Origin of the sequence: Pontibacter chitinilyticus (assembly GCF_039748935.1) — a bacterium.
GTDB lineage: Bacteria > Bacteroidota > Bacteroidia > Cytophagales > Hymenobacteraceae > Pontibacter > Pontibacter chitinilyticus.
Window position 1 is genome coordinate 115,344 of the sequence record NZ_JBDIZJ010000011.1, and the last position, 51,467, is coordinate 166,810.

42 protein-coding genes (1 of these 42 only partly in view) are annotated in these 51,467 nt (G+C 51.4%); 26 read left to right on the forward strand and 16 right to left on the reverse strand.

What is annotated here, in order from left to right; all coding sequences use genetic code 11:
- The 7 genes from ABDW72_RS15955 to ABDW72_RS15985 form a co-directional block, all read left to right on the forward strand.
- Positions 1–729, forward strand: the 3' portion of a protein-coding gene (locus tag ABDW72_RS15955; protein ID WP_347159592.1) for an AMP-dependent synthetase/ligase. The gene continues 1,038 nt to the left of window position 1, outside the view; the window shows 729 of its 1,767 coding nt (coding positions 1,039–1,767); its start codon lies beyond the left edge, outside the window; it ends in the stop codon at positions 727–729.
- Position 730: 1 nt separating this feature from the next.
- Positions 731–1,282, forward strand: coding sequence for a YcxB family protein (locus ABDW72_RS15960; RefSeq protein ID WP_347159593.1), 552 nt, complete (start codon positions 731–733; stop codon positions 1,280–1,282).
- A gap of 333 nt (positions 1,283–1,615) precedes the next feature.
- On the forward strand, positions 1,616–2,059 hold the full coding sequence (locus ABDW72_RS15965) for a MarR family winged helix-turn-helix transcriptional regulator (protein ID WP_347159594.1): 444 nt from the start codon (positions 1,616–1,618) through the stop codon (positions 2,057–2,059).
- A 17-nt stretch (positions 2,060–2,076) separates the two neighbouring features.
- Positions 2,077–4,479: a 3-hydroxyacyl-CoA dehydrogenase/enoyl-CoA hydratase family protein gene (locus ABDW72_RS15970; protein ID WP_347159595.1), complete on the forward strand. Its 2,403-nt coding sequence runs from the start codon at positions 2,077–2,079 to the stop codon at positions 4,477–4,479.
- 84 nt (positions 4,480–4,563) lie between these two features.
- A complete protein-coding gene (locus ABDW72_RS15975; RefSeq protein WP_430438161.1) occupies positions 4,564–4,761 on the forward strand; it encodes a GIY-YIG nuclease family protein in 198 nt (65 codons plus the stop codon).
- A 321-nt stretch (positions 4,762–5,082) separates the two neighbouring features.
- Positions 5,083–6,261: a thiolase family protein gene (locus tag ABDW72_RS15980; protein ID WP_347159596.1), complete on the forward strand. Its 1,179-nt coding sequence runs from the start codon at positions 5,083–5,085 to the stop codon at positions 6,259–6,261.
- A gap of 29 nt (positions 6,262–6,290) precedes the next feature.
- The gene (locus tag ABDW72_RS15985) at positions 6,291–8,087 is read left to right on the forward strand and encodes an acyl-CoA dehydrogenase family protein (RefSeq protein ID WP_347159597.1); all 1,797 of its coding nucleotides are present in this window, start codon (positions 6,291–6,293) and stop codon (positions 8,085–8,087) included.
- A gap of 115 nt (positions 8,088–8,202) precedes the next feature.
- Here the strand turns inward: ABDW72_RS15985 and ABDW72_RS15990 are convergent, their stop codons facing one another.
- The 8 genes from ABDW72_RS15990 to ABDW72_RS16025 form a co-directional block, all read right to left on the reverse strand.
- Positions 8,203–9,666, reverse strand: a complete 1,464-nt coding sequence (locus ABDW72_RS15990; protein WP_347159598.1) for a hypothetical protein — start codon at positions 9,664–9,666, stop codon at positions 8,203–8,205.
- Positions 9,667–9,948: 282 nt separating this feature from the next.
- A complete protein-coding gene (gene recG, locus ABDW72_RS15995) occupies positions 9,949–12,048 on the reverse strand; it encodes an ATP-dependent DNA helicase RecG (protein WP_347159599.1) in 2,100 nt (699 codons plus the stop codon).
- A 308-nt stretch (positions 12,049–12,356) separates the two neighbouring features.
- Positions 12,357–12,644, reverse strand: coding sequence for a hypothetical protein (locus ABDW72_RS16000; protein ID WP_347159600.1), 288 nt, complete (start codon positions 12,642–12,644; stop codon positions 12,357–12,359).
- An 83-nt stretch (positions 12,645–12,727) separates the two neighbouring features.
- A complete protein-coding gene (gldD, locus tag ABDW72_RS16005) occupies positions 12,728–13,348 on the reverse strand; it encodes a gliding motility lipoprotein GldD (RefSeq protein ID WP_347159601.1) in 621 nt (206 codons plus the stop codon).
- Positions 13,308–14,678 carry a gliding motility-associated protein GldE gene (gene gldE, locus ABDW72_RS16010; protein ID WP_347159602.1) on the reverse strand — a complete coding sequence of 457 codons (1,371 nt, stop codon included), beginning with the start codon at positions 14,676–14,678 and terminating at the stop codon, positions 13,308–13,310. The genes gldD and gldE overlap by 41 nt, the downstream gene beginning before the upstream one ends.
- 26 nt (positions 14,679–14,704) lie before the next feature.
- Positions 14,705–15,181 (reverse strand): single-stranded DNA-binding protein, encoded by a 477-nt coding sequence (locus tag ABDW72_RS16015; RefSeq protein WP_347159603.1) that lies wholly within the window; start codon positions 15,179–15,181, stop codon positions 14,705–14,707.
- 107 nt (positions 15,182–15,288) lie between these two features.
- Entirely contained in the window at positions 15,289–16,389 is a 1,101-nt protein-coding gene (gene mutY, locus ABDW72_RS16020) for an A/G-specific adenine glycosylase (RefSeq protein ID WP_347159604.1), read from the reverse strand.
- A 144-nt stretch (positions 16,390–16,533) separates the two neighbouring features.
- Entirely contained in the window at positions 16,534–17,601 is a 1,068-nt protein-coding gene (locus ABDW72_RS16025) for an Ldh family oxidoreductase (RefSeq protein WP_347159605.1), read from the reverse strand.
- A gap of 429 nt (positions 17,602–18,030) precedes the next feature.
- Here ABDW72_RS16025 and ABDW72_RS16030 point away from each other — a divergent pair, with 429 nt between their 5' ends.
- Positions 18,031–20,409: a hypothetical protein gene (locus ABDW72_RS16030; protein WP_347159606.1), complete on the forward strand. Its 2,379-nt coding sequence runs from the start codon at positions 18,031–18,033 to the stop codon at positions 20,407–20,409.
- An 89-nt stretch (positions 20,410–20,498) separates the two neighbouring features.
- On the opposite strand, the gene ABDW72_RS16035 is transcribed toward ABDW72_RS16030, so the two are convergent.
- From ABDW72_RS16035 to ABDW72_RS16055, 5 genes are all read right to left on the reverse strand, one after another.
- Entirely contained in the window at positions 20,499–21,191 is a 693-nt protein-coding gene (locus ABDW72_RS16035; RefSeq protein WP_347159607.1) for a hypothetical protein, read from the reverse strand.
- A 317-nt stretch (positions 21,192–21,508) separates the two neighbouring features.
- The gene (locus ABDW72_RS16040; protein ID WP_347159608.1) at positions 21,509–22,450 is read right to left on the reverse strand and encodes a Ppx/GppA phosphatase family protein; all 942 of its coding nucleotides are present in this window, start codon (positions 22,448–22,450) and stop codon (positions 21,509–21,511) included.
- 119 nt (positions 22,451–22,569) lie between these two features.
- Positions 22,570–23,022 (reverse strand): SRPBCC domain-containing protein, encoded by a 453-nt coding sequence (locus tag ABDW72_RS16045; RefSeq protein ID WP_347159609.1) that lies wholly within the window; start codon positions 23,020–23,022, stop codon positions 22,570–22,572.
- Between the two features lie 22 nt (positions 23,023–23,044).
- Positions 23,045–23,485 (reverse strand): VOC family protein, encoded by a 441-nt coding sequence (locus ABDW72_RS16050; protein WP_347159610.1) that lies wholly within the window; start codon positions 23,483–23,485, stop codon positions 23,045–23,047.
- A 216-nt stretch (positions 23,486–23,701) separates the two neighbouring features.
- The gene (locus ABDW72_RS16055; RefSeq protein WP_347159611.1) at positions 23,702–24,226 is read right to left on the reverse strand and encodes a hypothetical protein; all 525 of its coding nucleotides are present in this window, start codon (positions 24,224–24,226) and stop codon (positions 23,702–23,704) included.
- A 327-nt stretch (positions 24,227–24,553) separates the two neighbouring features.
- Between ABDW72_RS16055 and ABDW72_RS16060 the strand changes: the two genes are divergently transcribed.
- Positions 24,554–28,333, forward strand: coding sequence for a DUF3857 domain-containing protein (locus tag ABDW72_RS16060; RefSeq protein WP_347159612.1), 3,780 nt, complete (start codon positions 24,554–24,556; stop codon positions 28,331–28,333).
- 260 nt (positions 28,334–28,593) lie between these two features.
- Here the strand turns inward: ABDW72_RS16060 and ABDW72_RS16065 are convergent, their stop codons facing one another.
- Positions 28,594–29,409, reverse strand: coding sequence for a DUF1206 domain-containing protein (locus tag ABDW72_RS16065; protein WP_347159613.1), 816 nt, complete (start codon positions 29,407–29,409; stop codon positions 28,594–28,596).
- A 103-nt stretch (positions 29,410–29,512) separates the two neighbouring features.
- Positions 29,513–30,406 carry a class I SAM-dependent methyltransferase gene (locus tag ABDW72_RS16070; protein ID WP_347159614.1) on the reverse strand — a complete coding sequence of 298 codons (894 nt, stop codon included), beginning with the start codon at positions 30,404–30,406 and terminating at the stop codon, positions 29,513–29,515.
- A 106-nt stretch (positions 30,407–30,512) separates the two neighbouring features.
- Between ABDW72_RS16070 and dapF the strand changes: the two genes are divergently transcribed.
- The 13 genes from dapF (at position 30,513) to ABDW72_RS16135 (ending at position 45,770) form a co-directional block, all read left to right on the forward strand.
- Positions 30,513–31,301 (forward strand): diaminopimelate epimerase, encoded by a 789-nt coding sequence (gene dapF / locus ABDW72_RS16075; RefSeq protein WP_347159615.1) that lies wholly within the window; start codon positions 30,513–30,515, stop codon positions 31,299–31,301.
- Positions 31,302–31,321: 20 nt separating this feature from the next.
- Positions 31,322–31,837, forward strand: coding sequence for a GNAT family N-acetyltransferase (locus ABDW72_RS16080; RefSeq protein ID WP_347159616.1), 516 nt, complete (start codon positions 31,322–31,324; stop codon positions 31,835–31,837).
- Positions 31,838–32,110: 273 nt separating this feature from the next.
- Entirely contained in the window at positions 32,111–35,482 is a 3,372-nt protein-coding gene (gene secA / locus ABDW72_RS16085; RefSeq protein WP_347159617.1) for a preprotein translocase subunit SecA, read from the forward strand.
- A gap of 126 nt (positions 35,483–35,608) precedes the next feature.
- Positions 35,609–36,268: a deoxyribose-phosphate aldolase gene (gene deoC, locus ABDW72_RS16090; protein ID WP_347159618.1), complete on the forward strand. Its 660-nt coding sequence runs from the start codon at positions 35,609–35,611 to the stop codon at positions 36,266–36,268.
- On the forward strand, positions 36,265–36,780 hold the full coding sequence (locus ABDW72_RS16095; RefSeq protein ID WP_347159619.1) for a sporulation protein: 516 nt from the start codon (positions 36,265–36,267) through the stop codon (positions 36,778–36,780). Before deoC ends, ABDW72_RS16095 begins: the two co-directional genes overlap by 4 nt.
- Positions 36,781–37,038: 258 nt before the next feature.
- Positions 37,039–38,226: a M20 metallopeptidase family protein gene (locus ABDW72_RS16100; RefSeq protein WP_347159620.1), complete on the forward strand. Its 1,188-nt coding sequence runs from the start codon at positions 37,039–37,041 to the stop codon at positions 38,224–38,226.
- Position 38,227: 1 nt separating this feature from the next.
- Positions 38,228–39,022, forward strand: a complete 795-nt coding sequence (locus tag ABDW72_RS16105; protein WP_347159621.1) for a porin family protein — start codon at positions 38,228–38,230, stop codon at positions 39,020–39,022.
- Positions 39,023–39,231: 209 nt separating this feature from the next.
- Positions 39,232–39,699 carry an Hsp20/alpha crystallin family protein gene (locus ABDW72_RS16110; RefSeq protein ID WP_347159622.1) on the forward strand — a complete coding sequence of 156 codons (468 nt, stop codon included), beginning with the start codon at positions 39,232–39,234 and terminating at the stop codon, positions 39,697–39,699.
- A gap of 169 nt (positions 39,700–39,868) precedes the next feature.
- Entirely contained in the window at positions 39,869–41,365 is a 1,497-nt protein-coding gene (locus ABDW72_RS16115; RefSeq protein WP_347159623.1) for a Do family serine endopeptidase, read from the forward strand.
- A gap of 100 nt (positions 41,366–41,465) precedes the next feature.
- Positions 41,466–43,043 carry an L-piperidine-6-carboxylate dehydrogenase gene (gene amaB, locus ABDW72_RS16120; protein ID WP_347159624.1) on the forward strand — a complete coding sequence of 526 codons (1,578 nt, stop codon included), beginning with the start codon at positions 41,466–41,468 and terminating at the stop codon, positions 43,041–43,043.
- A gap of 401 nt (positions 43,044–43,444) precedes the next feature.
- On the forward strand, positions 43,445–44,005 hold the full coding sequence (locus ABDW72_RS16125; RefSeq protein WP_347159625.1) for an RNA polymerase sigma factor: 561 nt from the start codon (positions 43,445–43,447) through the stop codon (positions 44,003–44,005).
- Between the two features lie 27 nt (positions 44,006–44,032).
- Complete coding sequence (locus tag ABDW72_RS16130; protein ID WP_347159626.1) at positions 44,033–44,665, forward strand: hypothetical protein; 633 nt, start codon at positions 44,033–44,035, stop codon at positions 44,663–44,665.
- Complete coding sequence (locus ABDW72_RS16135; protein ID WP_347159627.1) at positions 44,646–45,770, forward strand: DUF4097 family beta strand repeat-containing protein; 1,125 nt, start codon at positions 44,646–44,648, stop codon at positions 45,768–45,770. Before ABDW72_RS16130 ends, ABDW72_RS16135 begins: the two co-directional genes overlap by 20 nt.
- A 46-nt stretch (positions 45,771–45,816) precedes the next feature.
- Here the strand turns inward: ABDW72_RS16135 and ABDW72_RS16140 are convergent, their stop codons facing one another.
- Complete coding sequence (locus ABDW72_RS16140) at positions 45,817–47,472, reverse strand: sulfatase-like hydrolase/transferase (RefSeq protein WP_347159628.1); 1,656 nt, start codon at positions 47,470–47,472, stop codon at positions 45,817–45,819.
- A gap of 210 nt (positions 47,473–47,682) precedes the next feature.
- Between ABDW72_RS16140 and ABDW72_RS16145 the strand changes: the two genes are divergently transcribed.
- The 4 genes from ABDW72_RS16145 to ABDW72_RS16160 form a co-directional block, all read left to right on the forward strand.
- Positions 47,683–48,123, forward strand: a complete 441-nt coding sequence (locus tag ABDW72_RS16145) for a RidA family protein (RefSeq protein ID WP_347159629.1) — start codon at positions 47,683–47,685, stop codon at positions 48,121–48,123.
- Between the two features lie 19 nt (positions 48,124–48,142).
- Positions 48,143–49,984, forward strand: coding sequence for a MutS-related protein (locus ABDW72_RS16150; protein WP_347159630.1), 1,842 nt, complete (start codon positions 48,143–48,145; stop codon positions 49,982–49,984).
- Entirely contained in the window at positions 49,968–50,210 is a 243-nt protein-coding gene (locus ABDW72_RS16155; RefSeq protein ID WP_347159631.1) for a hypothetical protein, read from the forward strand. The genes ABDW72_RS16150 and ABDW72_RS16155 overlap by 17 nt, the downstream gene beginning before the upstream one ends.
- A gap of 283 nt (positions 50,211–50,493) precedes the next feature.
- The coding region (locus ABDW72_RS16160) for a Gfo/Idh/MocA family protein (RefSeq protein ID WP_347159632.1) at positions 50,494–51,467 on the forward strand (974 nt) is incomplete at its 3' end.

Genomic DNA, 51,467 nt, shown 5'->3' on the forward strand with positions numbered 1-51,467 from the left:
GCGCGGGTGTTCTGGGCGGCTAACATCCGGGTAATGGAGGGGTATGGCCTGACCGAAACCTCGCCTGTTATTACTGTGAACCGCTATGAGCCGGAGCACAATGTGATCGGCACCGTAGGGATGACCATTGATGAAGTGGAGATAAAGATAGCTGAAACCGATGGCGAGATCCTGACGCGTGGCCCGCACGTGATGAAGGGGTATTATAAAAAGCCTGAGCTGACGGCAGAGGTGATCGACAAGGAAGGCTGGTTTCATACCGGCGATATCGGAGAACTGGTGCAGGGCAAATACCTGAAGATCACCGATCGGAAGAAAGAAATGATCAAGACCTCGGGTGGCAAGTATGTGGCACCCCAGCCGATCGAAAATAAGCTGAAAGAGTCAGTGGTGATTGAGCAGGCCATGGTGGTAGGGGAAGGGGAGAAGTATGCTGCGGCATTGATCGTTCCTTCGTTTGTCGGCCTGCAGGATTGGTGCAACCACAAAGGCATTCCGTACACGACAGATGCTGAGATGCTCACCAACCCGGAAGTGCTGGATAAGTATCACAGGGAGGTTTTAAAGGCCAATGAAGGCCTGGCCCAGTATGAGACGGTTAAAAAGTTCAGGCTGCTGCCGAGCTTATGGACCGTGGAAACCGGTGAGCTCACGCCAACCCTAAAGGTGAAGCGCAAGATCATCACCTCCAACTATAAAGATGTGATCGAAAGCATGTACAAGCATTAGGATGCCTGAACTAAGAATGGAGCTAAAATTTATACTTGAACAAGAAGATGTTCAGGCCTTTAACAAACATTACTTTCGTAAAAAAACATCTTTCATCCAGAAACATCTAAAGTGGTTACTCTTTGCCGTATACCTGATATATATGCTTTCAACGCTTAAAAGACCTGTATCTGAAGAAATTCTAGATTGGGGAAATTGGGTTATACTTCTGCTTTCAATTGGAGTGTTCAGCATGATTGGAGTCAGAAGCAAAAGGCTTACGAAGAGAAATGTCACTAAAATGGTTAAAGAGTACCCCAACATGGTTGGTGAACGCCAGGTTGCTTTTTTAGATGATGTAATTATATATATAACAGAAAGGTCCAAAACCGAGTTTAAGTACACTTCCTTCCTTAATTATGAGGAGACAGCTGAATATTTTGTGCTTTATCTGACCAAGCAAAATGCGATTATTATACCAAAAAGGGCTTTTGATAATAATGAGCACATTGATGCATTAGCCAGGATGTTTAAAGAGAGGATGCAGCAAATTCCCAGCAGCCAAGTAAGCTAAAGAACAAGCCTGCTCCTTTCTAAGACCTCGCAGTGTCTTTTCCACCTGTAAGTGTCTGGTTGCTGTGGCCGTTTGCTATATAGCAGAATAAATACTCAGACGCTCATCGGTTTTATTAAAAATATAAGGTATGGATAACAAAAATCCCTTTCCACTCCGGAAAGGGATTTTTGTTTAACCCTTCTTTCAAACCACTACTCATCCCTTCCGGTAACCCGCGGACGTAATCTGACTATTCACGTATGAATATTATGCATGCAGCGAAAATAATTTCCAATTTAGTATGCAAGCATAACATTATTTTTTATATTTGGTATATAGCAACAGGAGTACATGAAGCCCGAAGAAACAGTAGACTATAACTTTAAAGTGTGTTGGCATGCCATCGCACGGATGTATAACACCGAAGCAGCCAAGAACGACATCACGACCTCCATCGGGTTTGTGTTGCTCAACATAGACCAGGAGAAAGGAACACCTGCCACTAAAATTGCGCCGCTGCTGGGCCTGGAAGCACGCAGCCTCACCCGCATCCTGAAAAGTATGGAAGAGCAGGGCTTGATCTATAAGGTATCGGACCCGAACGACAAGCGGCTGGTACGCATCTTCCTGACAGAAAAAGGACTGGAGAAGAAGGAGGTGTCGCGGCTCACGGTAAAACATTTTAACCATAAAGTGCGCCAGCAACTACCCGAAGACGAGCTCGAGGTGTTCTTTAAAGTATGCAGTCGCATTCAGGGCATGATCGAAAACAAAGAAATCTTTAAAACCACATAGACAACCATAGCTATTCTATGAAAAGAATCATTAAAAAGGTAGCGGTGCTGGGCTCCGGTGTGATGGGTTCGCGCATTGCCTGCCACTTCGCCAACATCGGGGTGCAGGTGCTGCTACTCGATATAGTACCAAAAGAACTTTTGCCGGACGAAGAGAAGAAGGGGCTAACGCTGGAGAGCAAAGCCGTACGCAACCGCCTGGTAAATGGGCACCTGCAGGCCGCTATTGCCTCCAATCCGTCGCCCCTCTATCGCAAGTCGGACGCTCGTCTGATCCAGACGGGCAACTTTGAAGATAATATGAAAGATATTGCCACGGCCGACTGGACAATAGAAGTGGTGGTGGAGAACCTGAAAGTAAAGAAACTGGTGTATGATCAGGTGGAGCAGTTCCGCAAGCCGGGCACGCTTATTACCTCCAACACCTCCGGCATTCCGATTCATTTAATGGCGGAAGGGCGCTCCGAAGATTTCAGAAAACACTTCTGCGGTACCCACTTCTTTAACCCGCCCCGCTATCTTAAGCTGCTGGAGATTATCCCGACGCCAGATACAGACAGAGAAGTAGTCGATTTCCTGCTGCACTACGGCGATCTATACTTGGGCAAGACTACGGTGTTGGCCAAAGACACACCTGCTTTCATCGCCAACCGCGTGGGCATCTACGGCATCATGCAGACGCTGCAGTCGATGCAGAAGTATGGCCTGACGATAGATGAGGTGGACAAGATCACCGGGCCAGTGGTGGGCCGCGCCAAGTCGGCTACTTTCCGAACATTGGATGTAGTGGGCTTAGATACGACCGTAAACGTGGCCAATGGCTTGTACCAGGCCGGAGAGAACGACGAGTCGCGCGAGCTGTTCCGGATTCCGGACTACGTGCAAAAAATGGTGGAAAACAAATGGCTGGGGGATAAAACCGGGCAGGGCTTCTACAAAAAGACCAAAGATGCCAGCGGCAAAACCGAGATCCTGACGCTGGACCTGAACACCATGGAATACGGGCCGAAGCAGAAGGTGAAGTTCCAGAGTATGGAAGCGCTCAAGCCCATTGACGACCTGAAGAAGCGCATCAAAGCCTTCTCGCAGCAAACCGATAAAGCCGCCCAGTTCTTCAACGACACGCTATTTGGCTTGTTCCAGTACGTGAGCAACCGTATTCCGGAAATTTCGGATGAGCTGTATAGAATAGACGACGCCCTGCGTGCTGGCTTTGGCTGGGAACTGGGGCCGTTCGAGTATTGGGATGCCATTGGTGCCCGCGAAGGTGTACAGCGCATGATTGAAGCGGGCTATCAGCCGGCAGCCTGGGTAACCGACATGCTGGAGCGCCAGAACGAATCTTTCTATATCGTGGAAAACGGCACCCGCCGCTACTATGATATTCAAACAAAACAGTATAAAGCCATACCTGGTGCTGAGAACTTCATTATCCTGGAGAACCTCCGCGACAGCAAAACAGTGTGGCAAAACAGCGGCGTGAGCCTGATCGACCTGGGAGATGGCATTCTGAACATTGAGTTTCATTCAAAAATGAACACGATGGGCGGCGATGTGATCGCTGGCCTGAACAAAGGAATCGATCTGGCAGAAAAAGAATTCCGCGGTGTGGTAGTAGGCAATGATGCCGCGAATTTCTCGGCAGGTGCCAACCTGGCGCTGGTATACATGTCTGCCCTGGAGCAGGAGTATGATGAGATCAACTTCATGATCAAGCAGTTCCAGGACACCATGATGCGCATGCGCTACTCGGCTATTCCGGTAGTAGGTGCGCCACACGGCATGGCCCTGGGCGGTGGCTGCGAGCTGAACCTGCATTGCGACCACGTGCAGATGGCGGCTGAAACCTACATGGGCCTGGTGGAGTTCGGCGTAGGCCTGATTCCCGGCGGCGGCGGCACCAAAGAAATGACGTTGCGTGCTTCTGATGCCTACACTGAAGGCGACATCGAATACAACGACCTGAAGAACGCTTACCTGACCATCGGTATGGCCAAAGTATCCACCTCAGCCAAAGAGGCGATCGACTTAGGCTATATGCGCAAGAGCGATGGCATCACCATCAACAGCACCCGTTTGCTAGCCGATGCCAAGGCACAAGCCATACTGCTGGCGGAGGCAGGCTACACCAGGCCAGTGCAGCGCACCAACATCAAAGTGCAGGGCAAAGGCGGACTGGCCATGTTCTACACCGGAGCGAACGCCATGTATAGCGGCCGCTATATCTCTGAGCATGATAAGAAGATATCGCACAAGCTGGCCTGGGTGATGTGTGGCGGCGACTTGTCGGAGCCAACAGAAGTAAGCGAGCAGTACCTGCTGGACCTAGAGCGCGAAGCTTTTCTGTCGTTGACAGGCGAGCGCAAAACGCTGGAGCGCATTCAGAGCATCCTCACCACCGGCAAGCCGCTGCGAAATTAAAGTGGAAGTATAACAGCTTGACGTTACCTTTTGTTATCCTGTAAAGATCTTGGTGGAAGTGAGGTTAAGCCTTAGCTATAGCGCATGAAAAGCCACAATTACTTCGTCTACATCATCACTAATCCCGGCAAAACTGTGCTTTACGTGGGAGTGACAAATGATTTAGTAATAAGGCTAGAACAGCATAAAGCCAACAGAGCAGGTCGGAGACCTTCGCCGGCCGCTACTACTGCTATCAACTCCTATATTATAAGCGCCATACTTATGTACAGCACGCAATAAAGCGGGAGAAGGAGCTGAAACTGTTGAGTCGTGAACAGAAAATGAAGTTGATCAAGAGGGAAATCCATACCTGGGGTTTCTAAAGTTGGATGATTAAACAAGGGCTTAACCTCCCCTTTACAAGATGAAAAATGAAGAGTATGGCTGAAAGATTAAATAGGTTCTACTTTAGTATTAAACCACTTCACTGTCATTCTGAAAGAAACTTGTTTGAAGGAGGTGAAGCAGAACTAGTTCTAAAGAACCTTCTGGAGCTTTACTCAAGATGACAAACAGAATATAAAGTATAGTCGATAGTATAAACTGTAAAAGAGCATCAAGATGAACAATGCATATATCGTAGCCGGATTTCGAAGCGCCGTGGGCAAGGCTCCGCGTGGGGTTTTCCGGTTCATGCGGCCCGATGACCTGGCTGCGGATGTTATCAAACATTTAGTGGAAGCTGTGCCGAGCCTGGACCCGGAACGTGTGGATGATCTGATCGTCGGAAACGCAGTGCCGGAAGCAGAGCAGGGTTTGCAGATCGGTCGTATGATCTCGCTGCTAGCGCTGCCTATGTCCGTTTCGGGTATGACGGTGAACCGCTATTGCGGCTCCGGCCTCGAAACCATCGCCATTGCAGCCAATCGCATTCAGGCAGGTATGGCCGAGTGTATCATCGCAGGTGGAACGGAGTCTATGTCGATGGTGCCAACAGCTGGCTGGAAAACAGCACCTAACTATAAAATCGCCAGCAAAAATCCGGACTGGTACCTGAGCATGGGCTTAACGGCAGAGGCTGTAGCCAAGGATTACAATGTTTCACGTGAAGACCAGGATGAGTTTGCTTTAAAATCGCACCAGAAAGCATTGAATGCACTGGCAGAGGGCTACTTTAAAGATCAGATCGTGCCGATAACAGTAGAGCAGACCTATGTGGACGAAAACGGCAAAAGGAAAACCCGCTCTTATTTGGTAGATACCGACGAAGGTCCCCGGGCGGATACCTCGTTGGATAAGTTGGCGAAGCTAAAGCCGGTGTTTGCAGCAGGCGGCACCGTAACCGCTGGTAACTCTTCACAAACGTCAGATGGCGCCGCCTTTGTGCTGGTGATGAGTGAGAAGATGGTGAAGGAGCTGAACCTGGAGCCGATCGCACGCCTGGTAAGCTATGCCACCGGTGGCGTGGATCCGCGCATCATGGGTATGGGCCCGATCGCGGCTGTGCCGAAAGCGCTGAAGCAGGCCGGCATGACGCTGAACGACATCGACCTGATCGAAATGAACGAGGCCTTTGCGGCGCAGTCCATCGCCGTAATGCGCCACCTGGATTTTGACCCGGACAAGCTGAACGTGAACGGCGGTGCCATCGCGCTCGGTCACCCGCTGGGTTGTTCCGGCGCCAAACTTAGCATCAAGCAATTCCACGAGTTGCGCCGCTTAGGCAAGAAGTATGGCCTGGTAACAGCCTGCGTTGGTGGCGGCCAAGGCGTAGCCGGCGTTTACGAGTTACTGAAGTAGATAATCTAAAAACATTAATAGGAGCTGTTATGGCAAATACAACAGAAAACAAAACCACTGCCATTAAAGGTGGTGAGTTCCTGATAAAAGAAACAAGTCCGCAGGATGTATTTATACCTGCCGAGTTCAGTGAAGAGCAGCACATGATGGCGCAAACCTGCCTTGATTTTGTGCAGGACGAAGTAAATCCGCTGCTCGATCGCCTGGATGCCCATGAAGAGGGCCTGATGGAGAACCTGATGAAAAAAGCAGGCGAACTGGGCTTATTTGCAGTATCTATTCCGGAGCAGTACGGCGGCCTGAACATGGACTTTAACACGGCCCTGCTGGTAACAGAATCTGTTGGTGGTGGCCATTCGTTTCCGGTCGCTTTTGCGGCGCACACGGGCATCGGCACGCTGCCAATTTTATACTTCGGCACCGAGGAGCAGAAGGCAAAGTATATTCCCAAGCTGGTGAGCGGCGAATGGATGTCGTCTTACTGCCTCACAGAGCCAGGCTCCGGTTCTGACGCATTGGCTGCGAAAACAAAAGCGGTGCTGAACGAAGCTGGTACACATTACGTCCTCAACGGCCAGAAAATGTGGATCACCAACGCCGGTTTTGCTGATGTGTTCATCGTGTTTGCGCAGGTGGACGGCGACAAGTTCACCGGCTTCATTGTGGAGAAAGGCTATCCGGGCCTGAGCCTCGGCAACGAAGAGCATAAGATGGGCATCAAAGGGTCATCTACCCGCCAGGTGTTCTTCTCCGACTGTCAGGTGCCGAAAGAGAACGTGCTGGGCCAGATCGGTAAAGGCCATTTGATCGCTTTCAACATCCTGAACATTGGTCGTATCAAACTAGGCGCTGCCACGCTGGGCGCAGCTAAAAAGGTTGCTAACCTGTCGGTGAAGTATGCTAACGAGCGCTACCAGTTCAAGCTGCCGATCTCTAAATTTGGCGCGATCAAGCACAAACTGGCAGAGCAGGCGATCCGCATTTATGGCATAGAATCGGCGCTGTACCGCGCGGGTATGGATATTTACCGGATGGAGCAGGAACTGCTGGCAGCTGGCAAAGGCGAAAATGAGGCGCTGCTAGGTGCTGCACGCGAGTTTGCCGTGGAGTGCGCCATGCTGAAAGTAGAAGGCTCTGAGGTGCTGGATTACGTGGTGGACGAAGGCGTGCAGATCTACGGTGGCTATGGCTTCTCGGCCGATTACCCCATGGACCGTGCCTACCGCGACTCCCGCATCAACCGCATCTTTGAAGGCACCAACGAGATCAACCGCATGTTGACCGTGGACATGATCCTGAAAAAGGCGATGAGCGGCGAACTGGACCTGATGGGTCCTGCCCAGGCCGTGCAGCAGGAACTGATGGCCATTCCGGACTTCGGGGCCGAAGACGAAGGCTTGTTTGCCGCAGAGCATAAAGCCATCAAAAACCTGAAAAAGGCGATCTTGATGGTAGCCGGCACGGCCGTGCAGAAGTATATGAATTCGCTGGCCAAAGAGCAGGAAATCCTAATGCATATTGCTGATATGGCTATCAAGACCTATACGGCTGAGTCGGTGCTGCTGCGCGTGGAGAAACTGGTAGGAATGAAAGGCGAGGAAGCCGTGGCACAGGAGCTGGACATTATGCGCGTAACCATGAACGACGCCGTAGACAGTACCTTTATTGCTGGTAAAGACGCCATTGCCGCGATGACGGAAGGCGATGAGCAGCGCCTGTTGTTCATGGGCCTGAAGCGCTTCACGAAGAAAGACCTGTACAACACCAAAGAAGCCCGCCGTCGCATTGCTGCCAAGCTGATCGAGGCGAACGGATACGCCTATTGATTATCTGACAATTTATACTTCAGGAAAGGCTGCCGCTGTTTTAGTGGCAGCCTTTTTTTTGGGCTTTTATAGGGTCTAGTCGCGGCTTATCCCTACAAGTATACTTGCCGCGGCGCTACTTGATTATAATGTGACTTAAGCGCAGGCCATTTGCTTTTTTGCTGGGGCGCACCACGGTCACAATGTCCTTGTCGGCGAGCCAGGCGGTGAAGTCCTTTACATAGGCAAGTTCTTTGTCGTTGGCTACGTTCAGGCCGATAGCTTTGGCAGTTGTTGCTTCGCCATTGCTGGTGTTTAGCTGGCGCAGGAACAGGTCATACTTGCCATTGAGGTTCTCCAGCGTTAGCAGGTTTAAGGTGTTGCCGTTGAGGTAAGCACTATACGAGATGCCACTGAAGCCTTCGTTGTTCGGCGCTTTCTGGTACTTCATCAGTACCGAGTTCCAGGACCTGTTCATAAACTCGTCGTAAGCAAACAGGTGCAGCTCGCGTGCAAAGTAGGGCGAGGTGTCGCCCCCTTCCATATACTTCTTCTCCGCCAGCACCACCAGCTTTTTCTCCGGCGTCAGGAAGAGGTCTGAGAGGTAGATATCCTCCAGGCGGTTGGGTTTGGTGCTGCCGCTTTTATCCAGGGCATTTACTTTCGCGAGGTACTCCGGCGTAAACTTAAACTGCTCGGCAAACACCATGTCTTTGGCCTCGAAATCGAACCGTACGGCCTTCAGGCTGTAGTACTTGCCCGACTTCTCGTCTGCGGTGAGCACCGCACCATACAGGGTGCCGTTGGGCATCAGCTTAAACCTGGAGTCGAGGATGTATACTTTCTGCCCGTCAAAAACACCGCCTACCAGCACCGTCATCACCTTTGCCTCGGGACTTTTGGGGCTGTACCGGCGCACCGTCAGGCGGTTCATGTTGTCGGAAATGAGGCAGATGTACTGCTCGCCGCTGTTGCTCACCTGCACATCTGCACTAAGTATGCCCGGCTCATCGGTGAGGTTATACTTGGTTTCCTGCAGTTTCTGCAGGTTGCCATCGTATAGAATACCGTCAATGTCGCGGATGTGGAAGCTGGCATCGGTGTGATAGCGGTAGGCCAGCAACCGGCTGCCATCTTCAGAGGAGGCTATACTGGCCCGTCGACTTTTAGCGGGCGCTTCCAGCAGTAGCACCCGTTCCTGCAGCTGCCCGTTGCTGAGACTGATGCGGTAACCATAAAGCAGTTGCGAGCCCTGGCCGTTGTCGCGGCGCGTCACCACAACGGCGGCATCCTGGTTGGCCACAAAGGCATCTACAGTTTCTGTCGGCACTAGGTCTATGGCCGTCTCCCATGCCTTGTCCAATTCCTTGTTATACTTCGCCACGGTGTATTTTCCTTCACTTTGGCGACTCAGAATCACAAAGGCATCCTGGCTAAGCGGAATGGTTTTGTGGGTGATCCGTTGGTTATAATGATCTTCCGACGCATCAGAAAAAAACGAGAAAGCAACAGAAGCCTTGGTTTTGGACTGCGCCCGCAGCGCCAAAGGCAGCACCAGCGCAAACAGGAAAAGGAGTGAAGTTAAGGTCAGCTTTTTCACAAGTATAAATCGGGTAAGATGTAGGGTTGTGTATGTTTCTGATGCCGGTGGCAGCGGAAGAATAGTAAAGATCTTTTAAGGTAGTTTCGCGTGGAACCTTCTATAACTGTGTTCCTAACGCTGCCAACGCCTTTTCAGGTATGGCAAGTTAAATGCTTTGAAAGGGAATACCTTTGCTGCACTTAAATTTTGTAGAAAAGAAAGCAAGATTTGACAGCAGAACACCACAGGAGGCGGTACAAAACGAAATTATGCAAGTATAAGCGCTGCAAAAGTAAAGGTTTAGCTGATGCGGCTCCAGTTTACCGTATTGACGCTCAGCGACTGAATATGGCGCCGGATGTTAGCATTCTGCGCCTGCTCCAGCTGTGCGTCTGCTTCCAGTACCCGCTGCGCCGCCGCCCGCGCCTCCTGCAAAATGGGGGCGTCTTTGGCTAAATCCGAAATCAGCAGGTCCAGCACACCGCTTTGCTGCGTACCCATCAGATCACCGGGGCCGCGTAGTTTCAGGTCGATGTCGGCGATCTCAAAGCCGTTGTTGGTGCGCACCATCGTCTCGAGCCGTGTTTTGCTGTCCTTGCTCAGCTTGTAGCCCGTCATCAGGATGCAGTAACTCTGCTCGGCGCCCCGGCCCACACGCCCACGCAGCTGGTGCAACTGCGACAAGCCAAAGCGCTCGGCACTCTCGATCACCATCACCGAGGCATTCGGCACGTTCACGCCCACTTCAATCACCGTGGTCGCCACCATAATCTGCGTCTCGTGCTTCACAAAGCGCTGCATCTCATAGTCTTTGTCCTGCGCCTTCATTTTGCCGTGCACCATACTTACCTTAAACTCCGGAAACGCCCGCTTCACGCTCTCGTAGCCGTCCATCAAATCCTTGTAGTTCTCCATCTGCTCCGATTCTTCAATGAGCGGGTACACAATGTATACCTGCCGCCCAAGTTTGATCTGGTCGCGGATAAACTGGAACACGCGCAGGCGGTGCGAGTCGAAGCGATGCACGGTTACGATCTCTTTCCGGCCCGCCGGCAGCTCGTCGACCACCGATACATCCAGGTCGCCGTACAGCGTCATGGCCAGCGTGCGCGGAATTGGAGTGGCCGTCATCACAAGTACATGCGGAATCACGCGCGGGTTTTTGCGCCATAGTTTGGAACGCTGCTCTACGCCGAAGCGGTGCTGTTCGTCCACGATGCACAGCCCCAGGTTCTGGAACTGCACCACGTCCTCCAGCAGCGCATGCGTACCCACAATCATTTTCATCTCGCCGGAGCGGAGTTGCTCGTGCAGCACTTTCCGTTCGCTGGCTTTGGTGGAGCCGGTCAGTTTACCAAGAAGTATGCCCAAACTGTCGGCAAACTTCTTCAGGCCCACATAGTGCTGGTCGGCCAAAATCTCGGTCGGCGCCATCAGCACCGACTGCGCCCCGTTGTCGGCAGCGATGAGCATGGTGATGAAAGCCACAATGGTTTTGCCGGAGCCCACATCGCCCTGCAGCAGGCGGTTCATCTGCTTGCCGGCCGTCAAATCGCCGTATATTTCCTTCACCACCCGCTTCTGCGCATTGGTGAGGTCAAAGGTCATGTGGTTCTTATAGAATTCGGTGAGCGTGGGCACCTGGTTAAACACCTGCCCCTTCAGGTCGGCCTTGCGCACGAGCTTCTGCCGGAACAGCCGCAACTGGATGTAAAACAGCTCCTCGAACTTGAGCCTAAAAGTGGCCGCCTTATACTTCTCCGCCGACTCTGGAAAGTGGATGTTGAGCAGCGCGTTGCGCTTGTCCATCAGCCGGTAGTGGTCCACCAACTCCTCCGAGAGCGACTCCTGCACCTGCGGCAGCGCCACCTTCAGCAGGTGTTCCATCATTTTGCTGATGACTTTGCTGTCGATGCGGTGGGCCTTCAGCTTTTCGGTGGTGTGGTACACGGGCTGCAGAAAAGAAGTTGTCTGTTTCTCTTCGGCCAGTTCCTCCAGCTCGGGGTGCGCCATACTAAACCTGCCGTTAAATGCGGTAGGCTTGCCAAACACGATGTAGTCGGTGTGGTTTTTCAGCGTCTTCTGCATCCACTTCACCCCTTTAAACCATACCAGCTCCAGCTGGTCGCCGTTCTCATCCACCAACGTGGCCGCCAGGCGCTGCTTGCGCCCTTCACCCAGCACCTCTTTGCCCCGGATGCGGCCGCGCACCTGCACATAAGGCATACTTTCGTCCAGTTCGGCCACTTTGTAGAACTGCGTGCGGTCGAGGTAGCGGAACGGGTAGTGCTGGATGAGGTCGCCGTAGGTGAACATGTTGAGCTCTTTCTGCAACAGCTCCGCCCGCATTGGCCCTACGCCTTTCAGGTACTCCAGCTTTGTATGGAAAAAGTTGCTCAAGGCTTTTGCTCAGGGTTCAAGGTTAAGTATGGCAAGTATAGATGACAAAAATAAGCAAAAGCCCCGACAGGTGTAAGTGCTGCCGGGGCTTTATACTTGGTATCGCGGTGGGTTGTTAAAAAGAAGTATTGGCTATAAGACCCACCTCTTATTCCATTAATCGCCACTAGATACATAAATATACTTCTGAGGGCGGCCCTTCATACTTCTCCATTGCTTAGATCCTTGCCTACCGGTATTAACTTCTTCAAAGCTAAAGTGGCTACTTAGGTTAGCAGTCTCAAAATAACCGGTGAACCCATATATCTTTATATTCCCGTTAGTAGATGAAAGTAGGACTTCATAAACACCATCCCACCCGGAATAAACAGGATGTACAAAGCTTTTGTAATCGCCCATTTATTGTACTTACCTGCAGTAAGGTAAGTATATTTTCCGCTAAAAATGCTGCTGTATTCTATCTTGGTAACATAGGTGTTATCAGGAGAAAGCTTAGAATAGGTGAAATTATACTTTGGAATGATAATATACACCACTAGTATAGCCGCAATTGCAGGGACTACATATTTTGAGTCGAAGTACTTATTGTTCATCATACCCTATTCCTGATGCTATCCTTTCTAACAAGTTGTCTCGCCCAGACACTCACAGGTCTGAAAGACACTGTGAGGTCGAGCCGTTACTTTTTCTCCTGCCACTGCAGCGTGTTCAGCAGGTGCACGATGTCCTTTTTGACGTACTCGATGACCGGGGCTAGGGAGTCGTTTTGGGTGGCGGTGTTGAAGTATAAGGCACCGCGCAGGAAGTGTTTGGTGGAGTCGGTGACGTAGAACTGGAACTGGCTGGGCACCTCGCCGGTCAGCTCAAATACGGAGGCCACATCGCCTGTAGGCGTTTTGATTTCCGATTCTTCGATTGAGTAGGCTTTGATCTGGTGCTTGGCCGTGAGTTTGCGGGAGTCTTCAATCAGGCTGTTCAGCATTTTGCTGTTGTGATCGAGGTCCTTGTACGTCAGCTGCACGTTGGCGCCCAATGAGGGGTAAATCACGTTGATCCAGTGCGGCTGCGCAATGCGCGAGGAGTCGGGCCGGACTTTAGCGTACTTTGAGTACTCAAACGTATAGGGATGCTGCCCTTCTAGCTGCTGGTAGGCGGCGGCGGGCAGGTCAATGCGGTTGTAGCCTTTGGGCTTGGGCGTATACTCGGCGCTACAGGCAGCCACGGCCGTAGCCAGGCTTACCCACAAAAATACTTTCAGCTTAGCTAACTTTATGGTACTGTTCTTTTTTAGTGGCAACATTTATCTTCACACGTTTTACGCGCTTTGAGTCCGCCGACTCTACCGTAAAATAGAAACGGCCATAAGTGGCGGTTTCACCTGTGCGCGGTATGCGCGAGAACAGCGCCAGCATCAGGCCAGCCACTGTCTCATTATCGCCTTTCACCTCGTTGAAGGCATCAAAGGGCACCTCCGTTATTTTACAGAAGTCGTGCAGCGAGGTCTTGCCATCAAAGATATAAGTATTTTCGTCGAGTTGGGAATAGATGATATCATCGTCGTCATCAAACTCATCGTTGATCTCCCCTACAATCTCCTCCACAATATCCTCCATGGTTAGCAGGCCGGAGGTGGTGCCATACTCATTCACCACTACAGCCATGTGCACGTGCTTTTCCTGAAAGTCTTTGAAGAGGTCGGAGATACGCTTGGTTTCAGGCACAAAGAAAGGCGGGCGCACCAACGCCTGCCAGTTAAAAGCAGGACCTTCGTCCAGATGCGACAGCAGGTCTTTGATGTATAGGATGCCTTCGATCTTATCCGTACTCTCGGTATACACGGGTATGCGCGAGTAGCCCCATTTCACAATGGAGGGAAGCAGCTCGGGTAAGGTAGCCTGCATACTAAAGGCTTCAATATCGATGCGCGGCCGCATGATCTGCTTTACTGTGATAGAACCAAAATTGACTACGCCACGCAAGATGCGCCGCTCTTCCGGCGACGACTCCTCGTTGGTCAGAGCAACATCCAGGCTGTGGTGCAGGTCTTTAATGGTGTGGTTGTAGCCCTGAATCATGTAATGCCGCTCAATGTAGCCGCTAATGCCCAGCAGCAGCCACGATACCGGGCTGGTGATAGTTTGCAGCGCCCGCAGGTAGGGAGCAGTGCGTCGAGCAATGTCGAGGCGTTTTTTCTGGGCATATACTTTCGGCAGCACTTCGCCACAGAACACAATGAAAAAAGTAGCCAGCAACACACAACCGGCCAGCGCACCGGCCGGTAAGGCCATTACGCCAAACAGCTGCCAGGCCACATAAGCAAACAGCGTAATGATACTAACGTTAATGGCGTTGTTTAGAACCAGGATATTGGTAAGAAGCTTGCGGGGGGTCTGCAGGAGGCTGTAGACCAGCTGCTCCGGCTTTCTGGTGCTGGTTTTGCACCGCGCTATTTCCTGCTCACTAAGCGAGAAAAAAGCTGCCTCTGCCCCCGAAGTGAGGGCAGAGAGCAGCAGTAGGAGGAAGCCCGCCAGTATGGCGGCTACATATTCTATCCTGAGTAATGAGAATCCGTTTTGTAGTAGTTGAAGTAAACTATAACTCAGGGGGTCACCGGAATCTATACTGTCCAAGATCAATAAATTAAGTTAAACATAGGTTAGAACGGCAGATCGTCCGGCTCGTCGTTCTGGAAAGCCGAAGCGTTGCCTGCAGCAGCTGTTGCACCGCCACCGCTAAAGCTGCTTGCCGATGAGGAGGAGGCAGACTGCTGCTCCTGGAAGTTGCTGCTGTTGCCGTTATCGCCGCGGCCGCCGAGCATAGTCATGTTGTCGGCCACAATTTCAGTGCTGTAACGCTGCACACCATCCTTGTCCTGGTAGTTATTCGTGCGGATCTTTCCTTCAATGTATACCGACTGGCCTTTGCGAAGGTACTTTTCAGCTACTTCGGCGAGACCACGCCACAGCACAACATTATGCCATTCGGTGCGCTCCTGCTTGTTGCCACTCTTGTCTTTAAAAGATTCAGAGGTAGCGATAGGGAAACGCGCTACCGCTACGCCGCCTTCCAGGTGACGCACTTCCGGGTCTTTGCCCAGATTTCCTACAAGGATTACTTTGTTTACACTTGCCATGGTTTCTAAGATAATATTAAAGTTATTTGGGCTACTCCAACAACCAAGCTGGAGGCAATATGGCTTACTGAATCAGATAATGCTTTGCCAGCAAAATTAGTTTCAGTCTATAAATATACTAAAATCTTAGCATCTTTCAAATAGCTATTTATAAGAATTGGCTTTGGTAATTCCTCTATTTTTTCAACGTTGTAAAGGTGCAGGCGGGTTTCCTGTGCTATCTTTTCACTTAAACGATTTTGTAGCCTGAAAGTGTAAAACCGGGCCGTTATTTTCTGATGACTGAGCACGTGTTTGTAGTCTTTGCGGGGTAGCTGCAGCTGGGCTTCCTGCACCGGAATACCTGCCGCTGTCAGCTCCTGAAGCAGGGCCTCCGTACTCAGGTTTTTATCCGGGCTCTCGTACAGATAAAAATCATAAAGCCCCTGCCAAATATCGCCTTCCAGCCGCTTGCGCAGGTAAAAGGCGCCTTCCAGCTCAAATACGATGTAGTGGAAGTAGCGGGGCCGCGCTGCCTTGGCCTTCGCCTTGACCGGCAGTTCCTGTACCATGCCATGGGTAAAAGCAAAGCAGCTTTGCTGCAGTGGGCAGAACATGCAGTCCGGCATTACGGGTGTGCACTGGATGGCACCAAATTCCATAATAGCCTGGTTGTAAGTATCCGGCGCGTCGGCGGGCACCAGCTGGTCGGCCAATTGCTGGAAAACCTTGCGCGAGGCAGGGGCTGCAATATCTTCTGAAAGGCCGAATACGCGTGCCAGCACCCGGAACACATTGCCATCGAGCACCGCCACCTGCTCCCGGAAGGCAAAGGCGGCAATGGCAGCGGCCGTATAGCTGCCAACGCCTTTCAGGTTAAGGAGCTCTGCATAGGTAGCCGGAAAGTGGCCGTTATACTTGCTGACTACCAACTGTGCAGTGTGGTGCATGTTGCGAGCCCGGGAGTAATAGCCCAGCCCCTGCCACAGGCGCAGCACCTCATCTTCGGGCGCCACAGCCAGGTCCTGCACGGTGGGGTAAGCCGCTACAAATTTCTGATAGTAGGGCAGGCCCTGCGCCACACGCGTCTGCTGCAGAATCACCTCCGAGAGCCAGATAAAGTAGGGGTTAGTAGTGTCGCGCCAAGGCAGGGCACGCTTGTGCCGGTCGTACCACTGCAGCAAGGTGGTGGCAAAATGGGTATGATCTGACGGTTGTGCAGGTTGCATAAAGATGTTTATACGTGTAGCTAAAAACAGGAGCTTTGTTGAACAGGCAAACAGCTGTTTTGTTATCGCTAACTTAAAAAGCAGGCCGATAAGGTTATACTTACCTACTGGCCTGCTTTTATACTTGTGCCTGGCTATCGAGAGCTACAGCTGTATCCCGAATTTCTTGCCTAGCGCTTCCAGGTCGCGGGCTACGGGCTCCAGCAACGGGATGCCTTTTTTCAGGCGTTTATCTGTCATCTCACGCTCCGGGTCACCGGGAATCAGCACGGCTTTCTCGTCTGGCTTTACCTTGGCGCTACGGAACGCTTCGATCCACTTATCCATGTGCTCTTTAAACTCGTCGGCTGGCCGGAAAGCATCAATACGCATAGCACCTAAAAAATGGCCGATGCCTTCGCCTACCGGATCTTCGGGCAGTGGCAAAAAGCTAACGAACGGCGGCACCCACGGCCCATAGTTGGCTCCCGACAATACAGCAGAGAAGATATCCACGATGGCACCTAGGGCATAGCCTTTGTGGCTGCCGTGTGTTTTGTCGCTGCCCAGCGGCAGCAAAGCGCCTCCTTCTTTCAGCTCATGCGCATTGGTCGAGCGGTCGCCGCTGGCCGTTTGAATCCAGCCGACAGGCGCTTTCTTGTTCTTGCGCTGCAGGATTTCCAGCTTGCCATTGGCAGCAGAGGCAGTGGCAAAGTCTGCTACAAAGGGCGGCTGCTTCAGCGTCGGGATCGCCACGGCTATGGGGTTGGTGCCCAGCATGCGGTCTACGGAGTGGGTGGGGGCTACCAGCGGCGAGGCGTTCGTCATGGCAATACCGATCATATCAGATGAAAGGGCTTCCATGGCGTGGTAGCCGGCAATACCAAAGTGGTTCGAGTTCTTTACCGACACCCAGCCTGTGCCTACCTGGTTTGCCTTATCAATGGCGATGTCCATGGCGCGGGGCGCAATTACCAAGCCGAGACCGCGGTCGCCGTCTACGGTGGCGGTGCTGGGGGTCTGGTGTACGATGCGCAGCTGTGGCTTTACGTTAATGCGGCCAGCTTCCCACAGGCGCACATAGCCGCTCAGGCGGGCTACGCCATGCGAGTCTACCCCGCGCAGGTCTGCTTCCAGCAGCACCTCGGCGGCAAGTTTGGCGTCTTCGGCTGGGCATCCCATTCTCAGAAACACCTCCTGCGTGAAATCAAAGAGTTGTGTGTATGGATACATAGGTTCTGTTTTCGGCCGGTGCAGAAAAGCTGCGCTGGCGTATGAACGGTTTATACTAGAGTTACTTAGCAGCAGATAACATCAATAAGGCCGCTGCACTGCGGTGCCGGGGCATCTTTTCCTGGATCACACATAGCGTATTTAGCCTTTGTAAGCCGGCCATTGTGCTAATCGCCTGGTTCCTAATGCCCGGCAGTGGCAGTTGTCAATTTTAGGCTGAAAGCTGCTGCAAGGGCAGCAAATTAAGAAATTCTATCGCCAATGCCTCGGCTTCTGCACAGCTTTACAACTACAGGTTGTGCACGGGCAGGCAAAGTATAGCTGCTTACCCATAATATCAGGTATTTTATATATTTTAGAGGCAGCATCAGATTGTGGAATAAAATTTGTCTGAGGCAACGGTATAGATAAAATTAACATCTACCCACTATGAAAAAAGCTATACTCTTGCTGTGGTGTTGGGCGTTGGTGCTGGGAGCACAGGCGCAAACCAAACTGGTTTTTGAGGAATCAGTCCCTGTTTCCTTTTTGATGAAACGCGGGAATGGCAACGGCAGTCAGGCCACCGTAAACAGCCTGCTGGAACTGCTGCAGCGCGAGCAGGTGCAGCCACAGCGCGGCGGCAGGCCAAACCGCAGTGCTGAATTTATGGTACGCCTGGAGCAGCAGGCCCGCATTGCCGACTTGGGGGAGCAGTTGCAGTTAAAAGTGCTGCTGGCCAAAGCTGCAGTGAGCGGCGATGTAAACTACAGGGGCTTTGACATGGGGGAGGTACTTATGCCGGAGAAGTATACGGCCAAAGTACAGCTACTTGATAGCAAGAACCAGGTCATTAAAACATATACTCCAGGTATAAACCTGCAGCCAGGCGGAGGCACTTTGCTGGAAACGACTTTTCCGGACACTGCCGGCTCGCAAAACTTTAAATTAAAGGTGGTGGAGCAGGAGGTGGTGTATACGGCTGCTTCGCTTACCAAAGTGCAGGAGCGCCTGCAAGTAGTGCAGCAGTATTATGCCGCTGCTGCCAGCCTGGACGAGGCCCTGCAAAGTATAGCGCGCATTCAGCCTGAAGATGTAGACTACCTGCCGCAGCATGACCGCAACCTGCAGGCGTTGGAAGAACAGCTGACTCGCCTGCACCAGCAGAACTTTAAAGAGAAGTTGCGCCTGCGCCAGAACGACCCGCAGCGCCTACTGGACAAAATGCAGCAGCTGACGCAACTGGCGAAGGAGCGCCGCCGTGCCATTGACTATGCCCTGGCAACACTCGATCAGCAGTTCTACAACAGGGGCGTGGCGATGCTCAATGCTGGCAATCTAAAAGGAGCACAGGCATACTTTGTAAAATCGGCGGAGGTGAACCCGGCGTTTGCTCCTGCCCTGGTACAGCTGGCGCGGCTTGATTTTATGCAGGGCTATACCCGCGAAGCCGCCGATCGCCTTACAGACATTCTCGGCCACCTGCGCATTGATCCGGAAACAGAAACAGCAGCCTTGGGCCTCGCGCATGATATCTACAGTAGCTATATCGGGGAAGGCAACAACCTGACCAATCGCGGCCTTTACCAGGAGGCGTTAAATGCTTTTGCCGATGCACAGCACATGTGCAGCACCATTGGTGGCCTGCGCTGCAACCTGCCTGCTCTGAACGATGGCATTGCCAAAGCAGCTTATGGCGTATACCGGGGCATCGTAGCGGACGGGAAGCACCTGCTGGCAAGTAACGACCTGGCCCGCGCCGATGACGCGGCCAAAGCGGCACTGGATTTTCAGCAGCAGTATGATGTGGTGCTGCATCAGGCCCCCGAAGCGGCAGACCTGCAGCGCCAGGTAAAATACCGCTTTTACCTGCAGCACATCGACCAGGGCAAACGCTCGCTAACCCAGAAGAACTATGAAGCGGCGCTAGACCAGTTTGAGGTAGCGCTGGACCTGGAAAAGACTTACCCCTTTAAGCCGGTGCAGGAACTGGGTAGGCTGGCACAGCAGGCGGCTAAACCGGTATTGCTCCAGCAGTTGAGCGATGGCTATGCGCAAGCTACCAGTAACCGCCTGAGCGATGCGCGTGCTACCGCCGCTGCCGCGCAGGCCATGCAAAGCCGCTATGCGCTGCAGGGTGATAATGAGGTGGAAAGCAAGTATAACCTGCTCCGCGAGCGCATTTTTACACAGGAATGTGTGAACACGCAGGCAGCATACGACAAGCACTTCCAAAGCGGGAAAGAACTGGCCGGTCAGAGACAATACCTGGCGGCTGACCAGGCGTATAAAGCAGCCTTAGCGGCGGCTGCAGCCAAACCAGAATGTGCCATTGCTACTTTTACAGCCACTGATGCCCGCGAAGCCATACGGCCGGCAGTAGCTTACCAGCAGTTGCTGGCCGATGCAAATCGTTACGTAGCCTCCAGCCGTTATACCGAAGCAATCCAGGCCTATAACGAAGCAGAGAAGCAGTACCTGGCAAATAGTGTGAATCATTTCGGCCTTAGCCATACGTCCTTGCTCAACTACGCCCGCGACAACCAGAAGCTGCCTTTTACAGCCAGCGTAGTTAGCTATTTTACCAATGCAGGGCAAGAGGAGGTGGCAGTGCAGTTGTTGTCGTCGCTGCTGGAGCGAGGGTACCGCAAGGGCAAAACCAGTAAAGTGCAGGAGCAACTGGGCCGGCAACTGGCTGCCCGCGATGTGCAACGGGCACAGCAGCAAGATGCCGATCTGCTGAAAGCGAAGTATACCAGCAATCGAAAAGATCTGAAAAAGCTGGGCAAAGCGTATGTAAAAGAACGAAAGAGGCTGGCAAAAGGGTAGTAAGCACCCCATCAAAAAACAGGAGGCACTTCTAGTACTAGAAGTGCCTCCTGTTTTATACTTGTTTAGCGCTAAGTATAGCGACTATACTATTTCTTTACTACTTCTGCGCAAGCCACCGGAAGTGTCGCGTTATAGGTAGCGCCTTCTGTGCCTGCAGGTACAATTTTATTGTCCTTTACATAAGCGCCGTGAAGCACTACTACGCGTTCTTCAGCTTTGAAGTCAGCCATTGTCTGCTTTTCTTCATACTTGGCATCAATGGCTGCTACCAGGGAGTTTGTATCCACCATACCTACGTAGTTCAGGTTGCCGCCAGCGTTGGCAGTCGGGAAGTTGTCAGCATCTAAAGGTACTAATTTGTCGTCCAGCGGCAGCAGCACAGGGCCATAGTATGGCAGGCCGTCAGCCAGGGTCAGCAAACCGTCATCTCCTGCTGCACTTTCTGGTGGACAGGTAGCATCTTTGTTGTCCATGTCAAAGCCATGGATGTGCTGTGGATGCACCATGTTCGGTACCAGGTTCTTTGCTTCAACAATAACCTGGAATTTTCCATCTTCCTTATACTTGATCATCGCTGTGCCAGTCACCCCTGAATTGTTGAGAGGCTTCAGGTTGGCTACAAACATCTTCGTATTGTCGTTGTCCTTATTTTTTCCAAAGTCATCGATGTTGCCAAGGTAGTCGCAGCCAGAGAGGAAGAAAACACAGAGCAGTGCTGCCACAAACGTGTTAGCAGATAAGAGAGAATGACGGGTACTTCTTACGGAATTGTTCTTCATAATTTTGTTTGTTTAAGTGAATAATACGCTATTAATCGATGAGAGCTGTCCACAGAAATTTAGCATTAAAGCGGGGGCAGCTATCATATAAGCTACCTACGGCAGGTGTAGCGAAGCGGATTTGCAGCAGTTAAATATTAGGCGTTAAACAGGATAGGGCAATAAAATACTTTAAAAATGAGCCGAAGTGCTGCGTAAGGCGGGCATGCAAATTCACAGCAGCAGGCAGCGCAGGATGCGCCGCCGAAAGGAGAAGAGGTCTGTGTCGATCCACTAAACTGGCAGCAGTTAACAGGGAAGCAGAGATAAAAGGAATGCTATACTTCTTCTGCCAGCATCTGCTGCAGCACCCCTTCTTTCAGGGCGTAGGACGAAACGCGGATCTCCTGCAGTTGATACTGCTGCAGCACAAAGTCAACGGCAATACTGGCCAGCACGATCATATCCACCCGCATTTCCAGCATGCCCGCAATAGCTAACCGCGCCGCACGGTCTTTTGTGAGTAGTTCGTTATGTATCCGGTAAAAGTCGGCTATAGGCAAAGCCGAGGCGGCGGGTACTTGCTGCTGGCGGGAGGTATCGCCTTTGTGGAGTGCATCTATATCGCAGAAGGTATCGAAGGTGCCCGAAGAGCCAACCAGCACCGTGGGTTTATACTTGTTCACGGCTTCCTGCAGCGGCTGTAGCTTTTCCTGCAGGTATGCTTTCTCGGCAGTTATACTTTCCGGCGCAATCGGGTCTTGCCGAAAGAACTGGTCCATCAGGCGCTGTGCACCTACTTCGAAACTGCGCTTCCAGAATATCTCATCGCGGTTGCAAATAATGAATTCGATGCTGCCGCCGCCAATGTCCATGATCAGCGACGTTTGCCCGTCCAGCACGCCTGCTGCCTGCACCCCATAAAAGATGTACTCCGCCTCTTTATCTCCCGAAATAACCTCTACCTGAATATCAGTCTGCTTAAAGATATCCTTAATAAAATCATCACCATTGGCAGCGTTGCGCACCATACTGGTAGCCATGGCCTGCACCGTTACGTCTCCAAAGCTGTCGATGGTCTTCCGGAACTCCCGCAGCGTTTTCAGGGCGCGTTCATAGGCCTCCGGCGCGATGTTGCCGTTGCTGATGCCGCCCTGGCCGAGGCGCACCGGCAGCTTCGTTTTATAGAGATCGTGCAGGTTTTGGTGGTCGTCCACTTCTGTTACCAGCAGGTGAAACGTGTTGGTGCCCATATCGATGAGTGCGAAACGCTTGGTCATAAAGTATGTGTGGTAGTTAGCATGACATACAGCATCATACTATAATGTTGATCGCTAAGTTATGTGCTGCCCCGGCTAAAGCGCAATGGCTGGCAACTGTATCCGGTTATTGTCAGCTTTTAGTGCTTCATAAAATCAAAAGCGCCTTTTCTCAGGTTAATGCCATACTCCACATAGGCTTTGAGGCACGCCAGGAAGTTTGCCCATCCGGCGGTGTTTCTGCCCAGCCATTGGATACCGGCCGCATCATTTTCCATCGGCCCTTCGCTGATTTTAACCAAAGTGCTGTTGCCGGGCAGCTCTTCCAGCCTAATCTCCACCTGCAGTTGTTTGCCCGGCTCACCCTCCCATTCAAAAGCTATAAACGTATCGGGTAGCACTTCTAAAACCCGTATGGGAAAGGTAAGGTCGAACTCGGGAAACTTCCAGTGCAGCGTTTTGCCTGCTTCCATGCTGCCGGTGCTTTCCGAAATAAAATAATGCGCCATGTGCTGCGGCTCCACTAAGGCTTCAAACACTGTGTGCGGCGGCTTTTGGATCTGCAGGGCTGTATTAATTTGTAATGCGTTCATCGGGGTGCTGTTTTCTGCCTGATCAGGATAAAGAATCGGCCTTGGTATTAAAAGTGATCATCCAGTTGATGTCATACTTGTCGGTGCACATGCCAAAATAGTCTCCCCAGAACGTCTGGCTCATGGGCATCTTCTGTTTGCCGCCATCCGACAGGGCCTTAAAGAAGCGGTCGGCGTCTTCTTTGCTGTCTGTGATGATGGAGAGTGAGATGTTGTTCCCGATCTTCGTTTGGGAGGCCCATTCGCCGCCAGTATCGCTTCCCATTAAAATGGTTTCTTTGCAGATAGGCAAGGCAATGTGCATGATCTTGTTCTTGTCTTCTTCCGACATGGTCGCGCCCTCCTGTGTCGGCATATCCGAGAACCTGCTGACGAACGAAAATTCTCCGCCAAAAACAGACTTGTAATACTGGAACGCTTCTTCGCAGTTGCCTAAAAAGGTTAAATAAGGATTTACTAGCATAGGTTGATGGTTATAGTTTGAAATGAGGTTTGATGCTGTTGTGCACTCCTGCCTCTAGTCGCATAGTTTATACTTCTCCTCTGTCCCATTAGAGAAATAGTTATTTATACTTCGGGCTGGCAAATGAAGTAAGGTACAACTTTCCGAGTAGGAATTTTGAAGGGTATTTAGGATTACGGGCCATTTTGCCTGATGCCTGTTGATCGTACGGCTGCTTTAACTTTCGGCAGTTGTTCTGGTAAAGACTAAATGATCTACCAGTCGCCAGGCAGTCCCGTCCTTGCTTATTTCATAACTCATTTTAAATGTGTTGTCAGACAGCTTCTCGAAAATAAAATGCTGAAAGAACTGGCCTCTTCCGGGAGAGGACTCCTGGTTTGTCAGGATCAGCTTTCCATCCTTCCAGCCGTCGCTTTCAAATTTCCTGTGGCCATTAAAGTTGTCAAATACATAGGCGATAAACTGGCCGGTTTGCGCATTTAGGCCCCACATCGACTGGGCCTCGTAAGTGTTTGGGGCTTTATCGCGATGGTGGTAGCTGAGCCAGCAGCTGTCAAGAGATAAGGTAAAGGACACGTCAGCCGCGATCTGCTTGCCATTGGCAAATTCTCCTGCACCCGTCCAGTAGCCGCAAAAAAAGCTGGCCAGCTCCTGCGGTACTTTGTGCGTCTGCCTTTGCTGTGCCGTAGCAGCGGTGATGCCCAATAGGCTCACCCAGATAAGTAAGAGGTGCTTTTTCATAGTTGTAGAAAGAATGGTATACTGTTTATAGTTGAAAAATAGAGAAGACACGCTATTGTACCAGAGCATTACAAACTACTTTCCCAGCAGAAGAAAACCGGAAAAACATATTCAATAGCGGTTGCGGCTGTTTTGCTGGTAAAGCTTGCCTGCCTATTCTTGCTGCTCCTTGTAGAATTCTGAAAAGAATAAATATTTAGGAGAACATATATATCGGGTAAAATTATTTATTTTGGAGGATAATTCATTGTATTTGTAAGGCGCTTTGCCATTTGTCTATGAAAACAAGCAAGGTTGGCACTTACCTCACCCTAATTTCTTAACAGTATGTGTAAACCTTTACCAACCGGCAGCTCTTTCCGGCAGCTGCTCTTACCTCTTCTTTTTATTTTTCTGACGCCCTTGCTTGCCCTGGCCCAAAGCAGCGCCGACCTGGATGCCGCCTGGAAAAGCTTTTATGCCAACGACCGGCAACAGGCGCGGGAGCTGTTTAACAAGGCCACGCATGATGCCGCCACCAAAGCGGAGGCGCACCTGGGGCTCTCCCTGCTGGCCACCATCGATAAAACAGATGCGGAAGCCTTTGCGGAGTATACCCGTTTCGCAGCGGCCAGCCCCAACCCGTATCCCTATACTTTTGCCCTCTGGAGCACGGAAGCGGTAACGGCCGGAAGTGGTAAAAAGACACCGGCACAAGTAGCTTACCTCCAGGCCCTGTCGAAAGACGCGCGGGCAAACGGCACCTTGCGGGCAATGGCACAAAGTATATTGGGCGGCCACTACGAAGCAATTAACAACGACAAGCAAGCCGAAGCAGCCTACAGCCAAATGGGCGCCATCACGGATTGGCAGATTGTGGGGGAGTTTGAGAATATCTCTGCCAGCGGTTTTAACAAAGCATATGGCCCCATTAAGAATGGATCAAACGATGCCACGTTCACAAATAAGGCTGGGGCAAGCGTTAAGTGGTTTAACCTGCCGGCCTTCCGGGCCGACCGCTGGATCGATTTTACCTATCATTTCTATGCCCACAATTCCGTGATCTATGCGCAGACCTATGTCATGAGCCCGGTGGAGCAGGAGGTGCAATTGCGCCTGGGCGTATCAGGCTCTCTGAAAGCCTGGATGAACGACAAACTGGTGCTGGCCGAGCAGGAAGAGCGCAACAACGACCTGGATACCTACCTGACCACCGTAAAGCTGCACAAAGGATACAACCGCCTGCTGGTACAAGTGGCCGAGAGCTATGCCGACCGCTCGAACTTTATGGCACGCCTGACGGACGAAACCGGCAAAGCCATAGATGGACTTAGCTACTCCAAAGTGCCACAGCCCTATACCGTAGAAACGGTGTACGAGGCGAAAAACATCCCGCTGTTTGCCGAAGCCTACTTTCAGGACCTGGTGAAGAAAGAGCCGGGAAAAGTGCTTAACTACCTTCTGCTGGGCCATACCTACCTGCGCAGCCAGAAAAACTACGAAGCCCGCAAAGCGTTTACAGCTGCGCAGAAACTTGCTCCGGAGTCGAGCTACATCATGGGCTTGCTTGTTCAATTATACCAGCAGGAGCGAAACCGCACCCAGCTTGCTACCACCCTGGAGTGGCTGAAAGATAAAGACCCCGAGAACCCGTTTTCGCTGAATCTGCTGTTTCATGATGAGATCGAGAAAGAGAATTATGACAACGCGGCTGCTGTTTTAGCTAAGATCGAGAAGATCTATGGGAAAGACGAGAATGTATACATGAAGCGGCTGCAGTTAGCTACAGCGGAGAAGAAAGAAGTAGAAATCGTGAAGCTGGCGGACGAAGCCTATTCAAAATTTCCTGAAAATGCTGATTTCGTGAAACTGGAGTACCTGATCGAGAAAACGGTACGGAAAAATAGCAAGTCTTCGGTCAACATCCTCAAGAACTACCTCAAAGATCACAACCACAATGCCTATGCCGAGTTGCTGGCAGAGGATTATTTTCAGAAAGGAGCCGTGTCAGATGGCCTGAATATATACCAGTCGGCGATAGCCCGGAACCCGGTAGCAGTTGGATACCAGTACAAGCTGGGCACTATTTACGCTAACCTTCAGGATCACAAAAAAGCGGAAGATACGTACCGGAAAGCGCTCCTTACTTCCCCGTATGTCGGCAAGTACTGGGCAGAACTTGCCAAGACGCAAAACGTGAATGGCAAAAAGGCCGAGGCGATCAGTTCCTACCAAAAAGCGATCGAATATGAGCCAACTGACTTCAGCAGTATCAAAGAACTCCGTAAGCTGGAGAATAAGAAAGACGTGTTCGAGTACTTCCCGGCGGTAGATATCTATGCGTTGGCGAAAGCGGCACCCGGCGCTGCGGCCTATCCCGAAGACAGAACCCTAATTGTGTACGACGAGGTACAGCGGGTGGTATACAAGAGCGGTGCTTCCGAAGAAAGGCGCATATTCGTTTTAAAAATGCTGGATGAGCAGGGTGTAGACGATTGGAAAGAGTATGAGATTGGCTATAACAGCGACCAGCGCATGGTAGTAGAGAAAGCCGAGGTTATCAAGAAGAACGGGACAAAAGTGCCGGCCGAAACAAATGGCAACCAGCTTGTTTTCACCAATCTGGAAGTTGGCGATGCCATCCATTATACTTATAAGTTGGAGAACTATAATGAGGGCCGTTTAGCCTCTCATTTCTGGGACAAGTATTACTTCACGCACTTTTTGCCTTATCTCACTACCAAATATAGCCTGCTGATCTCTCCGGAGGTGAAGTTCCAGTATAAAATGACCCAGCAGCCGCTGGAACCGGCTGTTTCAAAGCCAGATGCGGATTTCAACCTGTATGTCTGGAAAAAGGAAAATCAGGCTGCTTTAAAGTTTGAAGACAAAATGCCGGCTATGGCAGACGTTGCCCAGACCCTGCACCTGACCACCATCCCCGACTGGAATTATGTGAGCAACTGGTACTCAGACCTGGCCTCGGAGAAAGCAAAAGCCGATTTTGAGGTAAAAGAAGTAGTAGCAGACCTGTTTAAAGATAAGTCCAACCTCACGGAAGAGGCTAAAGTAAAACTCATCTACGATTACATTATTGATAACATCAAGTATAGCTCTGTTTCTTTCCGCCAGAGCGGACTGATCCCGCAAAAAGCTTCTACCGTTCTAAACACCCGCATTGGCGACTGTAAAGATGTGTCTACGCTTTTTGTGGCCATGTGCAAAGAAGCAGGAATCGATGCCAGCCTGGTGCTTGTTAACACCCGTGACAATGGCCTGAGCGAAATGGAGCTGCCTTCCATTGAGTTTAACCATTGCATGGCGAGGGTAGAACTGAATGGCAAGCCGCATTACCTGGAGCTGACCTCGAACTACCTGCCTTTCGGCAGCCTGTACAGCGATGCGCTGAACTCCAGAATTCTGGAGATAACAGGGGAGAAAAACACGCAGCCATTGCAGCTGGGCTACTTGAACCCTGCGGTTCGGAAACCAAATACTGTGGTACGTCAAACAATGATCAACATCAAAGACAGAAACCTGGAGATCAGCGAGCGCAACTATAATACCGCTTCGCTGGCTGCTTACAACAAGTCCAGGTACCGCAACCTGAGCGGTAAGGAGCGGGAGAAGCAAATGCTAGATGGTCTGAAATCATACTACACAAATGCCAGCTTAAGCAAGCTTGAATTCTTTGGCCTTGAAGGTACGGCCGATACGGTACGCAGCAACATCGATTATGCACTGCAGGATATCATTACCCAGGTAGGCGGCATGTCGCTGTTTGCTTTGCCCTGGAGCAGCAAAGCCACCGCCAGCGAATTTGTGGTGAATGCAGAAAGAACTTTCCCGATCGACCTCTCGAAGGTGAAGTACGCAGATACGGACAGAGAAACTATCACCATCATCATCCCGGCCAACAAAGCCCTGGTGGAAGTTCCAAAGACGGTGACGTATTCCTGCGCCTACGCCACGTATACCTTGTCCTGCAAGCAGGTCAACAAATCGTTGCAGTTTACCCGGGAGCTCGTTTATAAAGGCGATATTATACCTGCCGGCAAAGTACAGGAGTTTAGCAACTTCTATAAGAAAGTGATCGAGGCAGATGCTCGCCAGATCGCTTTTAAATAAGCTGGAAAGTAAGGAAGCTTAAAGGTCATTTGAAAGAAAAAGGGGGAGCTACACGCTCCCCCTTTTTATACTTCTTACATTTGTCATCCTGCAAGAATGTTAGTGGAAGGGAGGTAAGGCCTATGCTATAAAACTTATACTTCGAAACCTCTTCCAGCCAGATTCCCTTCTCGAACAAGGCAGGGAGATATTATAACTTCAACGCTTATACTTTGCCCAAGTAATAACAAGTCACTGATAGTTCAGCCTTCGAATATTACTCACCCTTTATCGGGGTCATAGTATGCGCCGAGGGCGAACATAAACAGGGCATAGCAGATAGTGCCGACCGCTACCAGGATAAAGTATAAATGCCCGATGTCGTCCCCTATGAAATCAAAGGCTTTGTCGGTGTTCACCACATAGTGCGCATTTTCCAAGACACCTGCTTTCAGCAGGAAAAAGCCGATGATTCCTAAAATGATCCCGCGGGCCGCATACCCCACCCAGGCAAGCGCACGGATCAGGTGTTTTTCAACAGCACGGAGGCGACCGATGTTGATTCGTTCCTTATACCCGTTGGTGATTCCGTAGAGTAACTGCACCACGGCGGTTATAGCAACAACAGCTCCGGTGCAGATGATAGCCCAATCGCCCCAACTCTTTTGCAGGATCAGGTGCACCATCCGGCGTTGCTCCTCGGGTTGTCCGTTTTCCGGTACGTGGCTTTTGCCGAGCAAGCTCATGATGGCAGCATAGGCAATAAGCATATCGGCAACAGTGCTCAGGGCAATGCCTGTTCGGGTGGCAACACCTTTCGGGCTCGTGCCATACCCGTAAGGATCTTTGATCGTTTCGTAAATCCGCCAGATAATGTAGCTGATCGTCCCTAGCAGAATGGCCCAGATAAGTATTCTGCCGGCCACATAATCGTTTAGAAAAGCCAGCAAGCTACTTTCATCCGCGCCGCCATGCTTGATTTTTAAAAAAGACAGGATAGCGATAACGCCGACAGCTGCATAGATAATGCCCGTTGAGAAACACCCGTAAATAGGGAGGAAGGCAATCCAGCGCTTTAGCTTTTCCCTGTCTGGCATCTGTTGGTGTTAAAGCTTGTAAAGCCTTTCCGAATCGAGATAAAAGGTTCGGGCAACGGCTTAGGCAGGATACGAGCACTGGCAGGTAAGGGGTGCAGCAGAATTATTTACCGCCCGACGTAAACCGAAAGAACGTGCCCAAGGGTAGCCGGCGCTTGCCGCCATCCAGCAAGTATAACTCGCCCAGTTCTTCGTTTTGTACTTGCGTTCCAAACGTGTCGCGCATCAGGTTATCCAGGATCATGGCAGAGAAGCCGATCGAGTATAAATTGATGAGCAGGAAATAGTCGGTTTTGTCCAGCAGTTCGCGGCACAGTTTAATCATCTCGTTTAATTCGTTCTCTAGCTGCCATTTTTCGCCGTTCGGGCCGCGGCCGTAGCTGGGCGGGTCCAGGATAATGCCGTTGTAGGTATTGCCGCGTTTCACCTCCCGGCGGGCATACTTCATGGCGTCTTCCACCACCCAGCGCACGTTGTCCAGGTTGCTGGCCTCCATGTTGTCGCGGGCCCAGAAGTTTACCTGCTTCACCGAGTCCAGGTGCGTTACGTCGGCGCCGGCAGCTTTGGCGGCCAGGGTGGCAGCGCCGGTATAGGCAAACAGGTTCAGCACCTTTGGCTGTGGCGTTTGCAGCTTTTTGGTAGCGTTGTAAATAAATTTCCAGTTGCTGTCTTGCTCTGGGAAAAGCCCCACGTGCTTAAACGAGGAGAGCCCCAGCCTAAAGCGAAGTTTCAGGTCATTATAAGTATAATCGATGTACCACTGCTCTGGCATGCCTTTCTTCAGCTTCCACTGGCCTTTTTCCTGGCTGCCTTTGTCGCGCGTAAATACGGCGTTTGCCAGGCGTTGCCACTCCTGTTCGGGCAAGTGCTTGTCCCAGATGGCCTGCGGCTCCGGGCGTGCCACATAGTAGGCGCCAAAGCGCTCCAACTTCTCAAAGTTTCCGGAATCCACCAGCTCATAGTCGGCCCAGTTTTCTGTTGTAAGAAAGGAATACATATCTTTGTCGTTTCGTGCTGGCTGTGTGCCACCTGGCGGCAAATTACGCATTATCCGCCGAACCATAAAAAAGGCACCCAACCGGGATTTAAATTGTTATAACGACATGGCAATCACTTTTTATAAATACCAGGGCACCGGAAACGATTTTGTGATGGTGGATAACCGCAAGCAGATCTTCCCGACCGATGATGAGCAGTTCATAAAGCACCTGTGCGACCGGCGCAAGGGTGTTGGGGCCGATGGGCTCATTCTGCTGCAGGACCATCCTGATTATGACTTTGAGATGGTATACTTCAATGCTGACGGCCGCCTGGGCTCCATGTGCGGTAACGGCGCACGCTGTACCGTCCGTTTTGCCAAGCAGATGGGCATGATAGAAGATGTCGCCTGCTTTCTGGCAGCTGACGGCGAGCACCAGGCCAGTATAGAGCGCGATCTTATCCAGCTGAAGATGAATGATGTAAAGCAGGTGGAGAAGATTGGCAGCGATTATTACCTCAGCACCGGCTCTCCCCATTATGTACGCTTTGTAGCCGATGTGCAGGAACTGGATGTATACACCGAAGGACGCGCCATTCGCTACAACGCCCGGTTTAATGAGAAAGGCACCAACGTGAACTTTGTGCAGCGCCTCTCGGATAACGAGATATTTGTGCGCACCTATGAACGGGGCGTAGAGGATGAGACGCTGTCGTGCGGAACGGGCGTAACAGCCTGCGCACTGGTGGCCAGTATGCAAGGCATGCAAAGCCCTGTCAAGGTAAAGGTGCTGGGGGGCGAACTGGAGGTGGCGTTCGAACGCGCGCCGGAAGGAGGCTTCAAGTATATTTACCTGATCGGCCCGGCCCGGCTGGTGTTTACGGGTGCCGTGCAGGCCGAAGTGAAAGTGTAATCTTCCCAAATCAAGCGGCCGTGTTTCTTTCCTCCGACCATACTTCCCTGCGCGCGCTGGAGCCCGCAGACCTGGATTTCCTGTATACCCTGGAGAATGATACCTCTGTCTGGCAGGCAGGTAACACGCTTACACCCTATTCCAGGTTTGTGCTGGAGCAGTACCTGGAAAATGCTACCCTCGATATTTATACTATAAAACAGCTGCGCCTGGTAATCTGCCGCGCAGGCGGAGAGCCGGTAGGTGCCATTGATCTGTTTGATTTTGACCCGCTGCACCGCCGTGCCGGTATCGGCATTGTCGTGGCCGCAGCGCAGCGCAGCAATGGACACGCAGGCGCGGCATTGGCATTGCTGCTACAGTACTGCCGCCAGACGCTGCAGCTGCACCAGGTGTATTGCACTGTTTCGGACGGCAATAAGGCTAGTATACACCTGTTTCAGAAGCATGGCTTTACAGAGGTAGGCGTGCGGAAGGACTGGCTGAAAACCACTGCTGGTTGGCGCGACGCCATCGAATTTCAGTGCTTGCTTTAGAAAGGCAACTGGCTGAACTTTATGCCCTGCTTCCATAGTTTAAAAGGCAGGCCTACCTGCCACGATGCTGCGACATGGCTGTTATGGCATAGGCTGGCGGGTGCCCGGGAGCAGAAAGGGAGCAACAGGCTGCTTGCCATCGGTAATTTTGGCAGGCAGCGCCTAAAGTTCCTTTTATGGTATTGTTTTAGTAAGAACACACGATATCTCAGAAAAACAACTTATTTTTGACGAGATCGCAGACACAGGATTTCATTTAAGAACTACATACAGATGTTTGATTTTTTCGGTAAGACCGTTGCCAAAATATTCGGTACAAAATCCGACAGAGATATAAAGGAGGTACTGCCTTATGTATCTAAGATAAACGAAGAATATGCCAGGCTTACCAGTCTGACAGACGATGAACTGCGCGGGAAAACGCAGGAGGTGAAGTCTGTTATTGATGAGCGCCTAAAGCCTATTGATGACCAGATCGCAGCCCTGCACAAGCGCATTGCCGACGAGCAGGAACTGGATATCGTTCAGAAAGAAGCTATTTTTACGGAGATTGATGAGCTGGAGAAGCAGCGCAACAAAGACCTGGAAGTAGTACTGCTGGAGGTGCTGCCCCCCGCCTTTGCCATTGTAAAAGAAACGGCCCGCCGCCTGAAAGAGAATGGCCAACTGGTAGTAACGGCTACTGACCAGGATCGGGCGCTTGCTTTGCGCAAGCCAAACGTGCAGATAGAAGGCGACAAGGCCATCTGGATAAACAAGTGGCTGGCTGCCGGTGCCGAGATTACCTGGGACATGCTGCACTATGATGTGCAGCTGATTGGTGGTGTGGTACTGCACCAGGGCAAGATTGCCGAGATGGCTACAGGTGAAGGTAAAACGCTGGTAGCAACGCTGCCGGCTTTCCTGAATGCCCTGGCTAAGCGCGGCGTACACGTGGTAACGGTAAACGACTACCTGGCCAAGCGTGACTCGGAGTGGATCGGTCCGCTGTTCGAGTTCCACGGCCTGACGATTGACTGCATTGACAAGCACCAGCCTAACTCTGAAGCCCGCCGCGAAGCTTACCGTGCCGATATCACGTATGGTACCAACAACGAATTTGGCTTCGACTACCTGCGCGACAACATGAGCCGCGACCCGCAGGACCTGGTGCAGCGCAAGCACCACTATGCCATGGTCGATGAGGTAGACTCTGTGTTAATTGACGATGCCCGTACGCCGCTGATCATTTCCGGCCCTGTGCCGCGTGGCGATGAGCACGAGTTCTATCAGCTGAAACCACGCATCGCCATGCTGGTAGATGCGCAGCGCAAAGTAGTAAACAACTTCCTGACGGAGGCAAAGCGCCTGATAAAAGACGGCGATACCAAAGAGGGCGGCGTATCCTTGTTTCGTGCTTACCGTGGCCTCCCCAAGAGCAAGCCGCTGATCAAGTACCTGAGCGAGCAGGGCAACCGCGCCATTCTCCAGAAAACAGAGAACTTCTACCTGCAGGATAACTCACGCCAGATGCCGGAGGCCGACGAGCCGCTATACTTTACCATTGATGAAAAGCACAACCAGATCGAGCTGACCGAGAAAGGCATTGACCTGATCACGGGCCAGGGCGAAGATCCGCATTTCTTTATCATGCCCGATATCGGCACTGAAATCGCTAACATCGAGAACAACAAATCGATGTCGCACGAAGAGCAGGTGCACGCCAAGGAGCAGCTGATCGCCGATTTCCAGGAGAAATCGAAGCGTATCCACACCATCAACCAATTGCTTAAGGCCTATACTTTGTTCGAGAAGGACACAGAGTACATCGTGACGCCAGACCACAAAGTGAAGATCGTGGACGAGCAAACCGGCCGTGTGATGGAAGGGCGCCGTTATTCTGACGGCTTGCACCAGGCCATCGAAGCAAAAGAGAACGTGAAGGTGGAGGATGCTACGCAGACGTACGCTACTGTGACACTGCAGAACTACTTCCGTATGTACCACAAGCTTTCGGGTATGACGGGTACAGCCGAAACAGAGGCAGGCGAGTTCTGGGAGATCTATAAACTGGACGTGGTGGTGATTCCAACTAACCGTCCGATCCAACGAGACGATGAGCACGATAAGGTGTTCAAAACGGTGCGCGAGAAGTATAACGCGGTAGCCGACGAGATCGTGGAGCTGACCGAGAAAGGCCGCCCCGTGCTGGTGGGTACTACTTCGGTGGAGATTTCGGAGCTCCTGAGCCGCATGCTCAAGATCCGCAATATCAAACACCAGGTGCTCAACGCCAAGATGCACCAGAAAGAGGCCGAAATCGTGGCCGAAGCTGGTAAGCCAAGCACCGTTACTATCGCCACCAACATGGCAGGTCGTGGTACTGACATTAAGCTGACGCCGGAATCGAAAGCAGCGGGTGGTCTGGCCATTGTAGGTACAGAACGCCACGAGTCACGCCGTGTAGACCGCCAGTTGCGTGGTCGTGCCGGTCGTCAGGGGGATCCGGGTTCTTCACAGTTCTTTGTGAGCTTGGAAGATAACCTGATGCGCCTGTTCGGCTCTGACCGTATTGCCCGCCTGATGGACCGCATGGGTCTGGAAGAAGGCGAGGTGATCCAGCACTCGATGATCACCAACTCGATTGAGCGCGCGCAGAAGAAAGTAGAGGAAAATAACTTCGGACAGCGTAAGCGCCTGCTGGAGTACGACGACGTGATGAACGCCCAGCGTGAGGTAGTATACAAACGCCGCCGCAACGCCCTATATGGCGAGCGTCTGGAACTTGATATCTGGAACATGATCTATGATATCAGCGAGGACGTGGTGGCCAGCTACAAAAACATCAACGACTACGAGAACTTCCAACTGCACCTGATTCGGGTGTTTGGTTTCGAGACGCAGATCACGGGCGACGACTTCCGTAGCGGGCAGGTGAACCAACTGGCCGAGCGCCTCTACAACGAAGCTTTGAACTTCTATCTGAACAAAAACAAGCAGATTTCTGCGCAGGCCTACCCGATCATTGCCGACATTCACCAGAACCGCGGACCAATGATCGAGAACGTGGCTGTGCCGTTTACCGATGGCAAGCGTCAGTTAGCAGCTGTAGCCAACCTGACCAAGGCCTATGAGACCAAAGGCATGGAGCTGCTCCGCTCGATGGAGAAGATGATCACGCTGGGTACTATCGACCAGGCCTGGACCGACCACCTGCGCCAGATGGACGACCTGAAACAAAGTGTGCAAAACGCCGTGTACGAGCAGAAAGACCCGCTGTTAATCTATAAGTTCGAGTCCTTTGAGCTGTTCAAGCGCATGATCGGCAAGGTGAACGAGGAAACCATTAACTTCCTGTTCCATGCTTATATTCCGATCCAGGCACCGGATCAGGTGCAGGCGCCGCGTCCGCAGCAGGCTCCAAAACCGCCCGTGCTGAAAGAGCAGAAAGCCTCGGTACACTCTTCGCTGGAAGATGAGCAGGGCCATATGGCTGAGCAGGCACAGGAACCGGAGCGTATTATGCCGGCACACTCGCAGAAGGTAGCTGGCCGTAACGACCGCGTAAGCGTGCAGTACATGGACGGCCGCGTGGTAAAAGACGTGAAGTTTAAGACTGTAGAAGAGGATCTGGCCAACAACCGCTGCATCCTGATTGAAGAATAAAAATTTAGGAGAAGCCACTGTTCTAAACCGCAGTGGCTTCTTTTATCTGATTTAGAACGTATAGGGAGAGGATGTAGGAGAAAGACAGATCTTTCCTCTTATGTCCTTTATCTTTTAGCTGATAGTATGGCCGGAGAGGAAATAGCTGCTTACATCGACCACACGCTGCTGCGGCCGGAGGCAACTGAAGAGCAGGTGCAGCAACTGTGCGATGAAGCCCGTAACTATGGCTTTGCAGCCGTGTGTGTGCCGCCCTGCTATGTGCAGCTCTCCAGAGAGCGGCTGGGGCCGGGGGCGCTTGTAAAAGTAGCTACCGTTGTGGGCTTTCCGCTGGGTTACCAGCACTCGAAAGTCAAGCTCCTGGAAACACACCAGGCTATAGCAGACGGAGCCAGCGAGATAGATGTGGTGATAAACCTTGCTGCATTTAAGTCTGGCAAGTATGAGGAAGTACAGGCTGAACTGACTGATCTGGCTAGCTTTTGCCACTTGAACAAGGCGGAACTGAAGGTGGTCATCGAAACCGCTTTGCTGTCAGAGGAGGAGATTGTAAAAGCCTGCGAACTTTGCGCTGCAGCAGGGGCCGATTATGTGAAGACCTCGACCGGGTTTGCAGCCCGCGGTGCCTCTGTGGCCGATATAAAGCTGATGCGCCGTGTGCTGCCGAAGCACCTGAAGATCAAAGCATCGGGCGGTATCCGCACATCAGCCGATGCCGAAGCATTAATTAAGGCCGGTGCCGACAGGTTAGGCTGCTCGGCCGGTATACAAATAGTTAGCTCATGAACAAGATCAAAAATATTTTACTGCCGCTGTTGCTGGTATTCACCACTGCCTGTGCCTCCACATCTGGCAGGAAAAGCAGCGAAACCGGGATAGGTAAAAGCTCTGCTAAAGCCAGCGTAAATGAAGATCTAAGCCAGTATCGCCCGAAGTATACGGCCGAAGAAGCAACCGCCGTAGCCCGTGTGGAGCCCACACACCATGTAAACGACCAGGTGGCCGTGCTGATGGATACCGTGGCCAGCGTAAACAGGAACATCCGCTATGCGAAAGGCTACCGCATTCTGGCTTACAACGGCTCGGAACGTCAGGGCGTGATGAACCTGCGCAAAGCCATCATCGGCCGCGTGCCCGACGTGAAAGACTACCTGACGTACCAGCAGCCGAACTTCCGCTTAAAGATCGGCGATTTCTTCAGCCGCATCGAGGCCCAGCAGGTGCTCAACCAAATTCAGGACCTGATTCCTAATGCTCAGATCGTACCCGATCAGATCAACATCAACAAAAATTATTAGCGCCAAGCTAAGCTTTGGTACCAAGTATAAATAAACGTTGCGGCTGATCAGGTCGCAACGTTTATTATTTTCAGGCTATACGGTTTATTGTTACCTTGTTACGCTCCTGTACTTGTCGTACAAGCTACGCGCACCCCGGATGCCATACTATAATGTACCATAGCAGCTTGGGCGCAGCTCCAAAGTAACGGAGTAAATTGCCAATTGCTGTGTGTAGCTGGCATTCCATGCATTTCAGTACCGTCTTTATACATGAATATGTCGATAATAGATCAAGTAAAACGTCTTGCCCATACTTATGCACCCGACACAGTAACACTGCGCCGGCACCTGCACACCCATCCAGAACTGAGCTTCGAAGAATACAATACCGCTGCCTATGTAGAAGAAACGCTTCGCAGTTATGGTTTGCAGCCGCAGCGCATGGCCCGCACCGGAGTGGTGGCGCTGATCGAGGGTAACAATCCGGAAAAGAGAACGATTGCCCTACGTGCCGACCTGGATGCACTGCCCATTGTGGAAGCAAACCAGGTAGCCTACAAATCGAAGAATGAAGGTGTGATGCATGCCTGCGGCCACGACGTACATACTTCTTCGCTGCTGGGCGTTGCCCGTATTCTGCAGGAGCTGCGCCACGAGTTTGAAGGAACCGTAAAGCTGATCTTTCAGCCGGGCGAGGAGAAGTTTCCGGGCGGAGCGTCTGTCATGATCAAAGAGGGGGTGCTGCAGCACCCAAAGCCTGCTGGAATCATTGGTCAGCATGTGTTTCCGATGCTGCCGGCGGGCAAAGTGGGTTTCCGGGCAGGCATGTACATGGCCAGTGCCGATGAGGTCTACATTACTGTGAAAGGCAAAGGAGGCCACGCTGCCATGCCCGAGATGAACGTAGACCCGGTGCTGATCTCGGCGCACCTGATTGTGGCGCTGCAGCAGGTGGTGAGCCGCCATGCCAGTCCGAAGGTGCCCTCTGTGCTGTCGTTTGGCAAAGTAGAGGCCAAAGGCGCGACCAATGTTATCCCGGATGAGGTAAAGATTGAAGGCACGTTCCGGACGATGAACGAAGTATGGCGCAAGGAAGCGCATCAGAAAATACGCCGGCTGGCCGAAGGGCTCTGCGAGAGTATGGGCGGCAGCTGCAACATCGACATCAAGCACGGCTATCCTTACCTGCAGAATGATCCGGAACTAACCGGGCGGGCCCGCGCTGCGGCAGAGGCATACCTCGGAGCCGCTAATGTGGTAGACCTGGATTTGTGGATGGGAGCAGAGGACTTTGCCTACTACTCGCAGGAGGTGCCGGCCTGTTTCTACCGCCTTGGCACCCGCAACGAGGCACGTGACATTATTTCGGGGGTGCACACGCCCACGTTTGACATAGAAGAATCGGCACTGGAGACAAGCATCGGACTAATGGCTTTTGTGGCATTACAGGAACTGGCGGGTTGATATGAAAAAGGTATACCTTATACTAGCGCTGTTGCTGCCAGTTCTGGCGCAGGCGCAGCGCAAATTTACGGCCTCCACAGCCATCTGGCCAGAGCTGCAGTTCACCTACGGCGTTAACGAACAAGGCCTTCTATTTCTGCAGAACCAATACCGCGTTAATACCGATAGCCGCTATAACGACCTGTTAGGCAACGGGGCTTTCCATAGTGTTGAGCGCGTAGAGCTAACCGTTGGATATGAGCAAACGTTTACAGACCATTGGCGGGGCGGCGCCATGCTGCGGTATGCCGCCGAAGATTTTCCCAAAATCCTGTTCCCAACGTTGTTCCTGCGCCACAACGGCCGCATTGGTGGTTTATACTTCAACAAGCAGGCCCTGTTCGAATATGTGATGCAGGAGGAAAGCGACAGGTACGGCCGCGTCCGGCTGCAGGCCGAGCTGGGTAAACGGCTGCCGCTAGGCAGCAAATTCCTGACGCCGGCCCTGCGATATGAGGCTATGCTGCTAACCGACTTAGCGGGCGATAAGGATATTGTAGAGGAGGAACGCATCATCGACCGTACCCGCCTGCGCCTGAGCCTGAACTATGAACTAACAGAAACGCTACGGATAGCTCCCTACTTTATGCGGCAGACGGACTACTATTACGTGCAGGTGCCGCCCACATATAGCGAAGACGGGCTGCTGCTCGAAGAAGGCTATGCTACCAAGCGCAACCGCATCTCGCCGGTAGTAGGGCTGGAACTTAAGTATAACCTGCATGCGCCGTCAAACTCCGCCAGTATTACATATTAATGTGTCCGAAATATGTTAAAACGACAGATTACAAGCATGTTATACTTATGAAAAATGACAATATTACAGGATTAGGCAGGATGAATCAGGTGGGTATGGTTTTTACTATAGTATCGTTGTAATTGATCTTAAACTTTAAACGATATATAACCATGGCACTTAGCAGATACAATGGCATGCAAGAGACCATGCCAAACACCTTTAGCTCTATGTTAGACAGATTTTTTAATGAATCTGTAAACTCCCGCAACTTCTCTGGCTTTACGCCACACGTAGACGCCTGTGAAACAGAGAAAGGCTTCGAAATAGAACTGGCGCTGCCTGGCGTAAAGAAAGAGGACATCAGCATTGACTTCCAGGAAGGCAAACTGACCATTGCCGGCGAGCGCAAAATGGAAAAGAAAGAAGACGGCAGACGTTATCACATGCTGGAGACACAGTACGGTTCTTTCAGCAGAACATTTTACCTGCCCGATAAAGTGAACCCCGACAAGATTTCAGCCAACTTTGATAACGGCGTGTTGCTGGTAAGCGTGCCCAAAGATGAGCAAAAAACGATGAAGCGTCAGATCAATATTACCGGTTCGGATGACAACAAAGAAAAGAGCGATGCAAAGAAACAGGATTCCAAGAAAGTAACTGCATCCTCTGGAAATAATGGCACAGAAAAAGCATAATTAAATTAGGATAACAAAAAAGAGGCCGCTTTCTGGCCTCTTTTTTGTTATCTATAGAGATGTAAACTTAACACAATCGGTTTGTTATATACTATCGTATACTTCAGTAACGTTAGTCTTGTATAATATAGGCGATCACAAATATTAATAAAATAGTTCAAGTAATTTCATGAAGACAAAACAATTTATTGCAGGTATAACACTGTCTGCTATGCTTGGCGGCGGTGTTGCCTTAGGTAGCTATAAGCTGCTGGAAGACGAAATTGTTTCCACTGATGCACAAGGACAGCAATACCCGACTGTCCGCTACACCAGCGACATGCGTAGCAGCAACACGGTAGTGCCGGAAGGCTTAAATTTTGTTAAAGCAGCCCAGGTGTCCACGCCTGCTGTGGTTCATATCATGACGGAGTACTCCGAGGGAGCTTCTGATGAGAACGCAACGGCAATGGACCCGTTCCTGCGCGAGTTTTTTGGCGATGGGCTGGGTAACCGGGCGCCACGCGGGCCGCAAATGGCATCTGGCTCGGGTGTGATCATCGCCTCTAATGGATACATTGTTACTAACAACCACGTAATCGACAAAGCAGATAAGATTAAAGTGGTGATGGATGACAAGCGCACGTTTGACGCGACACTGGTTGGTACAGACCCAACCACCGACATTGCCCTGATCAAAATAAATGCCGATAAACTGCCTGTTATCCGCTACGGCAATTCCGACGACCTACGCATTGGCGATTGGGTACTGGCAGTGGGCAACCCGCTGAACCTGAATACAACTGTAACGGCTGGTATTGTTAGTGCCAAAGCCCGTACGATCAACATCCTGCGCACCAGCGCTAACAGAGATATGAGCATCGAGTCGTTTATCCAGACGGATGCGGCTGTAAACCCTGGTAACTCCGGTGGTGCCCTGGTAAACCTGAATGGTGACCTGGTAGGTATCAACACCGCGATTGCTTCGCAAACCGGTTCGTTTGCCGGCTACTCGTTTGCTGTGCCTTCTTCGATTGTGAGCAAAGTGGTAGACGACCTGCTGAAGTATGGCGAAGTGCAGCGTGCCTTGCTGGGTGCTTCTATCCAGGAAATTGATGCAACACTGGCAAAAGAAAAAGACCTGAAAACCCTGGACGGCGTGTATATTGCCGGTGTGCAGGATAAGAGTGGCGCCAAAGAAGCTGGCCTGCAAGCCGGCGACGTGCTGACAGGGATAAATGGTGTGGCTGTAACCCGTTCATCTCAACTGTTGGAGCAGGTGGCCCGCTACCGCCCTGGCGACAAGGTAAAAGTAACGTACCTGCGTAACGGAAAAGAGCAGACGGCCAACGTGCTGCTCAAAAACCTCAACAACAGTACAGAACTGGTAAAACACAGCAATGCCAAATCAGTTACGTTCGATGGTGCTATGTTTGCGCCCGTTTCCAAGCAGGAAATGAACAAACTGGGCATTGATGGTGGTGCGAAGATCTCGGGCGTAGACAAGAGCGATTTCCGTGATACCGGTATGAAAGACGGCTTTATCATCACCCGTATCGATAAGTACCCGGTAAGCCAGCCTTCGGATGTAGAGAAATATCTGAAAGACTTTGACAATGGCGTGGTATACATCGAAGGGGTGTATCCTGATGGCCTGAAGGCTTACTACCCGATCGGAAAACAGTAAAATCAGATTTGTTATATATGAGAAAGCTTCTGCAACATAGCAGAAGCTTTTTTATTTTTATAGCTTTGTAAGAGACCCTCATTCATAAATTATAAACCACATGAAACAAACCATAGACGCATTGCCGCTAACCAAAGCTATAGAAGACGTGCTCCACCAGCTGGGCATCAAAGAAAACAACCCTGCGTACAGCACCGGCCAGACCTGGGGCGGGCAGGAGAACCGCGCTACCCGCGAGGTGCACTCGCCGGCAGATGGCAACCTGATCGCCTCCGTTCATATAGCTTCGGAGGAGGATTACGAGCAGGTGGTGCAAACGGCACAACGGGCTTTTGAAGTATGGCGCAAAGTACCGGCACCAAAGCGCGGCGAAGTAGTACGCCAGATCGGCTTGAAACTGCGGGAGCACAAAGAAGCACTGGGCAAGCTGGTGAGCTACGAGATGGGCAAAATTCTACAGGAAGGCCTGGGCGAAGTGCAGGAGATGATCGATATCTGCGATTTCGCGGTAGGGCTGTCGCGGCAGCTGCATGGCTATACCATGCATTCTGAGCGCCCGCAGCACCGCATGTATGAGCAGTACCACCCGCTGGGCATTGTAGGCATTATCTCCGCATTTAACTTTCCGGTGGCTGTATGGAGTTGGAATGCGATGCTGGCTGCCGTTTGTGGCGATGTGAGCATCTGGAAACCTTCGGAGAAAACACCACTTACAGCTGTAGCCTGTCAGCATATCATCCGTGATGTTTTAGCTGAGAACGAGCTACCGGAGGGCGTGTTTAACCTGATCATCGGCGATGCGCAGGTTGGCAGCCTGATGAGCCACGACGAGCGCCTGCCGCTGGTGTCGGCGACAGGCTCTACGCGCATGGGCAAAAAAGTTGGCGAGGCTGTAGGCGCACGCCTGGGCAAATCGCTGCTGGAACTTGGTGGCAACAACGCTATCATCATCACGGAGAGTGCCGACCTGGAAATGACGTTGCGCGCCGTTGTATTTGGTGCCGTGGGTACCTGCGGCCAGCGTTGCACGTCTACCCGCCGCCTCATTATCCACGAAAACATCTATGAGCAGGTAAAAGCGCGCCTGACCCGGATCTACCCGAACCTGCCTATTGGCCATCCGCTGAACAACACCACGCTGGTCGGCCCGCTGATCGACAAGCATGCGGTGGAGGCTTTCCAAAAGGCGCTGGAGAAGGTGCAGCAGGAGGGAGGCAACTTGATAGTAGGCGGCGAGGTACTGACGGGCGAAGGCTTTGAGACAGGCACCTACGTGACGCCTGCCATTGTGGAAGCAGAAAACAGCTACGAGATGGTGCAGGAGGAGACCTTTGCGCCCATCCTCTACCTGATCAAGTATAGCGGCGATGTGGAAAACGCCATTGCGCTGCAGAATGGCGTACGGCAGGGCTTGTCCTCTTCTATTTTCTCTACCAACCTGCTCGAAACAGAAGCTTTCCTGAGCCACTGGGGCTCTGACTGCGGCATCGCAAACGTGAACATTGGTACTTCCGGTGCTGAAATCGGTGGCGCATTTGGAGGCGAAAAAGATACCGGCGGTGGCCGCGAATCTGGTTCCGACGCCTGGCGCGTATACATGCGCCGCCAGACCAATACCATCAACTATAGTCGCGAGCTGCCGCTGGCCCAAGGCATCCGGTTCGATATCATGGACTAGATGAACACGCTAACGTGCTTCAGCAGGATTTAAGGATGATCAACAGCAACTGAAGTATAAACGGAAGGAGAACAGGCTATCAAAATATAGCCATCGTGCTAATCTTTAATCCTGTTCATGTTGCTTCAGACATAGCAGCAAGCCAGCTCTACATTAGGGCTGGCTTGCTGCATTTACAGGTTTTGCTCGCCTGCAAAAAGGCCCTGCTAAGGACGTTTGCAGCGGCTAAACTCAGTAAGATCAAAGGAGTAAGCATCAGTAGAAAATATTTTGCAACTTCATGCAACTTCGTGCTCCTGCCGGTGTCTTTAGGTTGAATTTGGATGAAAGGGAATGCGCCGGTGAAAGTATAAATCAGGAAAGTGCGGCAAGTACAGGTGCTGTGCAAAAGCAGAACAACATTGGAGACACTCAGCTATCAGGATGTAAACCACCAGGTGATCGAGCGCTGCAAGAGCGGTGATAACCGCGCGCAGTATGAGCTGTACAAGCTGTATTCCAAAGCCATGTTTAACGTTAGCATGCGCATCACCAACGACTATGCCGAAGCCGAAGATGTGCTGCAGGAGGCATTTGTGAGTGCTTTCAGGAAGCTTCATACTTATAAAGCAGAGGCTTCGTTTGGGAGCTGGCTTAAAAAGATAGTAGTTAATGCGGCGATAAATGCCGTTCGCCGGCGGCACAGCGAACTGGTGCCCATGGATGAACACGTAGTAGCTGATGTAGCCGATGAGGTGTACGATGAAGATGCCACCACCTGGAAAGTAGATCGAGTGCGGCAGGCCATCCAGAAGCTGCCGGATGGCTATCGGGTAGTACTCAGCTTATACTTGCTGGAAGGATACGATCACGCTGAAATAGGGGAGATTCTGGCCATTACCGAGTCCACTTCTAAGTCGCAGTACAGCAGGGCAAAAAAGAAACTGCTGGAGATCGTACAAGAGCCATCGATGATGACTTAATAAAAGAATTTATGGAGAATTTGTACCATGGAAGATAAACTAAAAGGATTTGTAAGCGAACACCGGGATGCGTTCGATACATTTGAGCCCCGGGCGGAACTGTGGCAGGAAATCTGTCAGGAGCTGCCAAGTCCTCTAAAAGAAGCAAAGGTGATCAACATCAAATTTGGAGAGCGGGCCAGCTTTAGTGCCGACTTCCTGTTTATGCGCATTGCCGCCGCTGTTTTGCTGCTCCTAACCTGTGGCCTCACGTTGTTTGTGATGAAACAGAAGGCTTTCACCGGCACCAGCACCATCGCTGCCGCCAGCCAGAACAAACTGCAGAAAATAGCGCCCGAAATAGTAGAAGTAGAAGCTTACTATACCAGCCAGATACAAGAGAAAAAGAGCGAGCTAAGTGTGTATGATAAGAAGGTGCTCGGCTTGAGCGGAGATGCCGGCATTGATAGCGAACTGGCGCGCCTGGACAGTAGCTACACCGAGCTTAAGAAAGAACTTTATACAACCCCAAACACTGACCGTGTGGTAGAAGCTATGATCCAGAACCTGCAGATCCGGATGGAGGTGCTTAACCGCCAGTTAGATGTACTTCAAAAGATTGAAGATAAACAAAAAGGACCTACTTCTGAACCCGTAAGAGATGAAACGACGAATACCTAACCTTAAACAGCTGCTAACCATCATGGCTGTGGCTGTTCCTATGATGGCCTCAGCACAACAAGTGCCCGTGGCGCCATCTACCCCCCAAATGCCGGCGCAGCCCTCCAGCCCCGTACTGGTTAACTGCGCTGAACTTACTGCCCTAGCTAATTCTGCCGCCTTGGCAGTGGTGGCCAACGGAGGAGTAAACCGGCTCTGGTTGCAGGAAAGTGAGGCTACGCTTGACGCTGAGAAACAGCGGACCATTGATAAAAACTATAAAGTGAGCAAAGCCGACCTGCTTGATGTGGAGAACAAGTTCGGCAGCGTGCGGGTAAACACCTGGGATAAAAATGAAATGCGGGTAAAGGTGGATGTTATTGCCCGCGCCAGCACCGACGAAAAAGCACAGGAAATACTGGATAACATCAGGATCATAGAAGTGCGCGAAGGAAACACCATCTCCTATAAAACAGAAATGTCGCCGATGCGCATCTCGGGCAACACACACAAAAGCTTCGAGGTGAACTACACCATCTATATGCCCACTGAAAACCCGCTGACGGTCAGCAACACGTATGGCGATGTATATGTGGCCAACCTGCAGGGCAAAGCCGACATCTCGGTGAAGTATGGTTCTCTGAAGAGCGAACGGCTGAGCAACAGTGGCAACAACGTAAAAATTGCGTATGGCTCCGGCAACTGTGCTTTTATAAATGGCGGAAACATCCAGGTGGCCTACTCAAGTATGAGCCTGGACGGCACAAATGGTTTGGAGGGCTCTTCCAAGTATAGCGATTTCAAGATCGGAAACCTGGGCGAAGAACTGAACCTGGAAGTAAAGTATGGCACGTTTAAAGTAAGCAATGTCAGTAAAAACATCCGCCGTATCTCGCTCGACAGTGGCTTTAGTCCCATTGCCCTGAACTTTGATAACAACACGTCTTTCAACTTTGATGTAAATGTGCAGTTTGCCGATTTCAATGTAGATAAGTCGCTCATCAACCTGACATCACATGAGAAAGACTACACGTCAGCCACATATAAGGGCAACTTTGGAGGTACGGCGGCAAAAGGTGCCGTCAACATCAGCTCGAAGTATGGTGATGTGAAGTTTACGCAATGATACGTTTGAAATAAAATTGTTTGTTTAAGATGTGAAAGGGAGCCAGCTATTGCCGGCTCTTTTTATTTGTATCAAACTGAACCAGGGAGGCCGGTCCTCTGGCAAAAATGTCCCCGTTTAAAAAGGAGCGAGGCTTGGAGGCAGGTTTATCAAAAAGCGTGTTGCCATACTTAGTATGAATAAAAGAGGAGCTATAGCCCTGTAGCAGCAGCAAAGTGGGGAATATTTGCTGATGTGCTTGCCTGTTAGGAGCAGGTATGGTGTAGCGCGAAGTATAACCCGATTCGTCCAGTAGCCATAGGGGCACATTGGCTTCTATCGGCGTGGTATTGGTGGTAGAGGCATGCGTAATCTGAATGCCATTTCCAGAGAGGTCCTGCCCGTGATCGGAAGTATAAATGATCACGGTACTGTCGCGGGGCGTAATTCCTGTGAGTAGCTTTTTCCAGAAGCCATCTACCGTCCATCGGACGGAATTGTAGTACGTGTTGCGTGATTTCTCGTGGTCCATCAGCATACTTCGCTCCGGGAGCGTGGGTTTGAAGAACACCGCGTTTGGCGGGTAGGTGCGAGCATAGGGCCAGTGCGCTCCTGCTTTGTTCACGTATACAAATACCTTATCCGGTGATTTTGATAATTGCAACAGCAGGTGTGCCACGGCATAGTCCCGCTCGTAATAAGGCATGTTCGGGTCTTCATCAATCGGCTGTATAAAATGATCCACATACGCGAGATCGGAAGGAGACACGTAGTTTTGCAACACCTTAAGGCCCAGTTGGGCATCTATAAAGTAAGTTTTATAGCCTGCTTTGCTGGCATACTGAAAGATGGAGGGCTGCGTTAGCGCCAGATGCTTTTTGTCCGGAAGCTGCGCTAGCTGTATCCCGCTCATCAGCGCAATGTTGCTCCCCGAACTGTAATTTGCGGTAGAACTGGCTATCCCAAAATTAATGATACGGTTAGCTGCAGCCTTTAAGTAGGGCGTGGTGGCGGCGCTGTTTCCGTTTAGCGAGAGCGCACTGCCAATGATGCTCTCGTCCATTATCATAAACAGGTGCTTTACACCGGTAGTTGTCGGGCTTGCGGCAACTTTATGCCGGCTGCCAAGAGGTAATTCATGCTGATGCGCCAGAAAAGTACTTACCGGTACCCGATAAAAAGCAGGAAAGTCATCAGCGTTGCCAAGTGTGCTGCCAGCGTATAAGTAGCTCAGGAACAATGCCGGTACCACCACCCCAGCTTGCCAGGGCTGGTAAACAAGGGTAGTACGCTTGCTCAGGAAAAACAGGGCACCAACAACAAGGGCAGCGCTGACCAGTGCCAGCACGATAGGCAGCGCATAGGTAGACAGTGCTGCCTGTAAGTAATGCATGTTGCTTAAAGCTGTCTGCGCGTCGGTATACGCGAAATTATACCCTGTAATAAAGCGGTAAGTCAGGCTGATGCTGAGCAGCGGGAATAGCAAAAGAAGAAAACTGTACCGGATAGTTTTGCTTTTGTTAAAAAGTAAAACCAGCAGGCTGCCAGTTGTAAAAGCAAACAGCAGCAAGTATAAGAGCAGTGCCGCGACGCTGTTTCTGAAAAGCAGCGTTTGGAGCAAATAATATACGCGCCCGGGCCGCATCTCCACGGTTACAATGTAGAGCGAGAAAAGGATAAGGTAAACGAGTTGCCGGGTATAAAGGTGTTGCTTCGCGGTCATAGGGGCGAATAGATAGGGTCGTGAAAGGGCTGGCAGTACATAAACGTGTGGGCGCTTGCTGTACTATAAAATGCTATATTGCATAGTAAATACGTCCTGGCCCCTGATTAATTTGTGCAAGGTAATAAATCTATGCCAGCAGAGGCGATAAAAGCCACCCTTGGTCAGGACTTAGGTTCGTTGTGTCCGATCTTATTTCTTGATATACCTATGGAAACCGAGAACAAGCCTTTTCACTCTTCTAAAGCGCCCGAGCCCGTTGGCTTATACCCACATGCACGGCGCGCCGGCAATTTGCTTTTTCTGTCAGGGGTAGGGCCGCGGGAGCGGGGAAGTACGCAAATTCCGGGTGTGGAGCTGGACACACAGGGCAATGTTTTGCGTTATGATATCGCGGCACAATGCCATGCGGTATTCCGGAATGTGCGTTACATTCTGGAAGAGGCCGGCTCCGGCTGGGAGCAACTAGTGGACGTAACCGTATTCCTGACCAACATGCAGGACGACTTTGCCACCTACAACCGCCTCTATGCGGAATACTTTAATGAGAACCAGCCCTGCCGCACCACAGTAGAAGTGAACCGGCTACCCACACCTATTGCTATCGAGCTAAAGTGTATCGCTACAATAGCGGCGCCACAGCAAGTATAGCAGCATAAAAGAGTCATTCGTGAGCGAAATAAGAGAACAATTCTATCAGCAGCGGGCCGCGCAGTTTGCAGAACAGGAGAAAGGCGCCGCTTCCAGGTCAAGCACTGTATCCTGGTTGCGGGTACTGGTCTTTTTGGCAGGCGCTGCCCTGGCGTACTACTGCTTCCGCAGCGGCCAGAACGCCTTGGGAGGCTTGGCTATACTCGTATTCTACATCCTTTTTCTGGTTGTGCTGCGCTGGCACCAGCGGCTTGATTTTAAACACCAGCAGCTCGTATTGCTACAGCAGTTTAACCTGCAGGAGGTAGACCGGCTGCATGGCCGCCTGCGGGGATTTGACGAGGGCAGCGAATTTGCGGATGCTCATCACCCGTATACTTCAGATCTGGATATTTTTGGCGCCAATTCGCTGTTTCAGCTGCTGAACCGTGCCGTTTCGAGCATTGGCAGGCAGCGGCTGGCAAGCTGGCTGCAGCAGGCCGCTACGCCGGCTACCATACAGCAGCGGCAAGAGGCCCTGCAGGAGCTTACGCAGCACATGGAGTGGACACAGGTCTTCCTGGTGTTGCCGCGTTATTACAAGCAAACAGCTGCGCCAGCCACTGAGTTTATTACCTGGATGCGGCAGCACACCGATTTTTACCTGCGCCACCCTTTTATGAAAGTGTTGGTCTGGGTATTGCCTGTGCTAACGCTGGCTGCCATCGTGGCCTGGGGGTATGGCGTGAGCGGCTATGTACCTTCTTTTTTCCTGCTGGTGCAGTACCTGTTAGGCTATAAGTATAACGCAGAGCGGGAGGCATATTATGAAAAGAGCATCGGCATGTATGAGGCTGTTCGGAGCTATTCGCGCCAGCTGCAGCACTTGGAGCAGCACACCTTTTCCTCGCCCTTGCTGCAACAGTTGCAGGCAGCGCTACTAACAGGAGATGGCAAAGCATCCGCGGCAGTAACCAGGCTTTCCTCCATCATCGACTATTTCTCTTGGCGTCTCAGCACGCTCATGAGCTTTTTCCTGAATACCATCTTCATGTGGGATTTTATCTGGATGTTTCGGCTGGAGCAGTGGCGGCAAAAGCACCTGGAGCAACTGGAAAAGGCGGTAGAAGTGCTTGCAGAAACGGAGGCGCTGGCAAGTATGGCCTGCTTCCGGCATGCTAATCCAGGCTTTGCTATGCCGCAGTTAAGTGAGCAGTCGTTTACGTTTAAGGCACAGGCGCTGGCACATCCGCTTATTTTCTCGGTAGCGCCTGTTACCAATAGTTTCGGGATGGCTGGCATGGGGCAGACGATTGTGATTACAGGCTCTAACATGTCCGGCAAAACTACGTTTTTGCGCACCATTGGCATTAACATGGTGCTGGCGCTGATGGGAGCACCTGCTTGTGCCGAAAAGCTTATACTTGCTCCGGCACAAGTATACACGGCGATGCGCACCGTAGACAACCTGGCCGAAAATACTTCGTCGTTTTATGCCGAACTGAAGCGACTGCGCGTACTGCTGGAACTAACGGAGCAGGGGCAACCGGTTTTTTACCTGCTCGACGAGATCTTGAAAGGCACCAACTCCCGCGATCGCCATCATGGGGCCATGGCGCTTATCCGGCAACTGCACAAACGCAATGCCGCCGGCCTTATCTCTACCCACGACCTGGAGCTTGGAGCCATGGAGCAGGAACTGCTGGGCAGCGTTCACAACTATAGCTTCAACAGCGACATTGTGGGTAATGAGATCAGGTTCGACTACAAACTACGGCGCGGCATCTGCCGTAGCTTTAATGCCAGTAAGCTCATGGAACTGATGGGCATCGACATGAACAATCAACCTGAAGATAACAAAACATATGAGAGTCGTAGCTGATATCCCCAACCCGAACATGAAAGTAACGCTGCTGGCCTGGAATGGCAAGTACCTGCTGAAGCTGGAAAAAGGCAGCTTTGAGCAAACCTATAAGATTAGTGAAATGGACGTGACAGGAGATGAAGGCGCTAAAGCCCTGTTGGACGAGGAATTCTTAGAAGCTGTTCAGAACCGATTTCAGGACATGCGCGATGCTTTTGTGAGTACCGTGAGACGGAATGGGTGAGACTTTTGCTGCTGTTTCCCGTCTGTTGGCATTTTCAGGTTACCAGTTCTATCATCTTAAGAAGTGGTTACATCAATAGACGCAGAACTTGTAAAGCTTGTGTTTTATCATTATCATTATGTTAATGAAAGTTAATATTTTTAGTAAATCTCTTTTGCCTTTCGCACGGAGCAGCAAACGAAATCAAGTTTACCGGTGTTGCCTCCTTGCCATGGCACCCTTATATTAAAGCTCACTGTACCTGTTTCTCTTAATCATTTCATACATATAAGTAAAAAAGATAATGAAGAAAATTAAAGTAGGTGTTGTAGGCACGGGCTTTATTGGCCCCGCTCATATTGAAGCCTTGCGAAGGCTCCCGAATGTAGAAGTAGCCGCGCTTTGCGAAGTAACTGAGCAAATGGCCAAAGAAAAGGCCGCTGGGCTTGGCATTGAGCGTTCCTATACGTTTGAGGATCTGTTGAAACAGGATGATATTACGAGTATTCACATCTGCACACCAAATTTTCTGCATTATTCCCAATCGAAGGCTGCTTTGCAGGCAGGCAAGCACGTGGTGTGCGAGAAACCCTTAGCCAAAAACCTGCAAGAGGCGGAAGAACTGGTACGTGTTGCCGCCGATACCGGCCTGGTAAATGCTGTCCACTTTAACTTGCGCTACTATCCGCTGGTGCGTCAGATGAAGACCATGCGCGAAAAAGGAGAACTGGGTGAAATTTATTCCTTTATCGGTTCTTATCTGCAGGACTGGTTATTCTATAATACGGATTACAACTGGCGCTTAGAACCCGATAAATCAGGCGATTCCCGGGCGATAGCGGATATTGGCTCTCACCTGATGGACGTGCTCGAATACATCACCGGCCTGAAAACCACTTCAGTGTTAGCTGATTTCAACACGATTCATAAAACACGCAAAAAACCGCTGAAGCCCATTGAAACTTATTCGGGTAAAATGCTGACACCAGAGGATTATACCGATGTGGAGATCAGCACAGAAGATCACGCCAACGTGCTGCTTCGCTTTGACAACGGGAACAGCGGCGTGATCACAGTGTCGCAGGTATCAGCTGGGCGTAAAAACCAGATGAAACTCGAAATTTCCGGATCAAAGCAGACCTTCGCCTGGAATTCGGAAGCTCCAAACGAAATGTGGATTGGCAACCGCGACGGTGCTAATCAACTGCTCATGCGCGATCCGTCGCTGGTGCACCCGGAAGTGCGCTCCCTGATTACGTTTCCTGGTGGCCACAACGA

Bases quoted from the DNA above. Each gene is read 5' to 3' on its own strand.
- ABDW72_RS16065 (WP_347159613.1), bottom strand. From the start codon at position 29,409: ATGCCAGACAGGGAAAAGCTAAAGCGCTGGATTGCCTTCCTCCCTATT.
- ABDW72_RS16145 (WP_347159629.1), top strand. From the start codon at position 47,683: ATGGAAACCGAGAACAAGCCTTTTCACTCTTCTAAAGCGCCCGAGCCC.
- ABDW72_RS15985 (WP_347159597.1), top strand. From the start codon at position 6,291: ATGGCAAATACAACAGAAAACAAAACCACTGCCATTAAAGGTGGTGAG.
- ABDW72_RS16135 (WP_347159627.1), top strand. From the start codon at position 44,646: ATGAAACGACGAATACCTAACCTTAAACAGCTGCTAACCATCATGGCT.
- ABDW72_RS16140 (WP_347159628.1), bottom strand. From the start codon at position 47,472: ATGACCGCGAAGCAACACCTTTATACCCGGCAACTCGTTTACCTTATC.
- ABDW72_RS16000 (WP_347159600.1), bottom strand. From the start codon at position 12,644: ATGATGAACAATAAGTACTTCGACTCAAAATATGTAGTCCCTGCAATT.
- ABDW72_RS16050 (WP_347159610.1), bottom strand. From the start codon at position 23,485: ATGCTAGTAAATCCTTATTTAACCTTTTTAGGCAACTGCGAAGAAGCG.
- ABDW72_RS16095 (WP_347159619.1), top strand. From the start codon at position 36,265: ATGAACAAGATCAAAAATATTTTACTGCCGCTGTTGCTGGTATTCACC.
- ABDW72_RS15970 (WP_347159595.1), top strand. From the start codon at position 2,077: ATGAAAAGAATCATTAAAAAGGTAGCGGTGCTGGGCTCCGGTGTGATG.
- ABDW72_RS15980 (WP_347159596.1), top strand. From the start codon at position 5,083: ATGAACAATGCATATATCGTAGCCGGATTTCGAAGCGCCGTGGGCAAG.
- ABDW72_RS16015 (WP_347159603.1), bottom strand. From the start codon at position 15,181: ATGGCAAGTGTAAACAAAGTAATCCTTGTAGGAAATCTGGGCAAAGAC.
- mutY (WP_347159604.1), bottom strand. From the start codon at position 16,389: ATGCAACCTGCACAACCGTCAGATCATACCCATTTTGCCACCACCTTG.
- ABDW72_RS16055 (WP_347159611.1), bottom strand. From the start codon at position 24,226: ATGAAAAAGCACCTCTTACTTATCTGGGTGAGCCTATTGGGCATCACC.
- ABDW72_RS16115 (WP_347159623.1), top strand. From the start codon at position 39,869: ATGAAGACAAAACAATTTATTGCAGGTATAACACTGTCTGCTATGCTT.
- gldD (WP_347159601.1), bottom strand. From the start codon at position 13,348: ATGTTGCCACTAAAAAAGAACAGTACCATAAAGTTAGCTAAGCTGAAA.
- ABDW72_RS15975 (WP_430438161.1), top strand. From the start codon at position 4,564: ATGAAAAGCCACAATTACTTCGTCTACATCATCACTAATCCCGGCAAA.
- ABDW72_RS16100 (WP_347159620.1), top strand. From the start codon at position 37,039: ATGTCGATAATAGATCAAGTAAAACGTCTTGCCCATACTTATGCACCC.
- ABDW72_RS16130 (WP_347159626.1), top strand. From the start codon at position 44,033: ATGGAAGATAAACTAAAAGGATTTGTAAGCGAACACCGGGATGCGTTC.
- ABDW72_RS16105 (WP_347159621.1), top strand. From the start codon at position 38,228: ATGAAAAAGGTATACCTTATACTAGCGCTGTTGCTGCCAGTTCTGGCG.
- ABDW72_RS16040 (WP_347159608.1), bottom strand. From the start codon at position 22,450: ATGACCAAGCGTTTCGCACTCATCGATATGGGCACCAACACGTTTCAC.
- ABDW72_RS16045 (WP_347159609.1), bottom strand. From the start codon at position 23,022: ATGAACGCATTACAAATTAATACAGCCCTGCAGATCCAAAAGCCGCCG.
- dapF (WP_347159615.1), top strand. From the start codon at position 30,513: ATGGCAATCACTTTTTATAAATACCAGGGCACCGGAAACGATTTTGTG.
- ABDW72_RS16035 (WP_347159607.1), bottom strand. From the start codon at position 21,191: ATGAAGAACAATTCCGTAAGAAGTACCCGTCATTCTCTCTTATCTGCT.
- ABDW72_RS16030 (WP_347159606.1), top strand. From the start codon at position 18,031: ATGAAAAAAGCTATACTCTTGCTGTGGTGTTGGGCGTTGGTGCTGGGA.
- ABDW72_RS16070 (WP_347159614.1), bottom strand. From the start codon at position 30,406: ATGTATTCCTTTCTTACAACAGAAAACTGGGCCGACTATGAGCTGGTG.
- ABDW72_RS16025 (WP_347159605.1), bottom strand. From the start codon at position 17,601: ATGTATCCATACACACAACTCTTTGATTTCACGCAGGAGGTGTTTCTG.
- deoC (WP_347159618.1), top strand. From the start codon at position 35,609: ATGGCCGGAGAGGAAATAGCTGCTTACATCGACCACACGCTGCTGCGG.
- ABDW72_RS15960 (WP_347159593.1), top strand. From the start codon at position 731: ATGCCTGAACTAAGAATGGAGCTAAAATTTATACTTGAACAAGAAGAT.
- secA (WP_347159617.1), top strand. From the start codon at position 32,111: ATGTTTGATTTTTTCGGTAAGACCGTTGCCAAAATATTCGGTACAAAA.
- ABDW72_RS15965 (WP_347159594.1), top strand. From the start codon at position 1,616: ATGAAGCCCGAAGAAACAGTAGACTATAACTTTAAAGTGTGTTGGCAT.
- ABDW72_RS16060 (WP_347159612.1), top strand. From the start codon at position 24,554: ATGTGTAAACCTTTACCAACCGGCAGCTCTTTCCGGCAGCTGCTCTTA.
- ABDW72_RS16155 (WP_347159631.1), top strand. From the start codon at position 49,968: ATGAGAGTCGTAGCTGATATCCCCAACCCGAACATGAAAGTAACGCTG.
- amaB (WP_347159624.1), top strand. From the start codon at position 41,466: ATGAAACAAACCATAGACGCATTGCCGCTAACCAAAGCTATAGAAGAC.
- ABDW72_RS16110 (WP_347159622.1), top strand. From the start codon at position 39,232: ATGTTAGACAGATTTTTTAATGAATCTGTAAACTCCCGCAACTTCTCT.